Below are 57,671 nucleotides of genomic sequence, written 5' to 3'. Positions count from 1 at the left end.
TTGTAGGGCCAGTAGTCGTCCACGTACGCGTAGCCGCCGTTCGGCGCGGTGTAGGAGACGACGTAGGTCTCACCGGTCACGACGGCGACCGGCGCATCGAACATCGCCGTCTGCCAGCCCGTCGACGTCTCACCGACGAACGTCACGACGGCCAATTGCTCGCCGGAATCAGACCACACTCGGCCGGTGTGCGTGCCGGTGTTCGCCGGCCCTTTGAAGAAGCGCACACCGGTGAGAAAGCCGTCGGCGTCGGGGGTGACCTTCAGTCCCAGCTCGACCGCCTGCGTGTCGGTGGCCGACGCGCGAGCGGGAATTGCGGCGCCGTAGACGGTCGCCGGGCCGGTGACCGCGACAGATCGCGTCACCCCCGCTGCCGAGTAGTGGGCGCTGTCGTCGATGGCACGGGCGCGGATCACCGCGGACCCATTGCCCTGCTGGATGTAGGAGTACGTCCACGACGTGGTTCCGGATGCCGCGTGCCACGTCGCTCCGCCATCGGTCGACACTTCGACACCGGCGACCTGGCCGCCACCGCCATCCGCTGCCGTCCCCGTCACCGTGATCTGCTGGCCGTGCGTGACGCTCGCGCCGGCAGCGGGCGAGGTGATCGTCGTCGTCGGGGCCACCGTGTCTGCGCTCTTCGTCGCGGGAAGGAGCCCGCTCATGAGCGATCCCGGTTGCGCATCCATGTCGGCCAACAGGTTCACCTGCGCCTGCTGCATCCGCGGGTCGGCCGCGGCGCCGTTGCCGTCGTGGGTGTCATCGAGACCCCAACCCCACTGGATGCTCGCCGCCGAGAAGACGAGCGCACCGCTCGCCGCGCGATACATCGTGACGTGGTGCTCGGTGGTGCCCTCGACGACTGTGTTGCCGTAGTCCGTCAGGTATTGCGGGGTGTAGCCCACCGTGGTCGACAGGCGAATGAGGCCGGCCGGTCGGAATCCGTTGTCGATGTCTTCGTTGGATTCGTAGCCGACGGTGTGCGGGGCCAGTTCCTCGCTGGCCCCGGCCGGAAGCGCTGCGAGCCCCGTGTTCCGCCACAACCTGGTCTTTCCCTCGGCTGCCGACACCGTGACAGGGAGGTCGTCGTTGTTGACGACGTACATCGTGCCCGTCAGGGCGTTCTCCGGCGAATGCCCACCCTGGGCCGCGCTCGCGAACCGAGGGTCGCGCCACGTCCCGGTCCACTCCGACGACGGATCGATCTTGGCGTTGGACCACGTTTCCTTGTATGAGACGAGGGTGCGGTACGCCGCCCCGCTGCTGTCGGGCTCGTAGCGTGTGCGCCAATACCCTTCGTTCCCCGTCAGGAACTGCAGGTTCACACCGGCATCCCGGGCTCCCTCGATGTTCGCGCGCTGCGCCCCGGACCAGTACTCGTCGTGGCCGACGGAGAGGAAGACGTCGTGGTTGAGCAGTTCGCCGCCGCGGCGGTCGGTGTCCACTCCGGCGATGTACGACATGTCATACCCGTTGCGCTCCAGGAAGCGCACCGTGGCGTACTCCGAGCTGAAGTAGAAGTCGCGCGCTTCCAGCCCACCTCGGGTGGCGAACGGACGGTTGTAGCTGATCTTGTGCGCGCGCCCGTTGGCCGCACCCTGGTAGAAGTTGCTGCCGCCATAGCCGTTGTATGCGTGCCACGTCGGGTCCGACGTCTGAAACAGCACGTCAGATGTGTTGCCGTCCTTACGGACGATGAAGATGATGTGGCTCGCTCCGCCGGTGTCTGTGCGAGTGAGCTTCGCGACATAGACGCCCGAAACTGCTGATGACGGTACATTCCAAGATGCCGAGACGTCCCATGTGCCGCAATCGTAGAGTTCCGTGGTGATGTCCGAGATGCATTCCGGCTGGTTCTGCGGCAGCGCGGTGCTGACAGGAACCGACGTGATTTTCCTGGCGCCCAAGCCCTGATACCAACCCGTGCGGTAGATATCAATTGTGTAGGCGGCTGCGTCTGTATCGATCTTGAAATCGATCGCGGCCCCCGCGTTCACCGAGATATCGGTCGCGAATCCTTGAATCGAGGCGTCTCCGGCGCCGGAGATATCCCATACCTCCGGGTCGGTACCCGGCTGCTGGTTCTCGCACACGATCGGGTTGATATCCGCGCCGCACGGGCTGCCGGCCGCCTCTGCCGGCGCCGCCGGCGAGATGACTGCGAGCATCGTCGCCACCATGCCCACCATCGCCGCGAACGCGATTGCTCGCGCCGAACGGTGGCGGCGAACGCCAAAACCCCGATGAATCCCCATACGTGCTTTCCCCCGTAAGCCGTTGCGTGATTCACGCAACGACACATTCACCGAATGAACGCGACGTTCCCCAGTCGCTTCCTGTCCGCGCTTCCCAGTCGCGTGAACAGAATCGGTGTCCCCTGCGCTCACCATAGCGAATCGTCCCCCGCCTGCACCAGACCCGATTCGCGCTGGCGACTTGCCTCGGCCAGGTGATGAGCCAGGCGCACGGACAGCGCAACTGCGAAGAACGTCGGGTTCGCCTCCGCGGAGGTCGGAAACACGCTGCTCGACGCGATGTGCAGATTGGAAGTCCCGTGGACACGACAGTCGGCATCGACGACCCCTCGCTCGGCGTCGACGCTCATGCGGGTCGTCCCAATGCTGTGGAACCCGTCGGTCGTCTGCTCCCAGGCAAACGCGCGCACCTCGACCGGATTGTCCCGAAGATACTCCAGGTGAGCGACACCCGCTGCGCGCAACTCGGCGTCGAGCAGCTCATGAGCTCGCAGCAGCGAATCGACGTCTTGATCGACATACCGGTAGTCGAGTTTCAGTACCTCTTGACCATCCGACTCGACGATGAGCGTCATCCGACTGTCCGGATTCGGCACCTGCTCCCCGTGATAGTGAATCGCGTACCGACCACTGACGTTTCGCAGAATGAACCCGGGCTTGCGCACGTTCGAGAGGTAGCGATGTCGCAGGATGTCGATGACGTCCGCCGCGGCGCGGAATGGCCGGCGAGCGATGTTCCCCACGTGCGCCGCGATCCGGTAGGGCTTCGGCCCCACGTGACGCAACCGGATTCCCTCGGCCAGGATCCGGCGTCCGACGGGCGGGAACGCAATGCCGAGGAAGACTGCGGACAGCGTCGGATTGCGGTGCTCGACCTCGTAGAACGGCGGATTGTCGAGGTAGAAGCTCGTGTTGAGCACCTCGTTCTCACGCTGAGCCGCCTCGGTCAGAGTGAAGCGTCGACGGATGTAGGTGTCGTGCGCGTCGAGAACGAAGTCGAGGTCGGCGGCACGCGCTGGGTCGTCGAGGACGATATCGGCGATGCTGCCGGTCGCGTGCCCCATGTAATAGCGGCCGAGCGGACCATCGACGCCGCCGAAGGCGTCCGGCATCCTCCGTTGGAGTCGCAGCAGGAGACGGGTGATTTCGAGTCCACCCATCGCAAGGATGTAGTCCGTAGCTCGAAGCTTCAGTACGTCACCATCGCGCGACGCGGAGACCGCTGTGACCGTGCGAGTCTCGTCGAACTCGACGTCGGTGACGCACGCTTGCAGAAGGACATCGATCCTCGCGTGCGCAGCGACGCGCGCACCGAGTCCGGGGCCGAGTTTGGGCCTGCGTGCCCACCGCTCGAGATTCGACATCGTGAACTGCGACAGCCCGTCCCAGTCAGTCTCAGTCGACCGGAACTGCGCAGCACCACAGTCGAGGTGATCAGCGGCCCGTCCGAAGTAGGGCGCGACGTCCGCAAGACCGATCGGCCAGTCACTGCCGGGCACATAGTCGCGCGGCTCGAAATCGATCGGCTCGAACGCCACGCATCGTCCACCCCACAGCCATGACGTACCACCGATGCCACTACGCGTCGTGAGCTCAATGGGCGCATGGCGTTCGGGGTCGGCAACCTGGGTGTCGTTGGTCGAGACATCGAGGATGCCGGCATCCGAGCCCCCCGCTTCGACCAACAGCACGTGCCGACCTTCTCGAGCAGATTCCAACGCGCAGGCCAGACCCACCGGACCGGCGCCCATGATGATCACGTCGTAGCGCTTCTGCGGCTGCTCTTTGCGGCCGAGGACCGTCACAGTGTCGCGTCCGCGGCGATCCGGGTGGAGGCATCTCTTTCCCACTGTTGCCCGCCCGCGCGGACGGTCCGTGCCGCCCGGCGTCGCGCTTCCAGCGTGAAGAGGACGTACCAGCCGACGTCAGCAAGATCGCGGATGCCGCGAACAGACTGCAGGAGCCCTCGCCCTCGCGTACCGGTCTCCGCGGACACCCCGATCTCGACATAGCCGCGACGCTGACGCGTGAGCACCGCCAGCAGCGCATCGGCGTTACGTGGCGTACGAACACGCATCGGCTCTGTCGCGACGATGCGCTTCTCTTCCTCTGCGAATTGCTCGTCGAACCAGGAATCATCGGCGGTCACGTTCGCGAACGCGCCGAACCGTGCGTGTCCGACAGCCCCTGTCGCGTACCCGCCGGCACCCCACAGCCGGCGCTCGGGCGCGGGCACCCGACTGCGCGCACGATAGTAGGAACGGACAGGCCAGGAAGCACTGCTGATATCGTAGACGTACCGTGCTCGCGCAGCCACAACACCCGGTTCGGCAAGCGCATCGAATACTGCACACACCGCCTCCGGGGCGATATCGATGTCCGCGTCGAGGTACAGCCGAGGCCAACTCGTTGCCACCTCATCAGCGAGGTTCATCGCGTGTGTCTTCGACCCGATGGGTGTCTCGAGAACGTTCACCCCCGGGAATGATCGCGCGATAGTCGCTGTGTCATCCGAGCATCCATTACAGACAACGATCACCTCGACGCCTGCACGCACCAGAGGTGCAAGGCCCTCGAGCGTGCGTCCGATCACCGCAGCCTCATCGTGGGCGGGAATGACCACCCCGCCCCGCGCGTCGACACACGGCGCTTCGCCGTGGACGCGCGAGGCGGGGTGATCGATGAAGGTACCGTCGGCCGGATAAGCGTCGACGATGGATGCGTGCGCGCCCCCGCGCACACGCCTCGACAGCGTCGCCGCAACGGCGAGAATTCCCCGGTTCCCCATACTCATTCCCCCGAATACCCGTCGCGTGAGTAAAGCGCGACGAGCTTATGTATCGATCGTTTGGCCGAAACCGATCCGCTCCCCCCAGAGGCGCGGATCTCGATCGATGTCCCCGCGGTCACTATATGCACAGATCACCCCCGGGCGCCATACTCGATCTCGACGGATGCCGTAACGCGCCGTCACGGGGAGGGGAACCCATGACCGACGCGCCCGCTGTGCAGGCCACCGCCGATGTCGATGAGAGCGCTGAGCTCGGCGCGAGAACGCGGGTATGGCATTTAGCTCAAGTGAGAGAAAATGCCCGGCTCGGCGCCGATTGCAACATCGGCCGTGGGGCGTACATCGGCCCCGGTGTCGTGCTCGGCGATGCCTGCAAAGTGCAGAACTACGCGCTCGTCTACGAACCGGCCGTCGTCGGCGACGGGGTCTTCATCGGCCCGGCCGCGGTGTTCACCAATGACGAGTTCCCGCGCGCGGCGAACCCCGACGGGTCGCCGAAAGGCACGGATGACTGGCAGGCCGTCGCGGTCACGGTCGATCGCGGTGCATCGATCGGGGCGCGGGCGGTGTGCATCGCGCCCGTGCACATCGGCGAGTGGGCGCTGGTCGCCGCCGGCGCCGTCGTGACCAAGGACGTGCCGGCCCACGCGCTCGTCGTGGGAGTACCGGCCCGCCGCATCGGCTGGGTGGGGCGCACAGGCCGCCCACTCACGCCCGACGGCGAGGTCTGGGTCTGCCCCGACACCGGCGAGCGCTATGTGCAGGACGGCGAGCGGCTGCGCGCTCTCGAATGAGCACGTCGTACATCGTCGTGGGCGCCGGGATCATCGGCGCCGCCGTCGGCCGCGAACTCGTCCACCGGTTTCCCGGCAGTACCGTGACCGTGCTCGAGAAGGAATCCCGCGTCGCCACGCATCAGACGGGGCACAACTCCGGCGTCGTCCACGCCGGGCTCTACTACGAGCCGGGCAGCCTCAAGGCACAGTTGTGCCGCCGCGGCGTCGGCCTGCTGAAGGACTTCTGCGCCGAGAAGAACCTGCCCTACCTCGAGTGCGGCAAGCTCGTCGTCGGCCTCGATGAGACAGAAGAGGGACGACTCACGGCAATCCATGAGCGCGCGGTCGCCAACGGCGTTCCCGGCGTGCACATGGTCGGGCCCGACGGCATCCGCGCGCGGGAGCCCGCCGCGATCGGCCGCGCTGCGCTCGTTTCCCCCGGCACCGCTGTGGTCGACTACACGGCGATCACGCGGGCACTCGCGGACGACATCACCGCCGCCGGGGGGCGTGTCGAGTTCGGCCGAGACGTCGTCCGCGTCGAGCGCAGCGCGGCGCGCAGCGTGGTACATACCTCCACCGGCACACTGGCCGCCGACCATGTCATCGTGTGCGCGGGGGCGCAGTCCGACCGGATATCGCGACGGTCAGGCGGGCCGCGGCATCCGAGTATCGTGCCGTTCTTCGGGCAGTACTTCCTCCTCGAACCCGCGTACCGCGACATCCTGAACGGGCTCGTTTATCCGGTCCCCGATCCGCGGTATCCGTTTCTGGGCGTGCACCTGACCAAGCGGTTCGACGGCGAAATGACCGTCGGCCCGAATGCCTTTCTTTCGCTTTCGCGAGAGCGCTATCGCGGGCTCGGACTGTCCCCCCGTGATCTCGCGGCGACTCTCGCGGATCCGGGCTTCTGGCGCTTCTCCGGTCGAAATATGCCGAGCGCCGTACGTGAAGCGCGGACGGTCCTGTCGCAGCGGTTCTTCCTGCGCGAAGCCCAGCGCTATGTGCCGTCGCTGGAAGGTGCGACCGCGACGCGGATCGAGCGCGGCATCCGGGCGCAAGCGATGGATGCCACGGGCCGGCTCCTCGACGATTTCGTCATCGAGACGGATGCCGCCGCCACCCACGTGCGCAACGCGCCCTCGCCCGGAGCGACATCATCGCTGGCGATCGCCGAGCATATCGTCGACCGCGTCACGGCGTGATCTCGATACACGGCCGCTGCGCGGCCGCACTCGATCACCGGGTGAACGCCCCCGCGTCCGCCTATCCCGCCGGGCCAAAGCCTGCGCGTCCGCATAGCCCGCCGGCGACAAACGCCCGTCGCCGCCCCCATCTCCGCTGGTCGAGTGCCGCGGCGCAGCCGCGGTGTACCGAGACCACCAGAGACCACCCCAGGCCACACCTCAGAGCTTGCGCAGCTGCACCCGCTCGACGGAGTGGTCGGCATCCTTCTTCAGGATCAACGTCGCGCGGTGCATCGTCGGTTCGACGTTCTCGCGCAGATTCGGCAGGTTGATGTCGTTCCAGAACCCCAGCGCGGCGTCCACGGCTTCGTCATCAGAGAGCCTGGCGAAATTCGTGAAGAACGAGTTCGGATTGTTGAACGCGCTCTGGCGCAGGGTCAAGAACCGACTGACGAACCACGAGGCGATGTCGTCGACGTCGGCATCGACGTAGATCGAGAAGTCGAACAGTTCGCTGACCGCAACGTCGTTCGGGCTCGGCGGCGGCGAAAGGACGTTGAGCCCTTCGACGATGACGACATCGGGCCGCCGCACGGTGACCTGCGCGTCGGGCATGATGTCGTACCGCACGTGCGAATAGAACGGCGCCCGCGCTTCGGGTGCTCCCGATTTCACGTCCATCAGGAAGCGCACGAGTGCACGGCGGTCGTAGGACTCGGGGAAGCCCTTGCGGTCCATGATCCCGCGGCGCTCGAGCTCTGCGTTGGGGTAGAGGAATCCGTCGGTCGTGACGAGCTCGACGCGCGGCGTCCCCGGCCAGCGGCTCATGAGCTCCCGCAGCAGACGCGCAATCGTCGACTTCCCGACCGCGACCGATCCCGCCACGGCGACGACGAAGGGCGTCGTCGAGTCGGGCTCGCCGAGGAAATCAGCGGTCTCGGCGCCGAGCCGTTTCGTGTTCTCGGCGTAGGTCGACAGCAGCCTGCTGAGCGGCAGATAGACCTCGCGGACCTCCGCGAGATCGAGCCGATCTCCGATGCCGCGCAGCTGCACGACTTCGGTCTCGCTCAGCGGATTCGGGATGCCGGCGGCCAGTCGCGCCCATTCGGAACGGTCGACCTCGCGATAGAGCGAGTCGACGGCGAGCGTCGCATCTTCGGTGGACATCGCGCCCACTCTATCGGCCGATACGCTGACTTCATGCGCTTGGGAGTCCTCGATATCGGCTCGAACACCGTTCACCTGCTCGTCGCCGATGTCCGCCCCGGCGGTCGTCCGCAGGCGACGACGTCCCAGCGCACCGTGCTTCGCCTCATGCGCTACCTCGAGCCGGACGGGTCGATCAGCGAGACGGGCGTCGCGGCGTTGGTGGATGCCGTGACCCAGGCGCGCGCGACCGCCGAGTCCGAGAACGTCGTCGAGCTCCTCGCGACGGCCACCAGCGCGGTCCGCGAGGCCGCGAACGGCGCAGAGGTCATTGCGCGGATCGAGGACGCCCTCGGCCAGGAACTCCAGGTCCTCGGCGGCGAATCCGAGGCGCGGTTCACATTCCTCGCGGTCCGCCGCTGGTTCGGCTGGTCCGCCGGACAGATTCTGCTGTTCGACATCGGCGGCGGCTCGCTCGAGCTCGCGGCCGGGTCCGACGAACTACCCGAGGTCGCGGCATCCGTCCCGCTCGGCGCGGGGCGATCAACGGTGGAGTTCCTCCCGGAGGACCCGCCCGGCGAGGAGGCCGTCGGGCTCCTCCGCGCCCACGCGCGGGAGACGCTCGCCCCGGTCGTCGAACTCATGGCCGACCAGCCGCGCCCGAATCATGTCGTCGGCTCGTCCAAGGCGATCCGCTCGCTCGCGAAGCTCGCCGGGTACCCCGCACCGGGCTGGAGCGGCAGTGAACGGATGCTGCTCCCCCGCGCCGCGCTCGGCTCCTGGATCCCGCGGCTTGCGCGGCTCCCGGCATCCGCCCGGCAAGAGCTGCCCGGCATCACGGCCGACCGGACGTTCCAGATCGTCGCGGCCGCCGTCGTCCTCCACACCGCGATGACGGCGATGAACGTCGACGAGCTCGAGGTGTCGCCCTGGGCGCTCCGCGAGGGCGTCCTGCTGCGCTACATCGAGTCGCTCAGCTGGTCCGAGCCCGACAGCTGAGCCCCCGCCGGAGCCAAGGCGTCTGACCGTTTCGGCGTGAGCTCCGTGGCACTCGCGATTGTGCCATCGCGTTGAGTTGCACGGTCGCTGAGCGCCGTACAGCTGTCCGGGTTTGTCCGGATATGTCCGGGCGCCGTCCCCGCACACCCGCGCGCTCACCGGAAGAGCCCCCGCCTGCTACCTCCGAGCGGCAGAGATTGAGTTGCAGGAGATGAGAGACCTCTCATATGTTCACCTCGTCCCGGGGCTGCCCGGCGGCAACGTGGACACCGACGAGATGAGCGGACGAGATGAGTGTTCAGGATCTGAAAGACACCCTGAAGAAGATCGAGGCGCAGGCCAACACCTTCGCCGAGCAACTCGGCGGCTTCTTGGACGCCAACGAAGCGGACCTGCGCGAGGCGCTTAAGGCGCTCGAGGGAACCTCGAGCGGCACCGACGCGACCGTATCCGGGGCGTTGAAGGCGGCATCGGCCGCCATCGACGACGCAAAGCGCGCGATGGACGACGCCGCCCAGGCGGCGAGCAACTACGCGGGGCGCATCTGATGCGCGCGCACACGGAGCGGGGAGCCTAAGAATGACCTCCATCGGAGAGACGAAAAAGCTCGTCGCGGGAATCGCGAAGAGCCTAGAGGGCCTCGGGACGGCGATCGCGAAGTCACACGCATCATTCGAGTCGGCTGCTTCGCGTGCCGAACGCATTCTCGAAGGCTCGACGTCATCTGTCGAGCAAGAGGTCGCCGGAGCCATGAAGAAAGCGACCTCGCAGGCCGAATCAGCACGGCAAGCCGTGAAGAAGGCAGTCGACGCCTGCACCGACTACGCCTCGCAGACCCTCTGAGGGCGGGGAGGAGACTCATGGGAAAACTCACCGTCACGCTCGTCTCGATCGCGATCGTCATCGTCTACGGCATCGTGTGGATAGCCAATCCCAATGGCTACTTCGGCATGATCCTGACATTCGTCATCGTCGCCGCGATTGGTGTGACCTGGATGCTCGTCATCCGGTACGCCGTCACCATCACCAGGACCGTCACCCTTACGGGAGTCGGCGTCGGATACGCGTTGCGGTCCGTCTCGCAATCGATCTGGGCTGCGGAGGACCACCTCGTCGGATTCCCCTCGGGGACCTTCGAGGTGAAGACCGGCGACGAGTCGAACAGTGTCATCGCGACCGAGTTTGTTCCGAAGGGGAGCGGTGGCATCGTCCTCAGCTTCATCCGCATCCCGGGGGCTATCGCCGCCACCATTTTCCTGGCGTTCGCCCAGTTCGGAGTGTTCGGATTCTTCATCGGGTTCTTCCTCGCGGCCATCGGACTCGGCATCTTCCTGATGCTGTTCGTCGTTCCCCTCGCCATCGCCTGGCTGGTCGAGATCGCGTTCAAGCCCCTACTCAAGTCGCAGATCAGCGTCACGGCCTCTGAAGCAGACGACGCCGTGACGCTCGAGTTTCGCTTCCGCGGCGCATCGGCGCTTCTCGTCATGAAGCGCATCCTTCGCGCCTTCGATACGCCCGTCCTGCCACCGCGCTACGCGGGCATGGTGCCGATCCCGGCAACCTCAGCGCCGGCCATCGCTACATGAACACACCTGCACCCCCAAGCGGCTCAGAGCCACCGACACAGCAGGCAAGCCAAGAGCTCGCCAGGTTGATCGCCAAGATGAGCACAGATGTCACGGCCATCAAAGCCGACGTCGAGCGGCTCATGCCCCCTCTCGTGGGCGCTCTCAAGCGCAATCAATACTTCGATGAGCTTCAGGGACAGCTTCGAAGGACCGAGAAGATTGCGCAGGCCTGGCGCGACTGGCCGCTGATCGTCGGCATTCATGAAGCTGTGATCATCCTGCGCCAGAGCGACGCTCCCGACCCCCACGTGCTCGAGCTTCTCGAGAGCCTCATCTTCCAGGCGGGCGTCACGGAATACGGGCATGAAGGCGACCAGATCGACCCACAGGAGGCCGAGATCACCGCATCGTCGGGCACCGGAAGCCAGATCGTCGTCTCGAAAATCCGCCGACTCGGCCTGCGAATCGGCGCGGTCCCGTTGCTCAAGCCCATTGTCGAAGTCACGCGAACAGAACGGACTCCTGATGTCGATCATCGGAATTGACCTCGGCACCACGAACTCCGCGGTCGCCACCACCAACTCGATGGGAATCACCTCGACGATTGCGGGACGTGACGGCGTGCGCATCGTGCCGTCGGTCGTCTACTTCGACCCGGCGGGCGACGTTGTCGTCGGCACGCGCGCGAAATCGATGGCCGTCATGGAGCCACAACGCGTAGCCATGCTCTTCAAGCGCGGTATGGGAGAACCCACTTTCCTCGGTGACGGCAGCGATTTCGTCGTCGATGGCAAGATCTGGCGGCCCGAAGAACTGTCCTCGCTTGTGCTTAAGAAGATGAAGACCATGGCCGAGGAAGAGCTCGGCCACCCTGTCTCCGGCGCGATCGTGACGGTGCCCGCCTACTTCGGTGAGCTCGAGCGCGCGGCTACCCGTGACGCCGCTGCCCTCGCGGGCCTGCCCCTCATCCGGATCATCAACGAGCCGACAGCGGCGGCCATTGCGCACGGGCTCGATTCGGACGCGCGTGCCCGCAATATCCTCGTCTTCGACCTCGGTGGTGGCACGTTCGACGTCACCGTCATGCGCATCGAGGCCACCGGCGAAATGACCGTTCTCAGCACGGGAGGCAACCACAAACTCGGCGGCGCTGATTTCGACTCGGCGATAGTGGAGCTCATGGCCGAGCGCGCGCAGGCCGAGGTGGGGGCCGACATACTCGCCGAAGACTGGATGCTCTCGGACGCGCGAGACAAAGCAGAGGAGATCAAGAAGGAGCTCTCGACAGTCGACAGTGTGAGTCGACCCCTGCAGACGGGTGGACGGCCGTTCATGTTCACTCTGACACGTGCGGAGTTCGAGCGCGCCATCGAAGACACGATCCAGGACGTCGGCGACACCACCGAGGTGACACTGGATGACTCGGGGCTCAGTGTCGACGACATCGACACCGTGCTCATGGTGGGTGGGTCCGCTCGTGTTCCCGCATTCGCTGCGTTGCTCGAGAAGATGTTCGGCAAAGTGCCGACGTTCTCGCGCAACCTCGACGAAGATGTCGCCCGCGGAGCGTCCATCCTCGCCACCAAAGTGAGCGGAACTGCCGACCCCCGCTCCGAACTCGCGGCCCTCGCCATCCCGACCGACATCGCTTCGCACGGTCTCGGTGTGACGGTCAACAATGAGGCCGGCGAGGAGATCAACGGCCTCGTCGTGCAGGCCGGCACACCCGTCCCGGCGCGCTCATCGGAAACCTTCTACGCGGCCAGCGACGGTCAGACCGAGGTCTATTTGCGCATCAATGAGGGCGACGAGGAGGACCTCGCGTTCTGCCGTCTGCTGGGCACCGGAAATGCGAGCTTCGGGCGTCCTGTCCCTGCGGGGTATCCCATCCGTATCGACATCTCCTACAACGAGGAGCAGATCGTCGAGGTGTCCGCGTTCGATGGTGAGACAAACGCACGGATCGGTGAAGTGCGAATCAGGCGTGAGGGCACACTGTCCGACGACGACCGACGCGCGGCCTACGCCGCAATCGAGGCGAAGGGTATCTCCTGATGGCAACCGAGGAATATCTGCTCGTCGAAGAACCGAAAAGCTACGCGAAGGAGGACATCCTCGCGTTCTTCGGTATTCCTCCGGCTCCCGACAAGGCGCTCGAGAAGAACATCAAAGCTAAGCGCCAGTTCTGGGGGAAGCGTGCCAACGGTGTCGGCGGGCGCGCGCAAGCCGAGGCGATCAAGACCTGGATCCAGAAGCTCTCGAAGCTACTGGAAGACGGCGAGTTTCCCGATCAGCCGATCGTGCACACCGCGGACGGGAGCTTCGTTGTCGTCGGCGACCCGAAGAGTGCGGCCGAACTTGCCGACCAGCTCGAGATGTTCCTGCGTCAACGTGACTGGCAGAACGTCTTCCAGGTGGCCCGCAAAGCACTCGAGACCTGGCCCGACGACGAGGAAGTCCTGCTCTACGTCGCTCTCGCCCTCTCCGAACTGCTGCGAGACGTCTCGGGCCTCAGCGACGACGTTGTGTTGTGGGCTGACCGTGCGACAACCGCCGCACTCGAAGCTGCGCCACGGCAGCCTCAAGCCTGGCTTGCTCGCGCGCGGTACGCGCTTGCCGTGGGCATGCTGCCCGAGGTTGACTCGCTCGAGTCGCGCGCGGCGGCAGTCGGCGTCGCCTTGCCGACGGAGGCCTACGGCATCGTCGCGACCAGTGCGTTCCGCGCCGGCAATACCGACGTCGGCATTCGCCAACTGATCAAGCAAGTCACCGTCAGCGGCGGAGACCCCGCTGTTCGGTCGGTCGCGACCGATGCGATGATCGCGGAGGTCATCCTCCCGTTGCTTCCCATCGGCGACAAGAAGATGGCCGCGGCGTACGTCGAGGCTGTCGCTGTCGCGGCCTGGATCGCTATGGGTGTGCCCGAGTCCGAGGCGGAGCTCATCCCGTACCGTATCTGGGCACAGCAAGCCAGCGGCGGCGTGTTCATCGGCGACCTCGCGCTCAAGCCCTTCCTCGGCGTGCTCACCGGTTTTCTGGCACTCCCGTTGTATGCCAAGGCAGCTTCTCGACCGGGATGGCGTGTACTGCGCGACGGCCCGACCGACAAGAAGACGTGGCGGCAGTGGCTGATGATCGCCGACGGACACTATGTCGAATCGGTGCACGCCGCAGCCCGGGGACGATTCTTCTGGCAAGAGGCTCCAGGAGCGAGGTGGCCGAACCAGCAGCAGGTCGAGGCCCTCATCTCGAGTGGCCAGTTGACCGTCAACGGCAAGCCGTACGTCAAGAAGTAGGCGGAGCGCGTGACACAGGCACTATGCAGCAGGTGTGGAACGGCCGTCGCGGGACGACGCTGCCTGAAATGCGGGAGCGTCACCGCCGCGGCTCCGGCAGGGCAGGCTGCGCCCGCTCGGGACGCGGCGCCTGCGGTAGGGATGGGGCCACGTCTTGAACAACCTTCAGTTTCGGCCGAGCCTGCAGATGCGGAAGGAGCCAACGCCCACTCGACCGAGGGGAAAATCGACCGTCAGCACGAGCTGATCGCGCGCAAGGCGCGCGAGATCGCCCACACGCGCGCGCTACTCGAACGGCAGTTGGGTGCGCTCAAGGCGGACGTGCGCGCGGCGACCCGCGAGCGACAGAGCTCACTCTCCGAGCACTTGAACATGCTCGAGAGCCACAACGCCGCCGAACTCGGCACACTCGATGCGCGCACGAAGGAACGCAGAGCAGAGCGCGACCATGCCGACTCCGTACGTCGCGTGCGTGCGACGAACACGATCAAGCGACTCGGGCTTACGTTGCGGGACGCGGCATCCCTGTTACAGCCCGACCTCCCCGTTCTCGCGTCGGCCAGTACAACCAGCGACGATTTGGTACTTGCCACGGAAGTGCGTGAGCTCGTGAGCCTGGGGACGCTCGATTTCCCCCGCGCGACACAACTCGATCGCGACCTCCCCGAGGTGCCGGCGATCGTGCCGTTCATCGACCGGGGACACCTCGTGATCGAGACTGTCTCTGGCCCGGCGGATGCTCCGGACACGACCCTGCGCGGCCTCTTGACGTCCATCGTCGCCCAGACATACGCCGCTGCCCCTCCCGGGCAGATGGTCGTCACCGTCTTCAACCCGAAAAGCACGAAATCTCTCGCCGGGTACCTCCCGACGGGTGCGACAAACGCCAACATCCTGAAGATCCTCCCGCCGACGCGCGATGCCTTCGAGCGCGCACTCGAAGAGCATCTCGACTTCATGGTTCGTGCCGAGTCATCGATCGGCAATCACACGAGCATGGGCGACCTCGTGCGCACGACTGGCCAGCACGAGCACCAGTATCGCGTGCTCGTCATCCTCGATTCGCCGATGGACTGGTCCACCAAAGCGATGGATCTCCTCGAGAAGCTCATGTCGGCGGGCGCCAAGGCAGGTCTCTCGGTCGTCCTCCACCGAGACCCCACCACGGCGCCCCCCGACCGAGTCAGCGTTGAGCGCCTCTACGCACATGCGTCGGTCGCGCGCCGGCAGGGTGATCGATGGACACTCGCCGTGCGCGGCATCGACGAGACCGTGCCATTCGTTCCCCACGCGGGAGTAAACGATCAGGAACAGGCGCATCTGATGCGTATGGTCGTCGAAGGCGCAGGGGCCGGCTCGCTGCCCAACATCCCGTTCGCAGATCTCATCGATGCCACCCCGGCCACCTCGGAGCACGGGCTCAAGGTGTCGATGGGGCGCCAGGGAACGCAGACCACGACGTTCATGCTCGGCGACACCACTTCGAACATCCAGAACGTGCTCGTCGGAGGTCGCGCCGGCTCCGGCAAGACGAACCTTCTGAAGGTCATGATCTATTCGATGGCGGCGCGCTACCCGCGTGACGAACTCGAGTTCTTCCTCCTCGATTTCAAGGAGGGTGGCGACTTCATCCCGTTCGCCGGCGATGGCAACCGCCCGCCGCTTCCGAACGTGTCGGTCGTCTCCCGTGACTGCGATGCCGAGTTCGGCATCGCAGCCCTGCGTCACTTCACAGTCGAGATGAACCGCCGGTCGACTCTCACCTCGGACAACGGCGTCGCGAACATCTGGGATCTTCGGAAGGCCAAGGGAATCGTCGTGCCACGGTGGGTTCTCGTCGTCGATGAGTTCCAAGGGATGCTGGCGGGGTCTACCAACGTCGAAGCCACGGAGTTACTCGAGAACCTCGTGCGGAAAGGCCGCTCTTTCGGCCTGCACGTCGTGCTGGCGACGCAAACACTCAGCGGCGTGAAGTTCACGGGGTCGAAGGACGTCGCGATCTTTGAGAACACCGCTGGCCGTATCGTGCTGCAACTCGGACCGGGCGAGTTCACGCGGTTCATGAGCAGCGGCAACGACGACGGCGATCAGCTTCGCTATCGCGGGCAAGCCATCTTCAACCCCTCAGGTGGAGTCAAGAGCGAGAACCAGATGTTCGTCGTTGCGCGTGCAGACAACGACCACACCCTTGCTCTGCAGGATGAACTGCATCGCCGAGACTCGAAGCGCGGCCCTGTTCCTGCGCCGTTCGTGTACCGCGGCGGCGAGTCGGTCTCACTCGCGGAGCTGGTCACTCAGGAAGGCCGCCCCCGCGTCGTCGACGGTGAGGCGCCGGTATGGTTCGGACGGCAGAGCACGATCAATGCGAGGGTCGCGCAGACCGCGCTTGCCCCAGTCGTCGGCAGTCATGTGGCCCTGCTGGGTGGCGATAAGCGGAGCGCACCCTCGGCCATCGCGACCCTGCAGTCTGGAGTACTGAGCTCTGTCGCGGCAGCCGAGGACCCCCTCGACGTGCTTGTGCTCGAAGACCTCATCCCACAGTTCCGCCGCGAAGCGCTCGTCGACGAATGGCTTCACGTTGTCGCCGACCTCGGCGCGCGCGTCGTGCGGTATGACGGAGACAGCGTCACCGAGTTCGTAGATGCTGTGGAGGCCGCTGCGGCTGCGCGTCGCCGCACGCTCGTCGTGCTGCTCGGTGCGGAGAACACCGACTTCGCCCGCGTCGCGAACGACGGTGGCCGCTGGCGGGCTCTGATCCGCGATCTGCCTCGGCGCAACGTCAACGTCATCGGGTACTGGACGGATATCCGCGACGTTCCCGGCGGAGAAGCGTCACTGCGTGACGACTACAAGACAATGCTGATCTTCGGCAAGAACGAGAAGACGGTCATCGACGCGACGAGGCAGCCACGCGACACCATTCCGGTGCTCGGCGACAACCGCACCATCGCGTTCTCGGCCGAGAACTCACAAGAAGGCCTTGTCGCCGTCGCCTCGATCCGCCAACTAGACCGGGCCGATCTCGACGCCTTCCGAAGCTTTGCCGGAGCTGTCGGGGGTGCGGTCGTCGTGGCCAGTTCGGCCACAGGCGCGCCGGAAACCGAACGAAGGCACGTCGACGACTCGGCGGCTGGTGAACCGGCGGCTGATACACCGGGCCGAGCCTCGACAGGGATGCCCCCCACGGTCGTCGGACTTCCCCCCACCCACCTCGACGATGTGCTCGTGCGCGCCGCCGACTCCACGACGGATGGCGCGACCACCACCCTCGGCCGAGGCGAAGCAGGCACGGTCGTGCTCACATTCGGCGCGGATGGCACCCACCATGCCTTGGTGATGGGACGGGCCGCGGCAGGTGTCTCAACGGTCACAGGTATCCTCTTGCACTCGCTTCTCGCCCGGTACGATGCAACGCAACTCGACGTCGAACTGATCGACGCGATGGAAGGCGGAGGGCTGCCGACGGAGATTGCCGATGCGCCGCAGGTCAGCGACCTCACGGTCAGTACCGACCTCCGCGAAGTGCGCTCCGCGCTGGGCAGGTGGCAGGCCGAGATCCGGCGCCGATCGAGCCTTTTCGCGCTGCACGATGCAGGCACCTTCGAGCAATATCGCGGGGTCGTCGCCGATCCGCTACCCCGCCGCATCCTCATCATCAACGAGTTCTCCGAGGTTCTCGACGAGGAGATTAACGCGATCATCGATGACATTGCACGGACCGGCCACCTCGCGGGCGTACATCTCGTGCTCGTGTCGCTTCTACCCACCGCTCAGGTGCCGCGAGAGAACTTCCTCGCCTTGTTCAACGCGGAGGCTGCCCGGGTCGCCGCTTGGATGCCCGCCGACGAGTCGCGCGAGGTGATCGGCTCCGACCGGGCGGCGACCCTCGCGCGCGGGGCGGAGGCAGTCCTCCTTCCGACCATCGGCGCACCAGGGGTCGTCTTCACTATCGCGGATGCGAGCGACGAGGAGCTTGCGACCCGAAGAGCCTCATTCCGGGAGGGTGCATGAACGTCTCGATTTCTCCTCTCTACAAGGCTTATGCAGCCGTCGAGGAGTACCCACAGAAAGCGGAGAGGGATGCGGCTGCCGCTGCCGCAGCATCTGCCGCAGCGGAACGAACGCAGCAGACCGAGCGTGCCGAACTCGCCCGCACCCACGCCGCACACATCGACGATGCCAAGCGGCAAACTGCAGCAGCGGTCGAGCTACTCGAGGCGCGACTGCGAAAGATCGCACAGTCCGCATCGGAGAAAGGCGTGATTCCGGCGACAAGCGCGACGGCGATCGGAATTCCGGGCTTTGACGAGACTGCCGCGACGGATGCCCTCCTCGGGAGCCTCCTGCTAGAGCAGACGCAACTCGAGCGGGGACTGCGCGACCTCGAAGCGCAGCGACTGCGGGAAGCCGAAGAATCGCGCGCGCGAACCAATGACTCGGTGACGATCGCGATCGCTCTCGTCGCCGTCCTGGTGGTCACTTTTGTCGGAGCGAACGTCGCCGGCGTGCTGGTTGCGCTGCTATCGATGATGCTGATCCGCTTCCGATTGAATGGCACACCGTCCGCGTTCATGTCGCGAAGAGCGGTCAGCGTACCGCTGATCACGCACGATCGCCGGGTGCGCTCGGCGCAGACCGGCGTTGTGGGCGGGCTCTTCATGGTCGTCGCTCTGTCGCTCGCGCTCAGCGTCTCGCTGAGTGTCGCGATGCTCGGGCTGCCCGCAGGTCTGCAGCTCGTCGGGCTTCTCCCCGGCGTGGAGGCACTCACGGGAATCGTGTCGACCGTGACGTTCTGGGCAGGTGTGGTGTTCGGTGCCGTGGTGTTCATCGTCGGCGCGACCCGTGTCAGAGCAAGGTGATCCGAGATGCCTGAGGACTACACGGTCGGACAGCTCATCAGCGATTTGAACAAGGCGCACAGTGGCCTCGATGACTCTCTCTCGCCGATCAATATCAGCCGGGTAGAACAAATCGCGCGGCTCGTGCGGCGGATGGATGAAGAGGAGCACGCGGATGCGAGCTCCACTGCCGATGAGATCTTCTCCGCACTGGGTCGGGCGCAGGGCTCCGTCGTGGAAGCCCTGGAGCAGCGTACCCGCGCCCGAAAGGCGATCGTCGAGTACCGACTAGAACACTTTCCTGGTTCTGACAGAGGTACTGGTTCGGGCGCGGGCACCGGTTCGCGTTCGCGGCTCGGAGCCAGCTCGGCCGCGGAACGTCGCGCCGGCCGCAAGAGCGGGTCCGGATGGGTGTGGGGCGATCTTGTGTTCGCGGGACTCGGCGTCGCGGCGATGTTTACCCCCGCGCCAGCTGCGCTGGCGGTCGGCGCCGGGTTGGTGATCGCCAAGCTCCTCTACTCTGGCGTGAAGGCGAAAAACACGCACAAGCACAGGCGTGATCAGAAAGAGGCGGCATGGCAAGCGTCCCAAAGCGCCTCGGTCGAAATGCTGTGGACGGTGACCGGGGCGATCGTGGACCTCACCCCGGGATCGGAGTTGCTAGGCCTTGCGATGAAGGGTATCGACGGCCTGCTGCTCCTGAATGAACTTGACGACATCAGAATCCAGTGGAGAAAGCGAGCGACGTGATGGACGAGTATGAGGAGGCGGTGCGCCGGGCCGTAGAGGCTGTCCGCAGCGAAGACGATTCGCGGATCGTGGCCGCTTTCGACGCCATGGGGTCCCTCGGCGCGGAGGACATCGTCGCTGAGCTATGCAATTGGGTCGAGGACGCCACTGACGGGCAAGATGTCGCGACTCTTGTAGACAATGCGCGCCTCCCTCTCCCGGACGAGCCGCTTGCGTTCGTCGATGCTGTGCGTCGGAACGACCTTCGAGCACTGCACGAGCTCGTGGGCGGAGACCTCGGGCGGCTCCTTGCCTCGCTTCTCCTGCTGATCGCCTCGTTGCAGGACGCCGCCGGGCAGGAATAGGCGCGACCCAGGGGTTACAGGAGTTATTCAAGTTTGGCCGCACCGAGGTCGTCGGTCCTCAGCGGCGCGACCGCCATCCGCGTCAATCCGCGAAGGCGCAGTGCATGCGCACCGGGTCGGTTTCGACGTAGTCCTGGATGAACCCGAAGAACGATCCACCCCCGGCCGTCAACAGCGGCGCCTCGCGCAGGCCGAAGACGGCGGCCGAGCGGTTCGGATCGGTCGCCGCCGGCGCCGAGGCGGGCGGCGCGACGCGGGTCGCGAGCCCCATCTCGGGCGATCCATCGAGCCATTCAGTGGGCGGACAGACCCCGCCCCACGCGGTGACCGGCGCGGTCTGCACGGGGTAGAACTGACCCTCGATCTCCGAAAGCTCAATCACGCGGGTGAGCACGCCGGTCCCGCCCTCGGCGCAGGAGCGCGCGGCGTCGGTGTGCGGCATCCAGAGGACGACATCGAGCTGTAGCCCCCCGTCGACGGCGGTCACCGCGCGAGTCACGTCGCCGCAGCGGGTGGTCCGCGAGATCGGATAGATCACCTGCTCGGCGACCGGGTCGCTGTCCACGCCGATCCCGCGCCAGATGTACCAGAGCTCGTGCACCGCGTTCCCGTCGACCATGGTGATCGGGATCGCCGCGTCTATGACGCCGTCACCGTCGAGATCGGCGCCGACCGCCTCGCCGAGCGAATACGGACGACCCAGGTCATCACTGCCGACGCCTCCGGTGAGCGCCACTGTGTGCGGTGTTCCGAGCCCGTCGGGAGCGTACGACCACTCGGCCTCGGTGACCCACACGGCGATGTCCGCCGCCGTCAGTTCCGGCGCGGGCTCGGGCGTGGCACTCACCGAGGGTGATGCTTCGGTCGCCGGCTGTGGCTCCGCCGGTCCGGCCGCCGCGCAGCCGACCAATATGACCATGACGGATACCGCAACACAACCAGCCTGAATCAACCTCAGTGATGTCCCCATCGTCGTCCCCCCGAACGAGTCCGCGGCAGGTGGCGCGAACTGGCCCCACTGTAGCGGGGTCCGTCACATCGACGCCACGGGGTCCCGTGGCACCGACGACGGCGCCGAAGCGAGCGAGATTCGGGTTCGCTCGCTTCGGCGCCTGATCGGGGCGGAGGATCAGCTCTGCAGCGTCTCGCGTTCGCGGCGGCGCAGAACCAGCATCGCTCCAACGACCAGCAACAGCAGCCCCCCGAGGGTCCACCCGATCACGGGGATCGGTGATCCACCGGTCGCTGACAACTCGTCGATGGTCGGCGTCCCCGGGTCTGCCGAAGACGGCACCGGCGCGGTCGGCGTCGGCGTCGGCGTCGGCTCAGGCGTCGGATCCGTCGTGGGTTCCGGATCCGGGGTCGGCTCCGGTGTCGGCTCCGCCTCGATGACCACGACACCCGCATCCCACGTCGGGTCGATTCCCTGGCTCGCGACGATCTCCCGGAAGCGGTACTCCGTCGTCAGAGCAGTGTTCCGATCATCGAGCACCACGGTAACGGTGCGTCCGGTGCGTACATCGGCATCAGAGTCGACGGCACCGTCCGATCCCGCGTCCTGCCCGGTGAATGCGTACGTGGCTGCCTGCGCGTCGGTCAGGGTGAACTGCACCTGGTACGTGCCGGCGGGTAGCTCATCGAACACGTAGAGCCCGTTCTCATCGGTACGCGTGGTGGCGATCACCACACCGTCCTGCACCAGTTCCACGATGACATCGGGCAGCACATGCTCGCTGCCGTCCTGGATGCCGTCGCGGTCGGCGTCGATCCAGACGAGGTCGCCGATCGCATAGGTCTTGGCGACGAAACCGAAGTCGAGCGTCGGGTCGCGATCGCCGTCGTCGGTGAGATCGATCGAGGTCGCCGTCCAGGTCGACGAGTCGATCGCGCGATCGTCTCCCGCCTCGGCGCGCGTGGGCACGTAGGGCGCAAGCGCCGTCTGAGTCCCCGCATCGTCCTGGTCGATCGTCACCGTGTAGTGCTGCCCCGAGGGGAGCGCCGGCAGATCATCGAACGTGTAGATACCGGCTGAGTCGGTGCGCACCGGCACAACGGGCTCCCCGAACACGTCTGTGACGGCGGCCCCACCCGGGCCCGTGAGGATGAGCTTCACCCCGGGGATGCCGGGCTCCTGCGCTGCCTGGATTCCGTCGCGATCTGTGTCAACCCACACGAGGTCGCCCACCGACACGCTCTTGCGGACGACGCCCGCATCCCACGTCGGGTCGACACCCTGCGTGGCCGTGTAGGTCTGCGCGTCGTACTCGCCGAACGCCTCTTCACGGTCCGGTCCCACCACGATGTCACCGGTGGTGGCGATGGCCGGATCGACGCCGGTGACGCCATCGGAGTTGTCGACGGAGTCGGTGCCGGAGACATTTCCAGTGAACTGGTACTTCTCGGCAGCTGCCGCGCTCAACGTGAACCGCACCTGGTAGGTGCCGGGCGCCAGTTCGTCGAACAGGTAGAGCCCGTCCTCATCCGTGACGGTCTCAGCGATGACCCTGCCGTTCATCAGGAGCTCGACGGCGACTCCCGGGAGCACCGGCTCGCCAGAGTCCTGAAGGCCGTCGCGGTCGACATCGATCCACGTGTAGTCACCGATCGCGTACGTCGGGTCGATCGGCGTGTTGTAGATCGTGACGGCGGCTGCGCCTTCGTCTTCGTCTACGTCGACGCGCGCGAGTTCCGCCGTCCGGGCGTAGCCATACGGTGCCACACGCTCGTGCACCCAGTAGACACCCGCGGTCTCGACGACGGGGCTCTCCCCCGACGCCGTCACCAGGCGTCCTGCGGCGACACGCAGGTCGGAGATCACGACCGTGACCTTGTCCTCGGCCAGCACGTCGAAGCGCGCCTCGGTGTCGTCGATCACGACGGTCGCGTTTTCCCTGTCGCGCTTGAGGATCTCCAGCGGATATCCATCGGCAGGAGTGATGGTCGCTGACGTGCCACCGATGACGTTCACCACGCCGACGTTCTTCTGCGGGTCGTCCAGACGGACGGCGAAATAGAGCGATGCGACCACGCCGCGCTCGAGCGTTCCCCGTGCGACGGTGACCGTCTGAGTCTGGCTGTCGAACGTTGCGCGAAGGTTGCTGCCTTCGAGCACATGGGTATTCCCGGGTACGACGGTGCCTGCGGCAAGGTCAGCGCTGTTGACCCAGCCCACGAAGCTCATGCCGGCGGGCAGAACGTCAACGACATCGGCGACCATATTGGTGAAGCTGCCGTGCGGGATGAGGTCGACACGATAGATGAATGTGTCCTCGACCAGGGCGTCATCGGTGTCGAGCTCTGCGCGCAGGTTGGTAGTGAAGCGATCGTTCGCAGAATCGTAAACCCGCTTGGAGACCTCCATCTCGTTCCCGAACGTCGTGGCGGATGCCCGGGTGCTCGAGAGATAGACCACGTCATTGGATGCCCCGGCAAAGGACGCGCTGTTGACGATGTCGAGCGTGCCCTTCGCCTGGAACGGCTTCGTAGGCACCGGAATTGTCACAATGAGTCGCTGGGTCTTTCCGACGTTCTTCTCGGCGAGCGCATCGGCGAACTTCTGCGACAGGCGAAACTCCAGGTCACCCCCGCCGGTGACGGAAAGGTCCCAGTAGCTGGCGTCGAGGATCGGCGTTCCGGACCAGTCGAGGGCACCTGTGGCGAAATAGCCGTACGTCACCGAGATGTCGGCAGAGATGTCGGCGAGGTTCTCTGCGGTGACATCGAGCGCGGTGTGGTCGATGTGGTCGGTGATGACCGACTTCGTGACATCACCGGTGCCGTCGGCCACGGTGAAGGTGAAGGGGACGGTGATGGATGTGCCGACCGTGCCGACGACCTCCGACGGCGGGCCGGTCTTGGCGAAAGTCTGCGGGTCGGTGACGCCGCCGGAAGTGTCCTTGGGCGCGGTGACCGTCGTGGTGGCCGAGCGCTGCGTCCAGGTGTCGCCCGTGGCGTTGTTGTAGATGAAGTAGCCCGTGTTCGTGACGGCGAAGCGTGTGGTCAGCGGGGTTTCCCCGTTCTGGCGACCGGTGACGTCATCGATCTGCGCCTTGATGGCGACGTCGTACGACGTCGTGGTGTCCCGGCCGATGTTGAGGAACAGGTTCTGTCCGTCGATCGCGTAGGTCCCGATGTACTTATCAGCGGCGATCGCTGTCTCTGTGCTTCCCACCAGACCCGTCGCCAGGCGGAACGGCACCGTGTCGCCCTGCGCGTCGGTGACGACGAGGAAGTCCGCCTCGCCTTCTCGCCAGCTGGCGTTGTCGGGCAGCTGGTCGCGGATCACGACGTTGCGGGTCAGGGCGTAGCGCCCGCCGTCGAAGGCAGCCCACGGTGTCAGATCGACCTTCAGCGTATAGGTGACAGGAATGGCTGACGCGAGGGCGCCCGTCGTGTGCGTCTCGGCAGTGACCGCCGGATGATCGACGGGGACACTGCTCACATCCACGCTCTTGCCGAACGCGGAGCCCACCTGGGGCTGGGGCGCCGCACTCACCGTGCCGCTGATGTCGCGCGCCGAGGTGTCGGATTGCCCGCCGAAGGATGCACGGTTACCCAGCTCCACCCGATAGGTCCCGCCGTCGGGGTTGCCGGCGAGCGCGTCGTACTTCGCCTGCAGCTGATCGCGGAAGTCTCCGAGCGCGGCCGCGTCAGCGATGCGCGCCCGGTACTCGAACGTGTAGATCGAGTTGGCCTCGGCCGCGAAGGCGTGCGTGAACGTGCTCCCGCTGATCGCGGGGAGCCCGGACAGGACCGCCGTGACGGGGTTGAGCCCATCGCCGTCGCGCACGATCTTTCGTCCGGTCAGCGAACCCGGCACATATTCCAATCCCGCATCGAGCACATCGACGAGATCCGCGCTGCGGGCAGCGGTGCTGCTCACCGTCACCGTGTAGCTGATTTCCGTATCGAGAAGAGTGGATGCCAGGACCACCGCGCCCGCGTCCACGGTGACCGGAAAGGCTCCGCTGGTCGACGACTTGTCGAAGGCGGTTGCCGTGGCGGTCGGCCAGTCGCCGGGCTCGACGATGTAGACGCGCTGTCGCGTTTCTTTTCCACCAGCCGTCCAGACCAACTCGCGGACCTGAGATTCGGTGACAGCGTCGACGACAAACTGCAGGTCAAGCACACCCTGTTCAACCGACGTGGGGAACGGGTTCGCGAACGTGATGGCGAGATCCCCCTGGGCGGTGAGCGCGAGCGAGGAGACTCCCTGGTTGCCGACAGGAACGACGAGCGCTCCGGCAGGGATCGTCAGTCCCTCGGGGACGTCGACGATGACGACTTCTCCGTCGGACATGCGTCCGTATCCGATCTGGAAGCTGTACTGGCCTGCCTCGTTCAGCACGGGCTGACCGCCGTGCTCACTGGTGCCCTTGAGCGGTGACACCGTGATCACGCCGCTTGCGGCATGCGCAGGAGCAGCCAGGCCGCCCACCGCAAGCAGTGCCGCCAACAGCCCCGCGATCCACAATCTGAATGGTGCGCGTGCGCGCACCCCACTCTGTGTAGACATCGTCAACGTCCTCCCCTGAAGTCGTGCTGGGAAGGCGCGCCAAACAGCGCTCGGCGCAACGTGCGCGAGAGCGCTCACGCGACGAGTGCCGCGGGAGATCCTCCCCAGAGGTGTGACCTCCCGCGCTCGTTCGAAGACGGGCCGAAGGTCATCTCGACTCTAACTTTGTGAGAACGCTCTCATCTTCGATTCCCGCGGGGTGAGCGTGCCTTTCACCCGCGGATCACCCGCTGGCTCGCCGACGCTGAGAGCTCAGATCAAGCCGCGTCGGCGAGCGACATCCAGCGCTTGCGCGTGAGAATTCACGCGCAGCTTGCGATACAACGACCGCTGATGCGTCTTTACCGTATTGACGCTCAGGAAGAGGGATTCAGCGATCTCTCCGCGGGATTGCTGCGTCGCCATCGCGCGCAGGACATCCATTTCACGATCCCGAAGAGGCTCGAAGTCGAATGATCCGACGCGAGCATCGCTGCCCGGCACCTCGGTGACGACCGGCCACCGGTCGACGTGCTCAGCGGCACGTGCGGCGAGGTCGGGCGAGAGGAACTCCATGAGTCGCCCCGAGTACGCCGTCAGGTGCGGCGCGACGGCGACCAGCACATCCTCGGCAGCGGGGGCATCGCTCTCTGCGTGCCGCGCGACCGCGAGCACGGTCAACCGCTGCGCCTCAGCCTTCGGCAGCGCGCTGGTGTGTGGCGCGTAATCGTACAGAATCCGCACCGCGACGGCCGGACGCCCGCGTGACACCTCCAAAATCGCCTGAAAGTGAGCGGTCTGCCACAGGTCACGGTCGGCATGGTCAAGCTCTGTCGCCGCGCGCGAGAGGTCACCGGTCGCGATCGCGTCGTAGAAGCGGATCCACGGCAGCGCACTACCCACAACACCCGTGGCCGCAGGACCGACCACTCCCGCTCGCTCGAAGTGCGCGGCGCGATCGCGCGCCCGTGCCGGATGTCCGGCAATGACGGACAGCTTGTGGGTAGCCAGCATGTGAAAGGGCCATAGCTCTGCCGCGATCGGGAGCGCCTCGACGCGTTCGAGCGACTCCTCGGCCTCGACGGCCGGCGCGAGGAGAGCCTCAACAAGGACTGTCTCGGCATCGAGCCCCAGCTCTGCCCAGCTGTCTGAGCGCTCCACGCGTGCCGCCGCAGCGAGGTGGACGAGAGCGGTGTCCTGCCCGCCGTACAGCGCATGTATGAGCGCCACCCGCAGATGCGACTCTCGGTGCAAGAAGGTCAGCGCCCGCGGCACGGGGCACGCCAGAGCCTTCTCGAAATAGGCGAGTGCATCGCCGAGTTGCCCCGCGAGCATCGCCGTGAGTCCCGTCTGCGCGACAGAAAAAGCCCGCAGTCCCCGCGTCGCGTCGAATACGTGCGGTACGGGTGCGGTCACCAGCTCGGCAGTTTCGAAAAGGGCCAACGCTGCCACTGCGTCACCACTCAGCCGTTTCTTGAGAGCGTCGACGAACGGGGAGATGCGATCGTCCTCCGTCACTTCCGCGGCGCCCGTGAGCCCGAGTCGATCGGCCGAGAGCAACTGGAGCACGGCATGGCCGACGGGTGACGATTCGGCGAGGGCAGCGCTGCCCGACTCGAGCACGAGCTGCAATTCCGAGGGCGGGAGGCCGAACCACATTTCGAGCGGATGCAGGTTCATCAGCTCAGCGATGCGCTCACCGTCACCGCGCTCTCGGGCTTCTCGTGCGGCAATCGCCGCATTGAATTCGTGCACCGAAGACATCAGCTTCCCCTCCCGGCGCGGCGCCTCCGCTCCAGGTGTTGTGCGGGAGTCGCCTCGTTGCGCTCCCATCCTCGCACTGCGTCAGCCGCGAACGACCTCAGCGAGCTCCTCGGCGACACGCTGAGCGTCGTCCTGCGACGCGGCCTCGACCATGACGCGCACCATCGGCTCGGTGCCCGACGGGCGCAGCAGCACCCGGCCCGCGTCGCCCAGCTCGAGCGTCGCCGCCTCGACCGCGGCGAGCACATCGGCGTCTTGAGCCCGCGTGCGCTCGACACCCCGCACGTTGATGAGCACCTGGGGGAACACCGTCATGACCGACACCAGATCGGCGAGGGTCCGGCCCGTGCGAGCCATTTCGGCGCACAGGTGGAGCCCGGTCAGCACACCGTCGCCGGTCGTCGCGAAGCGGCTCATGATGACGTGGCCGCTCTGCTCGCCACCGAGCGAGTAGCCACCGGCGGTCATGCGCTCGAGCACGTACCGGTCGCCGACGCCCGTGGTCTCGACGTGAATGCCGTGGGCGTCCATCGCCCGGTGCAGCCCGAGGTTGCTCATGACGGTGGTCACGAGCGTGTTGTCCTTCAGCCGCCCCGCGCGCTTCATCGCGACGGCGAGCACGGCCATGATCTGGTCGCCGTCGACGACGGTGCCGGCAGCATCCACGGCGAGGCAGCGGTCGGCGTCCCCGTCGTGCGCGATGCCGACATCGGCACCGGTGCGGAGTACTTCGGCCGAGAGCCGCTCGAGGTGCGTCGACCCGTAGCCGTCGTTGATGTTGATGCCGTCGGGATCGGCGCCGATCACCGTGACGCGGGCGCCCGCGTTGCGGAACGTTTCCGGAGAGACCCCGGATGCCGCGCCGTGAGCGCAGTCGAGCACGACGTGCAGGCCGTCGAGGCGGTGCGGCAGCGACGCGAGCAGGTGGATCGCGTAGCGGTCCTCGGCATCCGAGAATCGTTCGACACGACCGACGTCCGCGCCGGTCGGCCGCAGCTTCTCGCCGGTCATGGCATCTTCGATGCGCTGCTCGACGTCGTCGGGAAGCTTGACGCCCCCGCGCGCGAAGATCTTGATGCCGTTGTCGGGGGCCGGGTTGTGGGATGCCGAGATCATCACGCCGAAGTCGGCGTCGATGTCGGCGATCAGGAACGCGGTAGCCGGGGTGGGCAGCACACCGGCATCCAACACATCCACGCCCGACGAGGCGAGCCCCGCCTCGACGGCAGCCGAGAGAAACTGACCCGACACGCGCGGGTCGCGCGCGACGACGGCCTTCAGCCGCTTGCCGGCCGCCGTCCGTGCCGAGGCGATACGCCCCTGGCCCAGGACGACAGCAGTCGCCTGGGCCAGGGTGAGCGCGAGGTCAGCGGTGAGGGGGCCGTTTGCCAGCCCTCGCACACCGTCCGTACCGAACAGCGCCATGGAGCGGATTAGCGCTTCGAGTACTGCGGAGCCTTGCGGGCCTTCTTGAGACCCGCCTTCTTGCGCTCGATGACGCGGGCGTCACGCGAGAGGAATCCGGCCTTCTTCAGGGTGGCGCGGTTGTTCTCTTCGTCGATCTGGTTCAGCGACCGCGCGATGCCGAGGCGCAGGGCACCGGCCTGGCCCGAGGGGCCACCACCGGAGATGCGCACGATCACGTCGTACGCGCCGACGAGGTCGAGCACCGTGAACGGGTCGTTGATCAGCTGCTGGTGCAGCTTGTTGGGGAAGTAGTCCTCGAGCGTGCGGCCGTTGACCGTGATCACGCCGGTGCCGGGGACCAGGCGCACGCGGGCGATGGCCTGCTTGCGACGGCCGACAGCGGCGCCGGGAACGGAGAGCACCGGGCGGGGAGCGGAAACGGCAGGTGCCGCCTCGGTCTCCGTGGTGTAGCTCTCGGGAGCGTCTTCGATGGTTTCAGCGATCTTCGCCATGAGTTGTCCTTATATCTCTCGGCGCGCTTACTGGGCGACCTGGTCGAAGGTGTACGGGGTGGGCTGCTGGGCCGCGTGCGGGTGCTCGGCGCCCGTGTAGACCTTCAGCTTCGACAGCTGCTGGGCACCCAGGCTGTTCTTGGGGAGCATTCCGCGGATCGCCTTCTCGACGGCGCGGATCGGGTTCTTCTCGAGGAGCTCGGCGTAGGTGGTCGACCGCAGTCCGCCCGGGTAACCCGAGTGGCGGTAGTCCTTCTTCTGCGTGAGCTTCTGGCCGGTCAGTGCGACCTTGCCCGCGTTGATCACGATGACGTGGTCGCCCATGTCCATGTGGGGGGCGAAGGTGGCCTTGTGCTTGCCGCGGAGGAGAACGGCGGCGTGCGTGGCGAGGCGTCCGAGGACGACGTCGGTCGCATCGATGACGAACCACTCGCGGGTGGCTTCACCGGCCTTGGGGGTGTATGTGCGCGTCACAGTAGTGCTGCTTTCTTGATTCGAACGGAGGTGTTCGTGAATCCCACTCCGGGGTGGTTTCTCCGGGCGGATGCCCGTGAAACACGCCAGTGGAGGGCTCACGTTCGTGGTGCCGGGTCAGCTGAGCCGAAACACCAAAGGTCAACACTACGGCATGTGGATGCCGGGGACCAAACCCACCGAGCGCCTTTGATGTCGCCGCGAATCTCGCGGGCGCGTGCATCGGATTGCTGGTCGGCCGCGCGCGAGCATCGGTGACGATGAGATTTCTCTCATCTTCGTTTTCCAGCGAGATTTAAGAGGAAAATGTCCGCTCCTCTATCGCGGCCCCGAGAGCGTCCCTATTGTGGAAGGGCAACACCCCTCCCCGCGAACCAACCCCCGGTGGTTCGCGTCACGGCGAAGATGACGGTGAGGGCGTGAACCCCCGACGCCGCGTTTCCCCCCCGCGGAGCTGGGGGTTCACTCTTCCCCCAGCCCGGACGATTCAGAGAGTCGCGGCGAACTCCTTCAGCCACGGCCGCAGGTCCGGACCGAGGTCTTCGCGCTCGACGCCGAGCTGCAGGATCGCCTTGATGTAGTCGACGCGGTCACCGGTGTCGTAGCGCCGCCCGGAGAACACGACGCCGTAGACGCCGGGGCCCTCGGGGTCGCGCGCAAGTTCACGCAACGCGTCGGTCAGCTGGATCTCGTTGCCCTTGCCGGGCTGCGTGCGTTCGAGCACCTCGAAGACGGTTGGCGAGAGCACGTAGCGACCGATGACCGCCAGGTTCGACGGGGCATCCTCTCGCGCGGGCTTCTCGACGAGGTCGACGATCCGCACCGACCCGTCGTCTTCCTGGCCGGCGATCGTGGCGACGCCGTACATGTGCACGTGCTCGGGGTCGACCTCCATGAGCGCGACGACGGCGGCGCCGGTGCGCTCGTGGACGGCGAGCATCGTCGGCACCAGGGGGTCGCGCTCATCGATGAGGTCGTCCCCCAGCATCACGACGAACGAGTGATCGCCGACGAACGACTTCGCACGGTGCACGGCGTGACCGAGGCCCCGCGGCTCGCCCTGGCGAACGAGGTGGATGTCGGCGAGCTTCGACGAGTGCGCGACCGTGCCGAGCTTGGCGTGGTCGCCCTTCGTGGTGAGGGCCGTCTCGAGCTCGGGTACCGAGTCGAAGTGGTTGGCGATGTTGTTCTTGTTGCGCCCGACGATCATGAGCACGTCGCGGATGCCGGCGGCAACGGCTTCTTCGACGACGTACTGGATGGCAGGCTTGTCGACAACGGGCAGCATCTCCTTCGGCATCGCCTTCGTGGCGGGAAGGAAGCGGGTGCCGAGTCCAGCGGCGGGAATGACAGCCTTGTAGCGCACAGACATGATTCGTCGCGTCTCCGGAGTGGGTCGGGGCGTGCCGCGCGTCATCGAGCGACGAAGTGAGCCGATCCTAGCGGGTCCACAAGACCAACAGATGTCACCGATTTCACGGAGTCGGCGGTGGGCAACACCACCTCCAGCACGACGTTCGCACCACGCTGAGAGAGGTGTGCCGCACCGGGCAGGGCGGCGATGCCGCGCCCGCCAACGGATGCCGCGTGTGCGAGCACTCCCGGAGATGTGACGCGCACGCGCAGGTTGCCGTCGCTGGTCGTATCGAGTCCGACCTGTACGTGGCGCGCTCCCCCGTGCTTGACGGCGTTGACGAGGCCTTCGTTGACGATGTCGCAGACGTGGTGTTGCGTGACTGCGTCGTCGAGCATGGGGTGCACCTCGCTCGCGAAGTGGGACGCGACGTCGACAACGTCGCGCCAGACGGCGAGCAGCCCCTCGAGGTCGCCTGGCGCGGGCACAGGCCGCAGCCCGATGATCTCGTCGAAGGCGGCGTCGGTTTCGGTGCGGAAGCGGGCGATGTCGGCGGGGGTGGCGCCGGACTCGTCGACGCGTGCGGCGAAGATGACGCAGCGACCCTGCACGCCGCCGTGCAGCACACCGATCGCGGCCTCGAGTGGTGAGCGCACGGTGCGGGCTCGCTTGGCGAGCGCGAGCGCGTTGCGCGCCAGTGTTGCCGTCGCCCGGGCCTCGGCGCGGGCGGCGCTGCGGTAGGCGTCGATCGTGGCGCTGATGATGATCGCTGCGGCCGGCAGTGCAATGAAGGGGACGAGCCCCAGAATCCCGAGGCCCGGGATGAGCACGTCACCTGCGACAACCGCCGCCATGCCGGCCAAGGTCCAGACGCCGATGAAGATGAGCCCGCCGGTTGCCCCGGTGATGCGACGCATGCTCGCGCGCAGGATCACTCCAACGAGGGCGTCCAGCGGCAGCATGACGGCCAACATGGCGAGCACCAGCACCATGCCGCCGGCGGCGAAGCCGAATGGGGCGCACATGACGACGTAGATGAGGCTGACGCAGAAGACCGGCGTGGGCGAGAGCCGTTCGAGCAGGGGTTTGCGTACCGGCGCAATGGATGCCACAACGACAGATTGCGTCGAGGGCTCGGTGGCGAGGCTCGTCGTCGCCATGTCGCCCAGCTGGTGGCTGGCGGCACGCACGAGATCGGCGTAGGCGCGCACGGCTTCGAAGGTGAGCTCGCCGCGCAGCAGCACGTCGCGCTGTGCCCGCAGTCCGCCGACCATGTGTTCGATCGCGCGCCGCGCGCCCGCCTCGTAGAGCGCGGCGCGGTGTCTCGTGGCATCCATACGGGCAAGTGCGATCGCGAGCCGCTGCGTGGTCTGCCGATCTTCGTAGTACTGCGCGGTGGCAACGGCGACGAAGGAGAAGACCGCGAGCGTGATGCCGAGATTGGTGGCGAAGCGCACCGGCCAGCCACCGATCGTGGGCTCGTCGAAGAGCCACATGCTGAGCGACTGGTTCACCAGAGGGCGTGCTGCCGAGACCGCGACGAGCGCGGCGAGCACGATCGCCGCGCGCGCGCCGCGCGAGTGCAGGCGCCGTTCAAGCCTGGCGACGCCGAGGAAGGGGATGGCCAGCAGCACCCAGCCAAGCACCGACACGATGGCGGCATCTGCGTAGGACAGAAGAGTCGTGCCACCGTAGTCGGGCACGACGAGCAGTCCCATGATGATGAACGACACAAGCGCGCTCCACCAGGTGAAGAATCGCCCGCTTCCGAGCGCGTGCCACCACGCGCCGACCACAGTCGACGCGTGCGGAAGAACCACCCTGCCCCAGGACACGCTGCCCATTCGTGGACCTCTCGAGTCTCGTCCGAATCTTCGCGGCACCTCTCACCCTAGCGTTTTGCGCCTTTTGGTTTACGACGAAAGTCGTAGGTGAAACCGCGGCCACATCGTTACGGGGCGCGCACGGCCAGCACCACGGCGGCTGCGATCGCGGATGCCTGTGCTGCGGCCCCACTCCCTGCGGGGAGGTCGATCGGGGTGAAGGTCGCGCCGGTCTGCGTTGCGGCCGTGCGCAGCGTCTCATCCCACGCGTCCAGATCAGCAGCGGTGACTCCGAACGGCGGCAGGACGATGACGCGTGGCGCGTAGCGCGCGGACGCACTCATCGCATCGCGCACGAGCGCTTCGCGCACTTCTGTCGGCAGTGTGGTGGTGACGTCGTTGCCGCCAAGAGCGAGCACGACGGCGTCGAACTGGCCGCCGGCGGCGGCGGCGCGATCGGCCACCGATGAGGGCGAGGCGGTCAGGTATCCGCTGCCGGCGACTGCGTCTATCTGCACCTGCAGCCCCGGCTCGCGCCGCACGAGGTCATACCAGGCCGACCCCGCGTCGCCGCCGCGTTCGTCGGTGATGACGAGCACGCGCTGCTCGGCGACGGCGGGCTCGGCGGCCCCGCAGGCGGTCAGAGCGAGCGCGAGCACCGCGAGGGCGGCGCCGATGAGTGCGCGCCCCGCCCGGCGCCGCCGCTCAGACACCGACGCTCCTGCGGCGGCGCGCCCAGAACACGACGGCTGTGGCGATGAGCAGGACGACCATCGCACCGACGGTCAGCCAGATGCCCACCGGTGACCCGGCATCCTCAGCCTGAGCCTCAGGGGCCGGCGTCGCGTCGGATCCGGCAGCGGATTCGTCGGTCGGTTCCTCGGTGGACGATTCGGTCGGTGTGCCGGTGGACGAATCGGTCGCCGAGCCTGTCGTAGACGACCCACCCGCCGTTGTGCCGGTCGATGCCGACCCTCGAACGCCCGAGCCGCCAGAGGTCGCCCCCGACCCGGTCGAGCCCGACGTCGTCCCCGCCCCATCGGCGCCACCCGCACTGCCGGTGCCACCCGTGCCGCCGCCACCGCTACCGCCCGTGCCACCCGTGCCACCCGTGCCGCCCGTGCCGCCGCCCGTGCCACCCGAGCCGCCGGTGCCACCCGAGCCGCCACCGTCGGTGCCACCCGTGCTGCCGCCGCCGGTACCACCCGTACCGCCACCCGTGCCACCCGTGCCACCCGTGCCGCCGGTCTCCTCGTCGTCGGGCAGCGGCGCGACCTCGATGAGGCGAGAGACCACACCCACCGGTGTACGGGCCTCGATGCGGTGCGTGCCCGGTTCGAGCGTGCGCGGGATCGTGAACCGCAGGGTCGCGACGCCGTCGGCATCCGCTGTCGCACTACCGAGATAAATCGGGTCGGAGTGCAGGTACACGTGGATGACGGTACCGGGCTCGAGTCCCGAGATCACGAGCGCCTGGGTGTCTCCGGCGGTGGCTTCGTCGTCGGTTCCGCCGACGGTGATGCCCTCGGACGCACCCGTGCGCGAGATGGTGAACTCGACCTCGACCGATTCCGACGGTGCGATGCCACCCGAGCCCGCGTAGACGACCGTGTACCGGTAGTCGCCGTCGGCGATCGTCTCGGGCACGAGCAGCACGGCCGTCGCGCCGGTGCTGCCGGGCACGAGCGTGCCGGTCAGATCGGGGCCGCCGGCGGCAGTCGCCGTGACCGTGCCGCCGACCGGCAGCCCGCCCGCGGTGACGGCGACCTGCAGCTCGAGCAGCGCCGTCGGCACGCTCGACGCGCGCACGTTCACCGCCGTCTGCGAGGCCGCGGGCGTCACCGTGAAGCCCGCCTGCGCGGTCGACGGGGCGAACCCGTCGCTGCCCGGGTAGGTCAGCTGCACCGTGGTCTCGCCCGCCGCGAGCAGCGTCGAATCGATGTCGATGCGCACGGCACCGTCGACGAGCGTGCCGGCAAAGGTTCGGTCGCCGATCCTGACGGTGACGCTGCCCGGCGCCACCGCGTGCGCTGCCATCACGGTTGCCACGACGGTCACGCTCTGCCCGAACACCACCGAGGTCGGCGCCGTGAGGGTCGCGGTGGTCGCTGCGGCGCTCACGACGACACTGCCGGCTCGTTCGCTGCCGTCGACATCGGAGGTGCCGGCGTAGCGGACGATTAGGGCGTGTGCACCGACCGTGAGCTCTGTCGGCAGCGCGAAGCGGGCCGAGCCCGCGGCGAGGGTCGCCGTGTCGATGACGGCCCCGTCGAGCAGCAGCTCGACGGCAGCCGCCGGGGCAGCTGAACCGTCGACCGTCGCATGCGCGACGATCTCGCCCGCGACGGCTCCGAACGTCTGTGCGCCCGGCCAGTCCACGCGCAGGGCACTGGGCGCCGGTGTCACGACGACGTCGAGGTCGATCGTCGACGCGGCGTAGCGCGCATCACCTGCATAGTCGACGGTGACGGAGCGCGTGCCGGCGGTCAGTGCCGGCAGGGTCACCTGGGCACCACCCGACACGAGCGCCGCGACGCCCAAGACCGTCTCACCCTCACGCACGGTCACCGTCCCCGTCGGGGCATCTGCCCCGGCCGGAACTCCCGCGAAGCCGATCTCGACGATCGCGGGGCTCGCCCCGAACCGCACGGGCGAGGCCGAGGCTGTCACAGCTCCCGGCAGCAGCGAGACCTCGAGGGTGGTCGTGGCGCTGGATGCCTCGGTCGTGGCCGTCGCCGGCAGCGTCACGGTGATCGGGTAGGTGCCGGCGCCGAGCGGACCGATTTCGAGTGATGCCGCTCCGTCGCCCGCGAGCGCAAGGCTGGTCACGGGGCCGGCGCCGGCGACCTCGACGGTGCCGGTTCCGCCGACCACGACGACCCGCAGGGTCGCGGTCTCGCCGACCGCGATGCGCGCGGCCGACAGGGTCGCGGTGACGACCGGGGTCGTCTTGGTGACCGTGACATCGGTCTGCCCCGTCGCGCCCATGTAATTGCCGGATGCCGGCACGAAGGCGACCGAGACGGTGTTGGCTCCGCTGGCGGCGCCCGTTGTCGGCAAGGCGAACTGCCACCCGCCGGCGACAGGCGTCGCGACGACGGTCGTGTCACCGAGCGTCGCGGTGACGGTGCCATCGAGCTGTGCGCCCAGGGCGGTGATGGCGACGGTTCCGGTGACCTCTGTGCCGAACCCGACGTTCGACGCGCCGAGAGCGACGGTGAGAGCGGGGGCGAGCGGCGTGCGCGTGAGGCGCGCGGGGGCGCTCGTCGACGACGAGAGCTCGGCCGAGGCCGACGTGAAGACCGCGACCAGTCGGCGCTCGCCCGCGTCGGGGCGGGCGACGGCGAGCGACGCCGCACCGGCGGTGACCGTGCCGGTCGCGAGTGCCGTGCCGGTGGGCGCGCCGCCGCCGTCCGCCGCATACAGCGCGACGGAGCCCTCGACGGTGACGGTCGAGGTGACCTCGACCGTGGCGGTGAGGTCGACGCCATACGCACCGGTGGCCGGGCTCAGGTCGAGCGTGGTGGTGCTCGCCGCGGCGTTCACGACGCTCGTGACGGTCGCTGTGCTCGGGGCGTGACTGTCGTCACCGCTGTAGGCAATCGTGAGCTCGAGGTCGCCGACGTGACGCGCCGGCACCGTGATGTGCGCGACGCCGTCGATGACGTCGCCGGTGAGCGCCTCGCTCCACCCCGGCGCGCTCACCGTGACGGTACCGGTCGGTGCTGCCGTCGTCGGGGTCGCGGCAGTGACGGTGACCTCGAGCGTGCCGGCCGCACCCGAGGCGACGGCAGCGATCGTGGCGGCCGTTACCGTGCCGGCGCGCACGCGCAGGGTTCCGGTGTCGGTGCTGGTCTCTGAGAAGGGTCCGCTGTACTCAGCGGTCAGCGCGTAGGCGCCGACGGCAGAGGTCGGAACCGTGATGCTCACGCGTGCGCCGCCCGCGACAAGGTCGCCGGCGCCGACCGTGGCGCTGACCGGGGCATCTCCGGCACCGGTCAGCGTCACGGTGTCGCCGACGGCGACGCCCGTGCCCACGATGTCGACGCTCACCGTGACCGGCGCACCGACGATGACGGGGTCGGTCGGCGTCGTCAACGTCGTCGTGCTCGCAGCACGGGTGACGGTCAGCTCGATCGTCTCGGATTCGGCGGTGCGGGCCGCGTCGACCCAGACGACACGGATGTCGTGCGTCGCAAGTGCCAGCGTCGCGGGCACCGTGAAGGTGACCTCGCCGTCGACGGGCGTGGCGGTTGCGGCGGCGGCACCGTCGATCTCGAGCGTCGCGGTGCCGGTCGAGACCGGCCCGGCAGCACTGCTGACGAGAGCGCGCACGTCAAGACGAGCGCCGTAGCCGATCGTCGCGCTGTCGATCTCGGCGGTGACCGATGCCGTGTGCGGATCGTACGCGTCATAGTCGATCCAGGCGCCGCTGTCTTCGCCGCCGGTGACGGCCGTGACAAGCACAGCCCCCGCAGTGATGACGTCGGTGCCGGTGAGTACGGCCGTGTCGACGCTGCGACCGGCTCCGACCGTGACCGTGGCGCCGCCGAAGTCGCTGTCGATCGTGAAGGTCGCGCTCGTGTCGGTGTCGTTGGCGAGGTGGATGCCCAGGACTGTCTGCTCGCGCTGGCGGTCGTACACGGGCGTGATCTCGGCGCTCAGCCCGTCGGCAAGGCCCGGCTGCAGCGTCTTGGTGCCGAGGTCGACGATCGGAAGGCCCGGCACTTCAGCGGTCGCCGTGACGACGCCGCCGGCCCCGGTGGGCACCGGCGTCGTCGATACGGCGTAGCCCTGCGCGTCGGTGACGACGCGCACGACCTGTCCGCCGCTGGGGAATTCGGCCGGGCCCGTCACCCTGAAGTAGACCTCGGCGCCGACGACGGGGTTGCCGTCTTTGTCGAGCACGCGCGTGCGCAGCTCTTCCAGTACATAGTCGGGGCTGACGGTCTGCTGCGGTTGGGCCTGCGAGGCGATGGCCGCCCAGCCGGCACGCACCGTGACCGGCAGCGAACCGGTGAACTCCGTCTTCTTGCCGCCGACCGAGGTGCTGACCGAGAGGGCACACTTCGCATAGCCCTCGCCGGCGGTTCCGGTGAGCGAGCCGGCGAAGTTCAGTGCGGGGTCGGCGCTGAGGGTGCCCGTCGTGATCTGCAGCTCGGCGCTTGTGCAGGCATCCGGCAGAGTCCACTGCGCGGTGACGTCGCCCGGCTGTGTCGAGCTGTCGCCGAGCTTCTTGAGCGAGATCGGCGAAATGCCGATGGTGTCGCCGGTCGCGGCGACGATGTCGACCGACGACGCGGCGGGCACGGGCACCGTCAGCAGGCGCGCGGCCGCCGTCGCGCCCATCCCGAGCAGCACACTGTCAGACCGCTCGTGATACGTCGTGTGGACCTTGATGCCGTGGATCGCCTGGACCGCCGTGATGCCGAGCGCGGCGAGCCGCGTCGAGGGGTTGAGCAAGAGTCCGATGTGCACCGGTGTGACGGTGTCGCTCGTCGCACACACGAAGTCATCCTGGTCGCAAAGCGACACGGTGAGGTCGCGCAGCGACGCGGGAATCACGTGGCGGTCGGTGAGATCGAGCACCGTGTCATAGTCGCCGCCGAGGGTGACGCCGGTCGCCGTCGCGCTCGTCCCGAGCCGCGTGCCGCCGTTGTCGGAGTAGTTGGCGGGGTTCGAGACGAGGTAGATGCCGCCGACGCGCGAGTGCGGCAGAACCTGTGCGGCGGTGCCGTCATTCCAGTCGTTGAGCGCCTGCGAGATGACGAGAGCGCCCTGCGAATAGCCGGCGAGCACCCACTTCTCGTTCTCACACCCGGTCTGCTGTGCGCGCTGGGTGAGGAAGGTCTTCAGGTTGTCGATGCCGGTCTGAATGCTGCCGAAGTACTCGGGAACACTGACATCGAGCGCGCCGACGACGGGCACGGCCAGCGCCGGGTACTGCAGGTACACCGCGCGGAACGAGCGCAGCGCTTCGCCGTTCTCGGTGAGCGAGCTGGCGAGCCCCTCGCGCACGCGGGCGAGCGGCACACCGATGGTGTTGGGCTCATCCGACCCGGCAACGCCGATCATGAGCACGTCGTAGCAGGTACCGCCGAGGGTGAGCGACGACGCGTCCGACACGTCGATGACGTCGGCGGGGTCAACCGCGACAGGGGCGACCTTCTCGGCGATCGGCGCGATCAGGTGCGCCGGCTTGGTGCTGCCGTCGGCGAAGTGCGAGATGACGGTGTAGTACTCGAAGATCTCGTCGCTGTCGGCGGCGAGCACACGGGCATCCGGGGCACCGTCACGCGTTCCGCCGACGACCTCCGTCCACGGTTCCGATGCGTCGAGGGTATTGCGCCCCCACACGGTGTACGACTCGGCGCCGTTCACGGTCTCCCACGCGATCGCGAGGCCCGTCCCCCCGCCGTCCGAGTCGGGCAGCGTGACCCACGCGGTCTCGACGCTGAGCGCCTCAGTGCGTGTCTCGTGCAGCGTGATCGGTTCAGATTCGACCTCGACGTTGCCGCCGGTGGGCAGAATGAAGCTCTGCGCCCAGCGCGGGTCGTCGACGTTCACCGTGCCGGTCAGCAGCGAATAGAACGAGAAGTCCATCTCGACGCTCTCACCGGGCAGCAGCACCGGCACACGCTTGGTGTAGGCGACGACATCTTCGGGGGCGAGCAGGTAGCCCGCTCCCTGGGAGATCTGGAACGTCGGGTTGTACACCGGCACGCCGGTGTCGGCGGGCGTCTGGTTGGTCATCGTGAGCGTGATGCGGAACGGGTCGAGCGCCTCAGTGCTCGGGTCGGCCTTGACCGCCCAACGAATCGCAGAGCCGCCCCATACCTTCAGGGGCTTCTCGGCATGCGCGACGACGTCGATCGCGTCGCCGGTGGGGGCAAGGGTCGCCGTGTAGCGCGCCGAGAGCGGGTATTCGCCTTCGATGTCACCGCGCAGGGTCCAGAAGATGCTGCGGCTCTCGCCGCCGGCGATGTCGTCGACCGCGACGGCGGCCGACTGCCGCTGCGCCGTCGGTGCGAGCGTGAGCCCGTTGGGCAGCGATAGCTCGGCGACACCGTCGGTGAAGGTGAAGGGGGCGGATGCCAGGTTCTGCACGACCAGTCGGGCCTCGAAGAACTCCTTGAGCCAGCTGCCCTTGACGGGGATGATCATCCACTGCACGGCTTGATGGCCGCCCACCTCGATGATGGTGGGCGTGTAGGCGTAGCCGTTGTAGTAGCCGGTGCCGCCCGAGCCCGAGGTCCAGCCGTCGCCGCCGTAGTGCACCGCACGCACCCCGCCGCTGCCGTAGACCAGCTCGACGTTGGGCGTCGAGCTGGGCGTCGACTCGTTGACGATCGCGAGGTGGATCTCGGCGAGGAAGATGTTCTGGTTGTCGGGGTCTTCCGGGTCGATGCCGCGTTCGACGATCTCGTCGTAGGTGAGGGTGCGGTGTTCGAGCGTGCTGGCGGCGATCTCACCCGACTCGAGGGTGGCCTCGAGCGACCCGGAACCGTCGACCACGAGCACCTCGCCTGCGACGGGCAGGTAGCCGGATGCCGTGATGTAGATCGGCTGGGTGCCGTTGGGCACGCCGCGCAGGCGGGCGATGCCGGTGCCGTCGGTGGCGGCTTGCACGCGCGCGCCGTCGGCGGTGATGAAAGTGGCAGTGGCGCCCGAGAGCAGGGCACCGCCGCTGCGCACGGTCACGGTGACACCGCTCGTGTCGGCCGGCACGACGGTCACGCGCGTCTGGGCGGTGGCGGTCTCGGTGCCGATCGCGACGGTGAGGGTCGCGTCGTAGACGCCGGCCTCGGCGTAGGTGTGGCTCGTGTGCCATCCTTCGCCGGTCTGACCGTCACCGAAGTCCCATTCGACGCGGTCGATCGCGAGCGCGGGCTGTGAGCCGGTCGCGTCGAACCACACGTCCTCCCCCGCCGACGCCTGCTGGGGGTCGCCGGCGACGGCGGTCAGCGGCACGTCGGGGTAGACGGTGACGGCGGCGTTGCGCGCCGTGACGTAGGTGTCGGTGTCATCTTCGGCCGTGACCTCGACGCGCACGATGTACCGCCCGGCGGTCGTGTAGTCGTGCTCGAGGGCGAGCGTGCCGGTGTAGGTGCCGCTGACCTCGGCGGTGCCGTCACCCCACGTGAGACGGTAGCTGAGCGCCGTCGTGCCGTCACCGGTCGCCTCAACGGTCGCCGTCACGTGGGCGCTGTCGCCTTCGGCGAGCGGCACACTGGCCGCGTCGAGCGTGAGCGCGACGACGGGCGGGCCGGTACGTTGACGCCAGGTGATCGGCGCAGACGACTCTGCACTGATGTTCGCCGAGCCTGAGTAGACGACGGTGAGTGTGTGCACGCCGACCGCGGCGGTGGCCGGCAGCGTGAGCGATGCCTCGCCACGCGAGAGCGTCTTCTCGTCGACGGTGGTGCCGTCGAGTTGCAGCGCGACCTGCCCTGCGGCGGTCGCACCGGTGGCAGAGCTCACCCCGACGCTGACCGTGGTCTCGGTGCCGTACGTGCCGTCACCGGGCGGGGTGACGACCAGGCGCGCGGCCGCCGGGGTCACGGTGAGCGCGACGGGCGCCGAGGTCGAAGCGTTGTGTCCGCTCGATCCGGCGTAGACCGCGACGATGTCGTGGGTACCGGCTGCGACCGTGCCCGGCAGCCGCACGGCCGCCGTACCGTTCTCGAGCGTGCTCGATGCCGTGACGCCACCCACTGTGACGGTCACCTCACCCTCGGGTGTGCCGTCGATCTGCGCGGTGACGTCGACGGTCACCTCGAAGCTCGTGCCGTAGACGACGTCGGCGACAGCGGCGACCACGGTGGTTGTCGGCTGGCCCGCGATGGTGAGCTCGACCGTGGTGGCAGAGCTCTCGAGCGTGTCGCTGCCGGTGTATTCGATCTCGAGCGTGTGGGTGCCCGCCCCGAGCACCGACGTCTCGATCGTCAGGTTCGTGCGGTCGGTGGCCGTTTCGCGGGTGAGCTCGTGGCCGCCGTTGCGGATGATGATCTCGCCGGCGATCTCGCGCGCGCCGGCGTCGACGGCGACGGTGATGGTCGCCGTGTCGCCGAAGCGCACGGGGCTCGTCTCGGCGTGAGCGCTCAGAGTGACGGATGCCTTGCGGACCGTGATGGTCGCCTCGGCAGATGCCTCGCTGGTCAGCGCCGTTTCGAGCAGACGCGCGGTCAGGGTATGCGTGCCCTCGGCGAGCACGCCGGGCAGCACGTGGTTCACCGAGGTCGCGCCGTCGAAGGCCACGGTGTAATCGGCGCCGTCAACGGTGAGCACCGCGGTGCCGTCGACGATCGCGTCACCCCAGGCATCCCACGCGGCCAGGTGCACCTCGACCGGGTCGCCGACATAGCTGTCGCCGGGGGTCGAGACGGTGAAGGTGGCGTCGCCGCGCACAATCTTCACCGGCACGGTGAGGGTGCTGCCGCGCACCGCGCCGCTTTCGCCGACCGTCAACGTGATCTCGTAGTCACCGGGCACGAGATCCGCGGGCAGCGCAAGGGAGGTGGTGCCGCCGTTGCCGGGCAGCTGCTGCACGTCGATCGTGTTGTCGCCGATGGTGGCTGTCAGCTCGAGCCAGTCGGCGGCGCCGGCGCCGTCGACGTCGACCTGGACGGTCAGCGCAGTGCCGGTGCCGTAGGGCACGGCCTCGGTCGGGGCGTCGACAACGGTGATGCTGCTGGTCGACCACGACCGGGCCAGCGTGATCGAGCGGGCGATATCGGCCCCGTCGCCGCGGAAGACGAGGGCATCCGCTTCGGCTGCGTCGGCCGTCCACCCGTCGGCGGTGAGATAGCGGGTCTGGTAGTACGGCGAGGTGACGCGCACGAGGTAGCCGCCGGGGGCGATGTTCTCGAACCAGGTGGCCGATTCGTCGACGAGCGCCAGGTTGCGCTGGTCTGCGACGTCGCCGGTCACCGCGTTGATCACGTCGACGGTCGCCCACTCGCCCTCGCGCGCAGCGTCGGCGAGCTCGAGCGACATCGAGAGCGTTCCGGGCCGGGGCATGACGATGTTGCCGGATGCCTCGGTGTTGAGCGCGAACGTGACCGGGGTCGCCTGTGCGACGTCGACGACGCCTCCGAAGTAGGTGTAGAAGTAGCCGTACGCGTGCGCGCCGAGCGTGTAGTTGACGCCGGGCAGGCCTGTCAGGGTCACGACACCGTTTTCGTCGGTGATCACACTCGTGGTCTGATCACCGTTCGTGAGGTCGACAGCGGCGTAGGCGATCGGCGCGCCATCGACGTCGACGGCCGTCAGGGTGAACACGCCAAAGGTGTCGACGGCAACCGTCGCCTGGGCCGTCTGCCCCGCCGTCAGCGGCACAGCGACCGGAGTAGATGCCGCAGTCTGGCCGTCGGCGCTGACGGTGACAGTCGCGGTGCCGGGCGTTAAGCCGACGAACGTCGCCTGGCCGAGCTCGTCTGTGTAGACAGCGGAACGGCCCACGGTGACGAGCTTGGCGGCGAGCGGTGCGCCCGACCGGTCGACGACGGTGACAGTGAGTGCGGCCGCTTCGGTCAGTGTCGCGGAGCGGCGTTCGTAGGTGCCGCTGCCGACGCTGATGATGGCCGCGTCGTTGCGGTCATCGCTGAGGTCGCCGCCCGCGGTGAGGTATCCCCCGCGGTACGTCTGGTCGCCCGTGAGGTAGAGCTGCACGGGGGTGAGGTCGAGCCAACCGTAGCTCGCACCGCTGATCTGCAGGGTTGAGCCGTACAGCCACGCGTTGCCGAGGCTGTGGCCGGTGGCCGGATCGACCAGTTCAACGCGAGTGTTGCTCGCGTCTGCCAGCTGCCCGGCTTCGTCGACGAAGTCGACGCGCAGCAGCCAGCCGAGCGCGTCGCTGTCGATGTCGGCGATCGAGGTTTCGCCGCTGACCGACGTCACGTCAGCGCTGCCGAGGTCGGTGCCGTCGAAGCGCGCCGAGAGGTGTGCGGCACCCGCGGGCACGCGCAGTTGGTACGTGCCCTCGCTGTCGGTGTAGACCGTGCGGTCGCTGGCGCCGTCACCATCGAGGTCGGCGGACACACCCGCCTGTGCGAGCGCGACTCCGCCGGCTGAGACGGTGCCACTGATGGTCGCCGTCCGCTCGAGGGTGACGACGGCGTCGGCGTATTCACCGGGCGTGACCTCGAAGCTCTGCCCGGGTACGGCGGTCCACTCCGCGTCGCCGGTGGTGACAGACACCGTGCCCGCCGAGATCGGCGACCACTGCTCCCAGGTATGACCGGCGTCAATCCACCCGCTGTAAGAGGTGGACCAATCCGGCGATGAGAATCCCACGCTGATGTCGCCACCATCGACTCCATCGGGGAACCCGAAGGTGACTCGAGGGATGCCCCCGAGCTCGAGCACGGTCGTCTGGCCGTCGACACCGACAGCGTAACCCGAGACGTGGAAGCTCTCGCGCGAGCTGAACGAGAGCCACGGGTCTGCGTCGGGGGTGAGTCCCCGAATCGTGTAGTGGCCTTCGGCGTCGGTCACGGCCTGACGCTCCGCGTATCCAGACCAACTGCTCACGAGAGCGCCGTCGAGCGGCTGCGCACCTGTCGCTCCGCTGGGGTCGGCGACGGTACCGCCGACGACCGTGCCGGTCAGGACGGCACCGACCGCGAGCACGAAGTCGTGCACGATCTCGTCGCCGCCGATCGCGCCGTTGAGGTACTGGCCCACGTACACCGAGTCGGTGCTCGCCGCCGCTCTGACCGAGTAGCGCGACCACCGCGGCAGCGTCGCGCTGTAGGTGCCGTCGGTCTCGCTGACGGCATCGATACTGCGGGAGGGCCACCCGTCCTCGTCGCGGACCTCGATCCGGATGGTCTCTCCCACCACCGGCGACCCGTGCTCATCGGTGAGCGTGCCGCGGAAGGCCACGAGCTCGGTGGGCTCCGGCTGCATCGTGATGGAGGTGCGCGGCTCATCGGCGCTGATCGTCACGGGCGTCGCCGCGGCGGCGTCGAAGACGCCGGGGTAATAGTAGGTGTCGCCGTCGATCTGCGCGCTGATGAGATAGTCGCCGGGGCGGATGCCGGAGAGGGTCGAGGCCCCGTCGATCCAGAATCCGGCCTGGTCGCCCGTCGCCTGGTCGGTCAGCGACACCGAGGCTGAGACGATGTCGCCCGCCGCGTCGCGGACGGCGAGGTCGAGCTCGCCGATCGGGCCGACATCGACGGTGACCTGCTGAGTGCCTTCCACAACGACGAACGGCGGCGCGCGGGGCGCGATCGCGGTGCTGTAGGAGGAGTCCTCGCCGATGCGGGTGTTGATGCGAGTCGTGTAGGTGCCCGGACTCAGCGAGAAGGAGAAGGTGCCCGTAGCATCCGTCGTGCCGCCGTGTCCGATGCCGTCGTCGTCGACGACCTCGACATAGCGGTCGGCGACCGGCACGCCCGCCGAGTGCACGGTCAGCTGCACGGTCGAGACGGGGGTGGCCACGACGGGGACGTCGAGGGTCGCTCCCGCGGCGAGGGTGATGGTGCCGCCGACCGCGCTGTATTGCGATGACGACACGTAGTAGTTGTACTCCCCCGCGCCGATCACGATCTCGGCGATGCCGTCGGAGCCGGTCGTGGCTGAGGCGTCTGTGTAGGTGGTCGACGAGGAGACCGAGAGCTGGATGCCCGCCAGGGGCGTTTCCGACTCATCGGTGACGGAGAATCGCACCGTCGCGAGCTGCGACCGGTCGAACGCAAGCACCGGCACGGTCGTCGTGGCACCTTCCGTGACCGTGACGACCTCCGCGTTCGTCGTCAGGGCCGGTGACGAGGTGCGCGCCGACACCGTGTACGTGCCGGGCGCCAGTCCGGTGAGGGTGTAGGCGGCCGAGCCGTCGGAAGCGGCGGAGACCGAGGTCTGCTGGATCACGCCCTCGTCTCCGCTCAGCAGCACGTCGACCCACTGACCGGCGAGCGCGCCCGTGATGGTGCCGCTGATCGTGCCCGCCGCGACCGTGGTCAGGTCCAGGCGCGTCGTGGCGCCGGCGGTGACGGTCGTCGACGCGGGCAGGACCGCGCGGCTCTTGTCGCTCGTGTAGAAGGAGAGATCCCAGTCGCCCTGCGCGACGCTGTCGAACACGTAGTCGCCGCCGTCGACGGTCGTCCACGTGCTCAGATAGCGGCCCTCGGCGGAGTTGTACGCGGAGGCAGAGAGCGACGAGCCGGAGGCGAGTCCGTCCGCCGACCCGCCGATCGCCCCGCCGAGGCGCAGTCGCGCGTCGATGCCGGTGACGACGCTGCCCTCCGTGGCGACGACCTGTCGCGCACTGTCCCGCTCGGCCGTCTCCGCGCCTGGCCCGATGTAGCCGCCGATCCCGTAGGGCGCGAGATTCGCGACACTCAACGTGTACGTCCCGGAGGCGAGGCCTCCGATCGTGTATCGGCCCTCCGCGTCGGTCTCGCCGTCGCCGTAATCGTCGCCGTTTGTCCACACCGAGACACCGGCGGCCGGCTGCCCGTCGGGGGTGGTGATCGTGCCCGAGATCGCAGCGCCGCGCGCGAGGCGCACGGTCACGTGTGCGGGGGTCACGACGCCGTCGGTCGTGATGGTGAGCGCGGTTGCGTCGCCGGTGAACTGCACCGCCGGCACATCGTCGCCCTTCCACACGCCGCCCCTCGCCCCGCTGTCGGCGCTGGGGTCGACCCACACAAACGGGTAGGAGGGGTCGATGCGAGCGACGAACGTGCCGTCTGATGCCGTGAGTGCGGCACCATTGACGGTCGCTCCAGCGAGAGGCAGCGCGTCAGCGTCGAGCACGATGCCGCGCGCCACGGGCAGCACGCGCAGCTGTGCACTGACGACGGTGCCGGCCGCATCGACCGCGATCAGTGACGGGTCGTCTGAACCGCCGGTTTGCGGCACATCGCCGACGCCGCCCGCACCGAAACCGGTCTCTTGCAGCAGGCCGGCACGCCACGAGCCCCCGGCGAGATCGCTTCCGAAGACGCTGCCGACGTTCACGTGGTAGTCGCCGGGGGTGAGGCCGGTGAAGCGCAGTACGCCGTTCGCGTCTGCCTCAGCCTGCACGTCGATGCCGCTCTCAGACCAGGCGTATGCGACGACGCTCGTGAAGTCGGGCGCGCCGAGACCAGTGGCGGGCACATAGCCGGTCGGCGTGACCAGCTGCACGACGAGCTCGCCGGGCGCGGCCGTCGGCGGCGCGGTGGGTTCGGCCGCCACGGCAGGCAGGGGCTGCAGCGCAAGCATCGCTGTGACGACCACGGCGACCCAGGTGAACAGCGGGCGGGCGCCCGTCGCGGCGGTGTAACGGTGGCGCGGCGCGCGCAACGCGCGCGGGGTGCGTGACAGCACTCGGTCCCCTAGTAGTCGTCGAACTCGGCGAGCATCGAGCCTCATCACCCGATCGGCCGATCCCCACTCCCCAGAGCGCAAGCGACCTTAGCTGGGAGATTAGGGGATTCTCATCTGCGATGCAACGCTGGCGACCCATGCGGGGTGTCCGGAGTTGTCCGGATTCCGCGACGGCGCATGATGAGGTTCCGGATGCCGCTGTCAATCGCCCACGCACGGCGTGAACCACGCCGTGACGAACCCCGCCGTCTGGTAGCTCGCCGCACACCGTCATGGGTGCCGGTGCGTCAGTCGCGCCCGTAGATGTCGCGGGTGTAGACCTTGTCGGCGACGTCGTCGAGCACGTCGGTCTTGCGATTGGCGATGATCACGTCGCACCGCTGCTTGAACTCGTCGAGGTCGCGCACGATCTCTGAGTTGTAGAAGTCGTCGCCCTCAAGTTCGGGCTCGTAGACGATGACGTCGACACCCTTCGCCTTGATGCGCTTCATGATGCCCTGAATCGAGGATGCCCGGAAGTTGTCTGAACCCGACTTCATGATGAGGCGGTACACACCCACCGTGGTGGGGTTCTTGGCAAGGATGTCAGAGGCAACGAAGTCTTTGCGGGTGCTGTTCGCGTCGACGATCGCCGCAATCAGGTTCTGCGGCACCTTCGAGTAGTTGGCGAGCAGCTGCTTGGTGTCCTTCGGCAGGCAGTAGCCCCCATAGCCGAACGACGGGTTGTTGTAGTGCGACCCGATGCGCGGGTCGAGGCCGACGCCCTCAATGATCTGCTTCGTGTCGAGCCCGTGCACGGCCGCGTACGTGTCGAGCTCGTTGAAGTAGGCGACGCGGAGGGCCAGGTAGGTGTTGGCGAACAGCTTGATCGCTTCGGCTTCGGTCGAATCAGTCAGCAGCACCGGCACGTCGGTGTCGATCGCGCCTTCGAGCAGCAGGTCGGCGAAACGCTGCCCCTTCTCGCTGCAGTCGCCGACGACGATCCGCGACGGGTGCAGATTGTCATAGAGCGCCCGCCCCTCGCGCAGGAACTCGGGCGAGAAAATGATCGTCATCGCGGGGTGCTCAGCATTCATGCGCGCCGTGAATCCGACCGGAACGGTCGACTTGACCACGATCGTCGCGTCAGGATTGACCCGCTCGACGAGCCCGATGACCGACTCGACCGACGAGGTGTCGAAGAAGTTCGTGACTTCGTCATAGTTCGTCGGCGTCGCGATCACGACGAACTCGGCGCCCACATAGGCCGAAGCAGCGTCGAGGGTTGCGGTGAGGTTCAGCTCACGCGTCGCGAGATACTCCTCCAGCTCGGCGTCGGCGATGGGCGAGATCCGCTGATTGATCAGTTCGACCTTGTGCGCGTCGAGATCGACAGCAACCACCTCGTGGTGCTGCGCGAAGATGACGGCGTTGGACAGCCCGACATAGCCAGTTCCGGCGATAGCGATCTTCACAGCGCGAACCCGCCGCTTCGAACTCCGTGCTTGGATGCCGCAGATGCCGCGCGGGCTCCGTGAGAAACAGCTGACAGTTTCATTTCACTCCTGGCAACAAGGCGGTGACCGACGCCGTCAGCGGTCGATGCGGGTCGAAGCGAAAGGGCCGTGCCTTGTCTGCTTCGATAGCAGAATAGCGGCACAGCGGGGCGTGTCGGCACACGAGCAAGATCACCCGTGGGCATTCCGCGGCGTGGACGACACGGTCTGCTCTACCCATTGCTCGATCCGCCAGGCGGGCACGCGGAACAGTCGAGCGATCACGGAGATCGGGTATCCGGCCTCGACGACGGCGGCGACGGCGAACTGCTGCATCGACGCGAACTCACGGTTGGAGAGCATCACCCGAAGGTCCTGGAGACTGCGCGGGTGGCTCTGCGGTGAACGCGGCCTGACCCCCGCCTGTGCGGGCGAGGACGTCGAAGACGAACGCAGCGGGGTGGACGATGACGGCACGGGGGGTGAAGATGCCCGCACGAAGGCCGCAGAACCCCCTGCCTGCGGTGGGACGCTGAGGCGGCTCGGCCGGTAGACCCCCTCGCGAGGCGCCGGCGCGCGAGGCGAGGCGGCGTGTGTACCCGGCGCCGTGCCGTCGCGGGTGTGTCGTGTATCTGCGCCCTCGAATTCGCGAGGTGACGCGGCCTCTGTCGGGGAGACTTCGCCGTCGTGACCGTACCGGGCGAGCTCTGCGTGACCGTGTCGCACGATCGCCGCCTCGAGCAGCTTCCGCAGTTCGCGGTGGCGTCGCTGCCTGGCGATGATGAGGGGCAACCCAACCACGGGAATCACAAGGACGACTGCCCACAGCCAGGCGATCGGATGACGATTGAGCCACTGGATCGGCACGGGGACGAACGTCCACTGCGAGGTGTCGTCCGCTGTGCCGAAGACATGCGCCGTCGACGCGACCTCGATTCCGCTCGGGCCACTGCCGCGCAGCACGTTCGACGCCGTCTCCACGGACGAAGACCCACTCACGGTGATCGCGGCTCCTTCTTCGACGGTGAGCGAATTCGCGCTGACAGCGAGGATCGCATCGGTGACCTTAACAGCGGTGGTCTGCGCCGCGATCGTCGAGCTGATCAGCTGGGCGTCGGTCACGTCGCCTGTGACGGCGACCGCGACCGCGCCGGTCGTCTGGAACGTCGACTCCGCGACCGTCACGGTGCGGATCGGACCTTCGAGCAACAGCGCAGCGTGCGCCCCGCTGATGTCGGCGTGTTCGAGCAGGATCTTATTGCCCGAGATGAACGAGACTCCGGCAGAGCCGCTGTCGCTCACGCTCAGCTCGCGCACGGTGAACGCCGAGCCGGGCACGGGCGAGTCGCCGGCGGCATTGGCTGTGCGGGCCAGAGCGGTGCCATCGATCCGAATGCCGTCGCGTGTCGCACCCGACACCGTCGACGTCTCGATCGTCACGTCGGAGGACGCGCGGTCGACGAGGATGCCGTCCTGTCCGGAGTTGCTGATCGTTGTGCCGGAGACGACGATCTGACTCGATCCGTTGGTGATTCGGATGCCGCTCAGCTCGGCACCGACGACGGTCGCATCACTGATCGAGCCCCCCGCGACATCCGACAAGAACATCCCGAAGGTGAGGTTTCGATGGGTCGTGTTCGACAGGGAGACGCTGGCGAGGCCGAGGTCTGTCGCCGTCACCGCGACGCCTCCCGTGCGACCGCTCCAGAACCCGAGCTCGTCGAACACGGTGAACGACGCCTCGAGACGCCCGTTTCGGACCCAGACGAACCCCCGACCGTCCGCCGTCGTGGTGTCCGCCGAGGCGAGCGAGTCGCTCCATGACGTGATCACGAGAGGTGCCTCAGCGGCGCCGTTGAGAACGACGTCGCCGCCCCACCCGACGACCCTCGTGAACCCCCCGGTGTCGTCACTGAGGAGTCTGAGGGTCACGCCGGCAAGGTCCAGCTGCAGTCGTGCCCCGGACCGGACAACGAGGGAACGGACAAGGCTGTATGTCGAGGCGTCGTCCTGGCGCAGCGCGCCCAGCGCGACGAGATCGCCGACGCCGTATGCCTCCGCACGTTCGTGCAGGATGACGGTGTTCCAGCTGGTCACCGCCGTGGGATCGTCCCACGACAGCCGCGAGAGCGCGCTCGCCCACTCGTCGATTGCCGCAACGGCAAGTGCCGGTCTCGCCGTCTCGACGAGCGCCTCGTTCGCTTCGTCTGCCGTCATCCCGCCCGCGCTGCCGTCCGTTGCCGACGTTGAGAATCCGGCCGACGCTGACGGTGATGCGCCGGATGCCCAGGGGGCAGCGCTGGCACCAGTGAGCATATTCCCCGTCACGACGATGGCAACGAGCAGGGCGATGCCGGAGGTGACGAGTACGCTTCGCGCGATCTTCCGATGCCGTGTCGCCGTGTCGCCCCGCTCCTCGTCCGTGATGTGACCGTCGTACGCATGGGTGTGCGGTTGTTCGCGGGGCTCACTCATCATGAGACCCGCTGCACGACGGCGGGGGCGGGGGCATCGGCAGACTCCGTATCGATCTGTCCAGCCGCCGCCGATCCGGCATCCGGCGACCCAGCCCCCGGCGATCCGGTCTCCGCCGGCGAGGCATCCGCCCGTTCGGTTTCCGTGCCAAGGCTCGCCTCGGTCTGTCCCTCGCCTCCTTGCGTCGCGGCGGAGCGGGTGAGCCACCCCTGCTTGTTCATGGTGAACAGCGCGTACACCTTGATCGGCAACGACACCATGATGATCACCGCGGTGACGAGGGGGAGGATGATGATGTCTTCCGGGCGACGCCAGAGATGGGAGAACCCTCGGATGCCACGACCGACGATCACCCAGACAACGGCGAGCGCGAAGGCGATGAGCGCGTGGTCGGATCTCAGTGCGAGGAACACGTACGCCACGGCGACGAGCATCGTGAACGGGGTGAGGAGTATCTGCATCATCGCGATCTGCGAGATCAGCGGCGCCTTGAATATCCACCCCTTCCCGATCGCGGTGAGATAGCACCGGTAGGAGTTGCGGCTCCAGCGCACTCGCTGTTTGACGAACGCCCGGAATGTGCCGGGGAACATCGACAGCGCCCGCGCGCTGTCCTGATGCGCAACCCGGAAGCCCTGGGAGAGGACGAGCCAGGTCATCCGTCCGTCGTCGCCCGCGACGCATTCGCGGCCGAAGAAGATCTCGTGCTCGAGTCGTTCGACCTGGGGGACGATCACGTTCGTCCGGTACGCGGCGGTGCGCCCGGACGCGCAGATCACCCCGCCGTAGCGCCCCATCGCAGGGACGTAGTCCGTGTACCGCAGGTCGATGATCCAGTCCGCGACGCGACGCCAGATGCTCGATTTCGGACGGTAGACGTTCTGTCGGGTCGATACCGCGCCGACGGCAGGATCGATGAACGGCATCTGGATCGCCGCGTGCATGCCTTCCTCCCACGCGGTGTCGGAGTCGACGAAGATCACGAGTTCTGTGTCGACCAGCCGCATGCCGCAGCCGAGTGCCGAGCGCTTGCCGTGGTGTTCGAACATCACCGCTTCCACGTGCGGGAGCCCGAGAGACGTGATCCGAGTCTGCGCCTCGGTGTCTGCGACGTCGAGGACGACGAGGATCCGCGTCGGGCCCTGACGGACCCACGTCGCCAGGCATCGCATCAGCACGTCGGGGTCTTCATGGAAGGACGGGACGACGACCGTGGTGGTGGTGCGGAAGTCGCTGACGACGGGCTTGGTGATAGCGGAGAGAAACTTGCGGATGAGCCAGAAGCCCCACGAGATGATTCCGAAGGCGCCGAACGGCAGTAGCCAGAGGGCGAATTGCATCGGAGTCTGCGGCATGCCGGTCCCAGATAGACGTGGATGTGTTGCCGTGAGCATATCAGCGCCGCACCTATGCGATATTTACCCGCATTCGCGGCAGAACGCGACGCCTTTCACTCGCGACATGCCACGTTGGTCAGGGCTGTGCTCCCCGACGTGGTGACGTTGGTGCAGCTCACCCGGTTGTCGAGATTCCGCGCTTCGCCGACGATCTCGACGGCGAGAGCATCGGCCGCGAGGTCGAACTCGTTGGACCTGAGGGTGTTGCGCGCGCCCCACCCCGCGATCGAATAGACGCGGATGCCTGCCGCGGCGGGGGCGGCGATGACGTTCGCTGTCACGGTCCAGTCGTCGCCCTTGATATCGACGACCGAGTCGGCGACGGTGTCGGCCCCGATGCCGAGATGACTTGATTCGATGGTGCCGCCCTTGGTTCCTTCCTTCACATCGATCGCCTCAGCCCGTGTCGACTCGATGGTGACTCGGCGAATCGTGTTGCGGTCGCTCGAGTCTGGATCGCACGCCGTGTGCGTGCACCAGTTCGACTCTGCCGATCCGATGTAGATCCCTTCACCGAGTTCCGCGTCGACGAGCCCCGTGTTGCGGACGATGGTGTCCACGATCAGGTTGTCGGTGCTTTCCGTGCGCAGGTGGATGCCTTCGTGACCGGTGTCGGTGACCTCAAGGTTTCGGAGAACATTGCCGCGCGCCCGATCGAGCATGATGCCCTTGGCGCCGCCCCGCACAGCGAAGTCGGTGAGAACCCAGTTCGACGCGCCGTCCACATGCAGCACATATCCGCGGTCCAGGTCGCCGCCGTCGATGACGGCGCCGCCCAATCCGCACACGGTGACCGGCGCCGTGTCGGTTCCGGAGGTGGTGATCGTGAAGTTGCCGAGGTAGGTCGCGCGAGACAGAGCGAGCACATCGCCGGCTTCTGCGTCGTCGAGCGCGCGCTGCAGCTCTTCTGCCGTGGGGCCGACCTCGATCGCATCCTCGCCACATGCCGATGCAGAGGCAGACTCCGTCGATGCCGCTGCGGCCGACGTTTCCGCCATACCCACCACGCCAGAGCAGCCTGCCAGCACGACACAGAGCCCCAGCGACATCGCAGGGATGCCGATCATCGTTCGTGTGCGCACCTCGCCCCGTTCTTCACGCTCTGTGTTCGACTGTAACCGCCCTCGACACGACCCCGGGCCCCGCACCAGCAGGCCCTGCACTGCTCACCAGCAGGCCCCGCGCTGACCACCAGCGAGATCAGGGGGATCAACGGGATCAGCATGGCGAAGACAGCGCTACGAACATCGGAAAATGCGTGATGTTTCGTGTGCGCAGTGAAGCGTCCCGCCGCACGGCGGTCGCTGAGACCGCGAGGTCTGCGGCGTCAATGCCACGGTTGCGGGACTGCTGCACGGATAGGTGACAGGTTGTAGTCACGCTGCCAGTGCGGCGGTCGTGTTCATGATCGTCTCGAACTCGATGGGCGTCAAACGGCCCAGCCGGTGCTGACGGCGTCGCCGGTGGTGGGTCCGCTCGATCCAGGTCACCATCGCGATGCGCCGTTGCTCGCGGGTGGTCCAAGAGCGGCGGCTGAGGACGTTCTTCTGCAGCAACGCGAAGAGGCTCTCCATGTCGGCGTTGTCTCCGCTCGAGCCCACTCTTCCCATGCTCCCAACCATCCGATGGCGGCTGAGAGCGCGGAGGAACTTCCGGCTCCGAAATTGAGATCCTCTGATGCTCTCCTAAGAGTCAAGCGGCAGTCTTGCGTGGTTTGGTGTTCGGCGCGATGTGCTCGATGCCGGGGTTGAGGAGGAAGTAGACCTCGCGGGCGAGGTAGCGCTTCAAGCAGCGGATGATCTCCATCTTGGAGTGGCCCTCGGCGGTCTTCTTCGCGACATAGGCCTTCGTTCTCGGGTCGATCCTGAGCCGGCTGATCACGGCGAGATGGAGGGCGCGGTTGGCTTGCCGGTCGCCTCCGCGGTTGAGTCGGTGCCGCTGGGTCACCCCGGATGAGGCGGGCAGGGGTGAGACGCCGCAGAGCATCGCGAATGCGGCTTCTGAGCGCAGCCGGTCCGGGTTGTCTCCGGCGGTGACCAGCAGTTGTCCGGCGACTTCGATGCCGATCCCGACGCGTTCCAACAGCTGTGGTGCGAGTGCTTGCACGATCGGGTTGATCAGGTCATCGAGGTCGGCGATCTCGTCGGTGAGTTCGAGGTAGCGGCGACCGAACGACTTCAGCGCGACCCGGTAGGCGACCACCGGGTCGGTCGCGTTGGAGACGTCGGGTCGCCAGGCGGCGAGATGGCGGATCAGCTGCATGCGGGTCAGGTTGCGAACCTGGTCGCGGACTTCGTCCGGTGCCGCGACGATCGACATCCGTAACAGCTGCAACGTGTTCCGTCGTTCGCGGACGGCTTGGGCGCGTGCGACCCGCAGAATTCTGAGGGCCTCGACAGCACCGTCCTTGGATTTTGGGATCGTCGTGCGCCGTTCGTGGAGCGCGGCGCGGGCCGCGTTGATTGCGTCGAGGTCGTCGTCTTTGCCCTTCCTGCGCCGCTCCGATCGATCGGGCCGGTCGACCTCGAGGACGAAGACATCGTGCTTGGCGAGGTGTCGGGTCAGACCAGCACCGTAGGAACCGGTGCCCTCCACCCCGATCCGCACCAGGTCCCCCTGGCTGCGCACCCATGTCAGCAACGCCCGGTAGCCCGCGCGAGTGGTGGAGAAGCTGTGTGTTCCGAGGACTGTTCCTGCCGGGTCGATGACCGCGGCGACGTGGATCTCCTTGTGCGTGTCGACACCGGCGAACACCGATGTTCGTGATTGAGGTCGCCTGCCGGCGTCGGGGATGATGGTCATGTCGCGCTCCGATCTGTTCGCATGGGCGGGGAACGGCACCGCGCACCACCAGACCGGCGGACAAGACAGTGATGAGCACCTGTTGGCGCAGGCTCTCCTTAGGTCACTCCGGCGGTGAGGCGTGACGCCTCACCGGGTGTTCTCAGGGGACCGACAGATCCGAGGAAAGACAGCGAATGTCGATCGGAGTGAGAGTCAGGAACCCCTGAGAACACCCGGCACCAGCATCCTTGCGCGTCCATCGCTGTGAGGGTCAGGACCCCCGAGAACACCAGCACGAACAGTCTCACTGTCCGAGTGGACGATGCAGCCGGCGACGTCACCGCGCATTCGGGCGGCATTCTCGAGCGCCTGAACAGCCAGACGGGACTTCATTCTCGAGTCGATCGAGTAGACCACGATTCGACCGGAGAACACGTCTTTGATCGCGCAGCAGTAGAGCTTGCCTTCCGCGGCTTGGATTCCAGCAGTCGTCGCAACACCTAGAGGAGAGGTGGTGCGATGGCGGGGAAGAGATACACCGACGAGCAGAAGGAAGAGTTCTTCCGACTTCTTGATCGAGGCGGGACCGTCCGCGCGGCGGCGCGAGCAGCTGGGGTCCATGAGAAAGCCGGATACAACTGGCTGCGCAAGACGGGGCTGACGATGCAGCGGGCGACCCCGCGCGTCTACCCGTCGGAGTTGAAGGACGAGTTCCTGCGGCTCGTTCGCGAGCGGCAGATCATCTCGACCGTCGCGCACGAGTTGGGCATTCATCGTCCCACCGCGTACGCGTGGGCGCGGAAGGCGGGGATCTCCACGAGCGAAGCACGCCGGGTTAACCCCCGACGCGAGGAGTTCCTACGTCTGAGGGCGGCGGGACTCACACGGGCGGAAGCCAGAACACGAGTCGGCGCAGACGCCAGATCGGCAACCGACTGGGACAAGGGCATCACCATCATCAGCCGCGGAAGGATCTACCCCGACGGTCGCATCGTGCGTTACCCCGAGCAGAACAATGGGGACGTGCCCGAACGAAGAACCCGCGCGATCGGCGGAAGCGTCGATCTGAACATCGTGGAGAAAGTCATCCACGGTCGATACGTCAGCCTTCTCGAGCGAGAACAGCTTCAAGACCTGCGCCGCACGGGACTGTCCATCCGACGGATTGCGGCGGAGATGGGCCGGTCGCCGTCGACGATCAGCCGGGAGCTTCGTCGCAACACGGTCTCCACCCGCGGATACATGCCCCACACCGCGCACCGACTCTCGGTCAAGCGGCGAGCCAGACCACGTCAGCCGAAGATCCTCGCCCACGATGCGCTTCGCTGCTACGTGCAGACGAAACTGAAGATGAAGTGGTCGCCGCAGCAGATCAGTCACCGACTGGTCAAGGACTTCCCGGCCGCTCCGGAGATGCGAGTGAGCACCGAGACGATCTACCAGGCGATCTACGTCCACGCCCGTGGTGAGCTCAAGCGATCACTCGGACAGCAACTGCGGCGCGGACGCATTGCACGGAAACCACACCGGCAGGCCGACGCGCGACGCCCACGATTCGTCGACCCGATGAACGCCATCAGCAACCGTCCGTCGGCGGTCGATTCCCGCGACATCCCAGGACACTGGGAATCTCAATGAAGTTGTCAAGCGGCAATCGGGGTGCTGTCGACTGCTGGTTCGGCGTAGGGGGTGTGGTCGCGGAGCATGGCCCAGGTCACGTTGATCCGGCGTCGCGCGAGAGCGATGAGCGCTTGTTTGTGTGACTTCCCCTCGGCGCGTTTGCGGTCGTAAAACGTCCTCGATGCGGGACTGTTCTTCAGGCTCGAGAGCGCAGCGAGGTAGCAGGTGCGCAGCAGCCGACGGTTGAACCGGCGGGGCCGGTGGAGGTTGCCGTTGATGCGTCCGGAGTCGCGTGGAACGGGTGCGAGCCCGGCGACGCAGGCGAGCCTGTCGACGGTGTCGAAGTTGTCCAGGGTGCCGCCGATCTGCGCGAGGAATGTCGCGGCAAGGACGGGGCCGAATCCGGGCAGGCTGAGCAGGATTTCGGCATCTTCGTGTTGGCCGTAGTGCTCGGCGATCTTCGCGTCGATTTCCGCGAGGTCCTCGTCGATCGCGGTGATCCGGGCGGCGAGCCTCGTCACGAGGGCGGAGCCGACCGCTTCTGTCGCGAGAGCAGTGTGTTGCGCGTGCGCAGCATCGACGGCGGCCTGGGCGACCTTCGCGCTGTTGCGACAGCCGCGCCCCTTCAACCATGTCGCGAGTCGGGTGACGCCGACTCTGCGAAGGCTGTCGGGAGTCGTATAGCGGGAGAGGAGAGTGAGCGCGGCCTTGTTCTTGGAGTAGTCGAACGTCCGCTCCAGAGCAGGGAAGTACTCCAACAGCGTCGCGCGGAGGCGGTTGATCGCGCGTACCCGGTCGTGGATGGGGGCTTGACCCCTGATCT

33 protein-coding genes and 4 pseudogenes (1 of these 37 running past the window's edge) are annotated in these 57,671 nt (G+C 67.2%); 15 read left to right on the top strand and 22 right to left on the bottom strand.

The features are described 5' to 3' along the window. The 3 genes from N4R40_RS09635 to N4R40_RS09625 form a co-directional block, all read right to left on the bottom strand. Window positions 1–2,168 carry the beginning of a DUF4082 domain-containing protein gene (locus N4R40_RS09635; RefSeq protein WP_261607161.1) on the bottom strand. The gene continues 3,310 nt to the left of window position 1, outside the view, so only the first 2,168 of its 5,478 coding nucleotides appear in the window; the start codon lies at window positions 2,166–2,168; its stop codon lies beyond the left edge, outside the window. Window positions 2,169–2,383: 215 nt separating this feature from the next. Further along, window positions 2,384–4,060 (bottom strand): GMC oxidoreductase, encoded by a 1,677-nt coding sequence (locus tag N4R40_RS09630; RefSeq protein ID WP_261607160.1) that lies wholly within the window; start codon window positions 4,058–4,060, stop codon window positions 2,384–2,386. Continuing rightward, window positions 4,057–5,049 carry a glycosyltransferase gene (locus tag N4R40_RS09625; protein WP_261607159.1) on the bottom strand — a complete coding sequence of 331 codons (993 nt, stop codon included), beginning with the start codon at window positions 5,047–5,049 and terminating at the stop codon, window positions 4,057–4,059. Before N4R40_RS09625 ends, N4R40_RS09630 begins: the two co-directional genes overlap by 4 nt. A 194-nt stretch (window positions 5,050–5,243) precedes the next feature. On the opposite strand from N4R40_RS09625, the gene N4R40_RS09620 reads away from it, so the two are divergent. After that, the gene (locus N4R40_RS09620) at window positions 5,244–5,840 is read left to right on the top strand and encodes an acyltransferase (protein WP_261607158.1); all 597 of its coding nucleotides are present in this window, start codon (window positions 5,244–5,246) and stop codon (window positions 5,838–5,840) included. Further along, complete coding sequence (gene lhgO / locus N4R40_RS09615) at window positions 5,837–7,027, top strand: L-2-hydroxyglutarate oxidase (RefSeq protein ID WP_261607157.1); 1,191 nt, start codon at window positions 5,837–5,839, stop codon at window positions 7,025–7,027. Before N4R40_RS09620 ends, lhgO begins: the two co-directional genes overlap by 4 nt. Before the next feature lie 201 nt (window positions 7,028–7,228). Here lhgO and coaA read toward each other — a convergent pair whose 3' ends face one another. Then, on the bottom strand, window positions 7,229–8,176 hold the full coding sequence (gene coaA, locus N4R40_RS09610; RefSeq protein ID WP_261607156.1) for a type I pantothenate kinase: 948 nt from the start codon (window positions 8,174–8,176) through the stop codon (window positions 7,229–7,231). 33 nt (window positions 8,177–8,209) lie between these two features. On the opposite strand from coaA, the gene N4R40_RS09605 reads away from it, so the two are divergent. From N4R40_RS09605 to N4R40_RS09555, 11 genes are all read left to right on the top strand, one after another. Next, entirely contained in the window at window positions 8,210–9,154 is a 945-nt protein-coding gene (locus tag N4R40_RS09605; RefSeq protein WP_261607155.1) for a Ppx/GppA phosphatase family protein, read from the top strand. Window positions 9,155–9,444: 290 nt separating this feature from the next. Beyond that, window positions 9,445–9,702, top strand: a complete 258-nt coding sequence (locus tag N4R40_RS09600) for a hypothetical protein (protein WP_261607154.1) — start codon at window positions 9,445–9,447, stop codon at window positions 9,700–9,702. 31 nt (window positions 9,703–9,733) lie between these two features. Beyond that, complete coding sequence (locus N4R40_RS09595) at window positions 9,734–9,997, top strand: hypothetical protein (protein WP_261607153.1); 264 nt, start codon at window positions 9,734–9,736, stop codon at window positions 9,995–9,997. Window positions 9,998–10,014: 17 nt separating this feature from the next. Then, the gene (locus N4R40_RS09590; RefSeq protein WP_261607152.1) at window positions 10,015–10,740 is read left to right on the top strand and encodes a hypothetical protein; all 726 of its coding nucleotides are present in this window, start codon (window positions 10,015–10,017) and stop codon (window positions 10,738–10,740) included. Between the two features lie 77 nt (window positions 10,741–10,817). Then, the gene (locus tag N4R40_RS09585; RefSeq protein WP_261607151.1) at window positions 10,818–11,267 is read left to right on the top strand and encodes a hypothetical protein; all 450 of its coding nucleotides are present in this window, start codon (window positions 10,818–10,820) and stop codon (window positions 11,265–11,267) included. After that, window positions 11,248–12,777 carry an Hsp70 family protein gene (locus tag N4R40_RS09580; RefSeq protein WP_261607150.1) on the top strand — a complete coding sequence of 510 codons (1,530 nt, stop codon included), beginning with the start codon at window positions 11,248–11,250 and terminating at the stop codon, window positions 12,775–12,777. The genes N4R40_RS09585 and N4R40_RS09580 overlap by 20 nt, the downstream gene beginning before the upstream one ends. After that, window positions 12,777–14,018 (top strand): tetratricopeptide repeat protein, encoded by a 1,242-nt coding sequence (locus N4R40_RS09575; RefSeq protein WP_261607149.1) that lies wholly within the window; start codon window positions 12,777–12,779, stop codon window positions 14,016–14,018. The genes N4R40_RS09580 and N4R40_RS09575 overlap by 1 nt, the downstream gene beginning before the upstream one ends. A gap of 141 nt (window positions 14,019–14,159) precedes the next feature. Beyond that, window positions 14,160–18,029 (top strand): FtsK/SpoIIIE domain-containing protein, encoded by a 3,870-nt coding sequence (locus N4R40_RS09570; RefSeq protein WP_261607148.1) that lies wholly within the window; start codon window positions 14,160–14,162, stop codon window positions 18,027–18,029. Beyond that, on the top strand, window positions 18,026–18,877 hold the full coding sequence (locus N4R40_RS09565; RefSeq protein ID WP_261607147.1) for a hypothetical protein: 852 nt from the start codon (window positions 18,026–18,028) through the stop codon (window positions 18,875–18,877). Before N4R40_RS09570 ends, N4R40_RS09565 begins: the two co-directional genes overlap by 4 nt. Before the next feature lie 6 nt (window positions 18,878–18,883). After that, window positions 18,884–19,606 carry a hypothetical protein gene (locus tag N4R40_RS09560; protein WP_261607146.1) on the top strand — a complete coding sequence of 241 codons (723 nt, stop codon included), beginning with the start codon at window positions 18,884–18,886 and terminating at the stop codon, window positions 19,604–19,606. Next, window positions 19,603–19,950, top strand: coding sequence for a hypothetical protein (locus N4R40_RS09555; RefSeq protein WP_261607145.1), 348 nt, complete (start codon window positions 19,603–19,605; stop codon window positions 19,948–19,950). Before N4R40_RS09560 ends, N4R40_RS09555 begins: the two co-directional genes overlap by 4 nt. Before the next feature lie 82 nt (window positions 19,951–20,032). Here the strand turns inward: N4R40_RS09555 and N4R40_RS09550 are convergent, their stop codons facing one another. The 17 genes and pseudogenes from N4R40_RS09550 to N4R40_RS09470 form a co-directional block, all read right to left on the bottom strand. Next, window positions 20,033–20,797 carry a hypothetical protein gene (locus tag N4R40_RS09550; RefSeq protein ID WP_261607144.1) on the bottom strand — a complete coding sequence of 255 codons (765 nt, stop codon included), beginning with the start codon at window positions 20,795–20,797 and terminating at the stop codon, window positions 20,033–20,035. 282 nt (window positions 20,798–21,079) lie between these two features. Continuing rightward, window positions 21,080–25,447 carry an SdrD B-like domain-containing protein gene (locus N4R40_RS09545; RefSeq protein WP_261607143.1) on the bottom strand — a complete coding sequence of 1,456 codons (4,368 nt, stop codon included), beginning with the start codon at window positions 25,445–25,447 and terminating at the stop codon, window positions 21,080–21,082. 270 nt (window positions 25,448–25,717) lie between these two features. Further along, window positions 25,718–27,208 (bottom strand): helix-turn-helix transcriptional regulator, encoded by a 1,491-nt coding sequence (locus N4R40_RS09540; RefSeq protein WP_261607142.1) that lies wholly within the window; start codon window positions 27,206–27,208, stop codon window positions 25,718–25,720. Window positions 27,209–27,289: 81 nt separating this feature from the next. Then, complete coding sequence (gene glmM, locus N4R40_RS09535; protein WP_261607141.1) at window positions 27,290–28,633, bottom strand: phosphoglucosamine mutase; 1,344 nt, start codon at window positions 28,631–28,633, stop codon at window positions 27,290–27,292. Between the two features lie 8 nt (window positions 28,634–28,641). Beyond that, window positions 28,642–29,127: a 30S ribosomal protein S9 gene (gene rpsI / locus N4R40_RS09530; protein WP_261607140.1), complete on the bottom strand. Its 486-nt coding sequence runs from the start codon at window positions 29,125–29,127 to the stop codon at window positions 28,642–28,644. Between the two features lie 27 nt (window positions 29,128–29,154). Continuing rightward, window positions 29,155–29,601 (bottom strand): 50S ribosomal protein L13, encoded by a 447-nt coding sequence (gene rplM, locus N4R40_RS09525; protein WP_261607139.1) that lies wholly within the window; start codon window positions 29,599–29,601, stop codon window positions 29,155–29,157. Between the two features lie 487 nt (window positions 29,602–30,088). Then, a complete protein-coding gene (galU, locus tag N4R40_RS09520; protein WP_261607138.1) occupies window positions 30,089–30,973 on the bottom strand; it encodes a UTP--glucose-1-phosphate uridylyltransferase GalU in 885 nt (294 codons plus the stop codon). A gap of 41 nt (window positions 30,974–31,014) precedes the next feature. Further along, on the bottom strand, window positions 31,015–32,790 hold the full coding sequence (locus N4R40_RS09515) for a sensor histidine kinase (protein WP_261607137.1): 1,776 nt from the start codon (window positions 32,788–32,790) through the stop codon (window positions 31,015–31,017). A 116-nt stretch (window positions 32,791–32,906) separates the two neighbouring features. Further along, window positions 32,907–33,491 carry an SGNH/GDSL hydrolase family protein gene (locus tag N4R40_RS09510; RefSeq protein ID WP_261607136.1) on the bottom strand — a complete coding sequence of 195 codons (585 nt, stop codon included), beginning with the start codon at window positions 33,489–33,491 and terminating at the stop codon, window positions 32,907–32,909. Then, window positions 33,484–47,097 carry an Ig-like domain repeat protein gene (locus N4R40_RS09505; protein WP_261607135.1) on the bottom strand — a complete coding sequence of 4,538 codons (13,614 nt, stop codon included), beginning with the start codon at window positions 47,095–47,097 and terminating at the stop codon, window positions 33,484–33,486. Before N4R40_RS09505 ends, N4R40_RS09510 begins: the two co-directional genes overlap by 8 nt. A 287-nt stretch (window positions 47,098–47,384) precedes the next feature. Then, window positions 47,385–48,551: a nucleotide sugar dehydrogenase gene (locus N4R40_RS09500; RefSeq protein WP_261607134.1), complete on the bottom strand. Its 1,167-nt coding sequence runs from the start codon at window positions 48,549–48,551 to the stop codon at window positions 47,385–47,387. A gap of 213 nt (window positions 48,552–48,764) precedes the next feature. Then, window positions 48,765–51,047: a right-handed parallel beta-helix repeat-containing protein gene (locus tag N4R40_RS09495; RefSeq protein WP_261607133.1), complete on the bottom strand. Its 2,283-nt coding sequence runs from the start codon at window positions 51,045–51,047 to the stop codon at window positions 48,765–48,767. Then, the gene (locus N4R40_RS09490; protein WP_261607132.1) at window positions 51,047–52,402 is read right to left on the bottom strand and encodes a glycosyltransferase; all 1,356 of its coding nucleotides are present in this window, start codon (window positions 52,400–52,402) and stop codon (window positions 51,047–51,049) included. The genes N4R40_RS09495 and N4R40_RS09490 overlap by 1 nt, the downstream gene beginning before the upstream one ends. Before the next feature lie 95 nt (window positions 52,403–52,497). Next, on the bottom strand, window positions 52,498–53,442 hold the full coding sequence (locus N4R40_RS09485) for a right-handed parallel beta-helix repeat-containing protein (RefSeq protein ID WP_261607131.1): 945 nt from the start codon (window positions 53,440–53,442) through the stop codon (window positions 52,498–52,500). 378 nt (window positions 53,443–53,820) lie between these two features. After that, window positions 53,821–54,126: pseudogene (locus N4R40_RS09480) on the bottom strand (IS3 family transposase); the annotation flags it as partial. Between the two features lie 10 nt (window positions 54,127–54,136). Next, on the bottom strand, window positions 54,137–55,246 hold the full coding sequence (locus tag N4R40_RS09475; protein WP_261607130.1) for an IS110 family RNA-guided transposase: 1,110 nt from the start codon (window positions 55,244–55,246) through the stop codon (window positions 54,137–54,139). A gap of 291 nt (window positions 55,247–55,537) precedes the next feature. Continuing rightward, window positions 55,538–55,696, bottom strand: a pseudogene (locus N4R40_RS09470) (DDE-type integrase/transposase/recombinase); the annotation flags it as partial. 51 nt (window positions 55,697–55,747) lie between these two features. Between N4R40_RS09470 and N4R40_RS13205 the strand changes: the two are divergent. Next, window positions 55,748–56,089 (top strand): annotated as a pseudogene (locus tag N4R40_RS13205) (transposase); the annotation flags it as partial. Between the two features lie 3 nt (window positions 56,090–56,092). Continuing rightward, window positions 56,093–56,857 (top strand): annotated as a pseudogene (locus N4R40_RS09465) (IS30 family transposase); the annotation flags it as partial. Between the two features lie 14 nt (window positions 56,858–56,871). On the opposite strand, the gene N4R40_RS09460 reads toward N4R40_RS09465, so the two are convergent. Then, window positions 56,872–57,671, bottom strand: an 800-nt coding sequence (locus N4R40_RS09460; RefSeq protein WP_261607128.1) for an IS110 family RNA-guided transposase, incomplete at its 5' end; no start/stop codon positions are given.

It is taken from the genome of Microbacterium memoriense (assembly GCF_025398275.1).
Taxonomy (GTDB): Bacteria; Actinomycetota; Actinomycetes; order Actinomycetales; family Microbacteriaceae; genus Microbacterium; species Microbacterium memoriense.
Note: the sequence above shows the minus strand (reverse complement) of the source record. Positions and strands in the feature narration are given on the sequence as shown.

Bases quoted from the DNA above. Each gene is read 5' to 3' on its own strand.
- N4R40_RS09625 (WP_261607159.1), bottom strand. From the start codon at position 5,049: ATGAGTATGGGGAACCGGGGAATTCTCGCCGTTGCGGCGACGCTGTCG.
- N4R40_RS09620 (WP_261607158.1), top strand. From the start codon at position 5,244: ATGACCGACGCGCCCGCTGTGCAGGCCACCGCCGATGTCGATGAGAGC.
- lhgO (WP_261607157.1), top strand. From the start codon at position 5,837: ATGAGCACGTCGTACATCGTCGTGGGCGCCGGGATCATCGGCGCCGCC.
- coaA (WP_261607156.1), bottom strand. From the start codon at position 8,176: ATGTCCACCGAAGATGCGACGCTCGCCGTCGACTCGCTCTATCGCGAG.
- N4R40_RS09605 (WP_261607155.1), top strand. From the start codon at position 8,210: ATGCGCTTGGGAGTCCTCGATATCGGCTCGAACACCGTTCACCTGCTC.
- N4R40_RS09600 (WP_261607154.1), top strand. From the start codon at position 9,445: ATGAGTGTTCAGGATCTGAAAGACACCCTGAAGAAGATCGAGGCGCAG.
- N4R40_RS09595 (WP_261607153.1), top strand. From the start codon at position 9,734: ATGACCTCCATCGGAGAGACGAAAAAGCTCGTCGCGGGAATCGCGAAG.
- N4R40_RS09590 (WP_261607152.1), top strand. From the start codon at position 10,015: ATGGGAAAACTCACCGTCACGCTCGTCTCGATCGCGATCGTCATCGTC.
- N4R40_RS09585 (WP_261607151.1), top strand. From the start codon at position 10,818: ATGAGCACAGATGTCACGGCCATCAAAGCCGACGTCGAGCGGCTCATG.
- N4R40_RS09580 (WP_261607150.1), top strand. From the start codon at position 11,248: ATGTCGATCATCGGAATTGACCTCGGCACCACGAACTCCGCGGTCGCC.
- N4R40_RS09575 (WP_261607149.1), top strand. From the start codon at position 12,777: ATGGCAACCGAGGAATATCTGCTCGTCGAAGAACCGAAAAGCTACGCG.
- N4R40_RS09570 (WP_261607148.1), top strand. From the start codon at position 14,160: ATGGGGCCACGTCTTGAACAACCTTCAGTTTCGGCCGAGCCTGCAGAT.
- N4R40_RS09565 (WP_261607147.1), top strand. From the start codon at position 18,026: ATGAACGTCTCGATTTCTCCTCTCTACAAGGCTTATGCAGCCGTCGAG.
- N4R40_RS09560 (WP_261607146.1), top strand. From the start codon at position 18,884: ATGCCTGAGGACTACACGGTCGGACAGCTCATCAGCGATTTGAACAAG.
- N4R40_RS09540 (WP_261607142.1), bottom strand. From the start codon at position 27,208: ATGTCTTCGGTGCACGAATTCAATGCGGCGATTGCCGCACGAGAAGCC.
- glmM (WP_261607141.1), bottom strand. From the start codon at position 28,633: ATGGCGCTGTTCGGTACGGACGGTGTGCGAGGGCTGGCAAACGGCCCC.
- rpsI (WP_261607140.1), bottom strand. From the start codon at position 29,127: ATGGCGAAGATCGCTGAAACCATCGAAGACGCTCCCGAGAGCTACACC.
- galU (WP_261607138.1), bottom strand. From the start codon at position 30,973: ATGTCTGTGCGCTACAAGGCTGTCATTCCCGCCGCTGGACTCGGCACC.
- N4R40_RS09495 (WP_261607133.1), bottom strand. From the start codon at position 51,047: ATGAGTGAGCCCCGCGAACAACCGCACACCCATGCGTACGACGGTCAC.
- N4R40_RS09490 (WP_261607132.1), bottom strand. From the start codon at position 52,402: ATGCCGCAGACTCCGATGCAATTCGCCCTCTGGCTACTGCCGTTCGGC.
- N4R40_RS09485 (WP_261607131.1), bottom strand. From the start codon at position 53,442: ATGGCGGAAACGTCGGCCGCAGCGGCATCGACGGAGTCTGCCTCTGCA.
- N4R40_RS09475 (WP_261607130.1), bottom strand. From the start codon at position 55,246: ATGACCATCATCCCCGACGCCGGCAGGCGACCTCAATCACGAACATCG.